At 72.9% G+C, this 57,671-nt stretch carries 52 protein-coding genes (2 of these 52 cut by a window edge); 37 read left to right on the top strand and 15 right to left on the bottom strand.

The features are described from left to right. The 6 genes from lysA to OG617_RS08350 all read left to right on the top strand — a co-directional run. A protein-coding gene (lysA, locus tag OG617_RS08375) for a diaminopimelate decarboxylase (protein ID WP_405100179.1) crosses the window boundary here: on the top strand, positions 1–154 show its final stretch. 1,232 nt of this gene lie to the left of the window's left edge; 154 of the gene's 1,386 nt are visible here — the last part of the coding sequence; the start codon falls outside the window, past its left edge; its stop codon occupies positions 152–154. Then, on the top strand, positions 151–1,476 hold the full coding sequence (locus OG617_RS08370; protein ID WP_405100177.1) for a homoserine dehydrogenase: 1,326 nt from the start codon (positions 151–153) through the stop codon (positions 1,474–1,476). The genes lysA and OG617_RS08370 overlap by 4 nt, the downstream gene beginning before the upstream one ends. A 126-nt stretch (positions 1,477–1,602) precedes the next feature. Then, the gene (gene thrC, locus OG617_RS08365; RefSeq protein WP_396684156.1) at positions 1,603–2,652 is read left to right on the top strand and encodes a threonine synthase; all 1,050 of its coding nucleotides are present in this window, start codon (positions 1,603–1,605) and stop codon (positions 2,650–2,652) included. Positions 2,653–2,787: 135 nt separating this feature from the next. Then, a complete protein-coding gene (locus tag OG617_RS08360; protein ID WP_405100174.1) occupies positions 2,788–6,069 on the top strand; it encodes an efflux RND transporter permease subunit in 3,282 nt (1,093 codons plus the stop codon). Between the two features lie 170 nt (positions 6,070–6,239). Continuing rightward, the gene (locus tag OG617_RS08355) at positions 6,240–7,061 is read left to right on the top strand and encodes a polysaccharide deacetylase family protein (protein WP_405100172.1); all 822 of its coding nucleotides are present in this window, start codon (positions 6,240–6,242) and stop codon (positions 7,059–7,061) included. A gap of 11 nt (positions 7,062–7,072) precedes the next feature. Next, positions 7,073–8,311 carry an MFS transporter gene (locus OG617_RS08350; RefSeq protein ID WP_405100170.1) on the top strand — a complete coding sequence of 413 codons (1,239 nt, stop codon included), beginning with the start codon at positions 7,073–7,075 and terminating at the stop codon, positions 8,309–8,311. A 19-nt stretch (positions 8,312–8,330) separates the two neighbouring features. Here OG617_RS08350 and OG617_RS08345 read toward each other — a convergent pair whose 3' ends face one another. Continuing rightward, complete coding sequence (locus tag OG617_RS08345) at positions 8,331–8,681, bottom strand: hypothetical protein (RefSeq protein WP_405100168.1); 351 nt, start codon at positions 8,679–8,681, stop codon at positions 8,331–8,333. 106 nt (positions 8,682–8,787) lie between these two features. Between OG617_RS08345 and thrB the strand changes: the two genes are divergently transcribed. The 3 genes from thrB (at position 8,788) to OG617_RS08330 (ending at position 15,921) form a co-directional block, all read left to right on the top strand. Then, on the top strand, positions 8,788–9,732 hold the full coding sequence (gene thrB / locus OG617_RS08340; protein ID WP_405100166.1) for a homoserine kinase: 945 nt from the start codon (positions 8,788–8,790) through the stop codon (positions 9,730–9,732). A 296-nt stretch (positions 9,733–10,028) separates the two neighbouring features. After that, on the top strand, positions 10,029–12,266 hold the full coding sequence (gene rho / locus OG617_RS08335) for a transcription termination factor Rho (protein WP_405100164.1): 2,238 nt from the start codon (positions 10,029–10,031) through the stop codon (positions 12,264–12,266). Between the two features lie 151 nt (positions 12,267–12,417). Further along, positions 12,418–15,921 carry a phosphodiester glycosidase family protein gene (locus OG617_RS08330; protein ID WP_405100162.1) on the top strand — a complete coding sequence of 1,168 codons (3,504 nt, stop codon included), beginning with the start codon at positions 12,418–12,420 and terminating at the stop codon, positions 15,919–15,921. Between the two features lie 82 nt (positions 15,922–16,003). Here the strand turns inward: OG617_RS08330 and OG617_RS08325 are convergent, their stop codons facing one another. Beyond that, positions 16,004–16,939 (bottom strand): AAA family ATPase, encoded by a 936-nt coding sequence (locus OG617_RS08325; protein ID WP_405100160.1) that lies wholly within the window; start codon positions 16,937–16,939, stop codon positions 16,004–16,006. Between the two features lie 304 nt (positions 16,940–17,243). Between OG617_RS08325 and rpmE the strand changes: the two genes are divergently transcribed. Then, entirely contained in the window at positions 17,244–17,468 is a 225-nt protein-coding gene (rpmE, locus tag OG617_RS08320; RefSeq protein WP_396684173.1) for a 50S ribosomal protein L31, read from the top strand. A gap of 115 nt (positions 17,469–17,583) precedes the next feature. Continuing rightward, the gene (gene prfA, locus OG617_RS08315; RefSeq protein ID WP_396684175.1) at positions 17,584–18,672 is read left to right on the top strand and encodes a peptide chain release factor 1; all 1,089 of its coding nucleotides are present in this window, start codon (positions 17,584–17,586) and stop codon (positions 18,670–18,672) included. A 17-nt stretch (positions 18,673–18,689) separates the two neighbouring features. Here prfA and OG617_RS08310 read toward each other — a convergent pair whose 3' ends face one another. Beyond that, a complete protein-coding gene (locus OG617_RS08310) occupies positions 18,690–20,240 on the bottom strand; it encodes a GGDEF domain-containing protein (RefSeq protein ID WP_405100157.1) in 1,551 nt (516 codons plus the stop codon). Positions 20,241–20,313: 73 nt separating this feature from the next. Between OG617_RS08310 and prmC the strand changes: the two genes are divergently transcribed. The 17 genes from prmC (at position 20,314) to OG617_RS08225 (ending at position 34,933) form a co-directional block, all read left to right on the top strand. Then, positions 20,314–21,366: a peptide chain release factor N(5)-glutamine methyltransferase gene (gene prmC, locus OG617_RS08305; RefSeq protein ID WP_405100155.1), complete on the top strand. Its 1,053-nt coding sequence runs from the start codon at positions 20,314–20,316 to the stop codon at positions 21,364–21,366. Further along, entirely contained in the window at positions 21,345–22,010 is a 666-nt protein-coding gene (locus OG617_RS08300; protein ID WP_396684181.1) for an L-threonylcarbamoyladenylate synthase, read from the top strand. Before prmC ends, OG617_RS08300 begins: the two co-directional genes overlap by 22 nt. Further along, entirely contained in the window at positions 22,011–22,622 is a 612-nt protein-coding gene (locus OG617_RS08295; protein WP_405100153.1) for a phosphotyrosine protein phosphatase, read from the top strand. Positions 22,623–22,844: 222 nt separating this feature from the next. Continuing rightward, positions 22,845–24,962, top strand: a complete 2,118-nt coding sequence (locus OG617_RS08290) for a transglycosylase domain-containing protein (RefSeq protein WP_405100151.1) — start codon at positions 22,845–22,847, stop codon at positions 24,960–24,962. A gap of 145 nt (positions 24,963–25,107) precedes the next feature. Next, entirely contained in the window at positions 25,108–25,230 is a 123-nt protein-coding gene (locus tag OG617_RS08285; protein ID WP_405100148.1) for a hypothetical protein, read from the top strand. Continuing rightward, a complete protein-coding gene (locus OG617_RS08280) occupies positions 25,223–25,654 on the top strand; it encodes a hypothetical protein (protein WP_405100146.1) in 432 nt (143 codons plus the stop codon). Before OG617_RS08285 ends, OG617_RS08280 begins: the two co-directional genes overlap by 8 nt. Positions 25,655–25,836: 182 nt before the next feature. Beyond that, positions 25,837–26,073 carry an AtpZ/AtpI family protein gene (locus OG617_RS08275; protein WP_161685176.1) on the top strand — a complete coding sequence of 79 codons (237 nt, stop codon included), beginning with the start codon at positions 25,837–25,839 and terminating at the stop codon, positions 26,071–26,073. 11 nt (positions 26,074–26,084) lie between these two features. Further along, positions 26,085–26,882, top strand: a complete 798-nt coding sequence (atpB, locus tag OG617_RS08270; RefSeq protein WP_405100144.1) for a F0F1 ATP synthase subunit A — start codon at positions 26,085–26,087, stop codon at positions 26,880–26,882. A gap of 68 nt (positions 26,883–26,950) precedes the next feature. Next, entirely contained in the window at positions 26,951–27,187 is a 237-nt protein-coding gene (locus OG617_RS08265; RefSeq protein ID WP_405100142.1) for a F0F1 ATP synthase subunit C, read from the top strand. Positions 27,188–27,217: 30 nt separating this feature from the next. After that, on the top strand, positions 27,218–27,754 hold the full coding sequence (locus OG617_RS08260; protein WP_387015724.1) for a F0F1 ATP synthase subunit B: 537 nt from the start codon (positions 27,218–27,220) through the stop codon (positions 27,752–27,754). Continuing rightward, on the top strand, positions 27,754–28,575 hold the full coding sequence (locus OG617_RS08255) for a F0F1 ATP synthase subunit delta (protein ID WP_387015727.1): 822 nt from the start codon (positions 27,754–27,756) through the stop codon (positions 28,573–28,575). The genes OG617_RS08260 and OG617_RS08255 overlap by 1 nt, the downstream gene beginning before the upstream one ends. 104 nt (positions 28,576–28,679) lie before the next feature. Continuing rightward, on the top strand, positions 28,680–30,320 hold the full coding sequence (gene atpA, locus OG617_RS08250) for a F0F1 ATP synthase subunit alpha (RefSeq protein ID WP_396684197.1): 1,641 nt from the start codon (positions 28,680–28,682) through the stop codon (positions 30,318–30,320). 9 nt (positions 30,321–30,329) lie between these two features. Continuing rightward, positions 30,330–31,259 carry a F0F1 ATP synthase subunit gamma gene (locus OG617_RS08245; protein ID WP_396684199.1) on the top strand — a complete coding sequence of 310 codons (930 nt, stop codon included), beginning with the start codon at positions 30,330–30,332 and terminating at the stop codon, positions 31,257–31,259. Beyond that, positions 31,259–32,710, top strand: coding sequence for a F0F1 ATP synthase subunit beta (gene atpD / locus OG617_RS08240; protein ID WP_396684200.1), 1,452 nt, complete (start codon positions 31,259–31,261; stop codon positions 32,708–32,710). Before OG617_RS08245 ends, atpD begins: the two co-directional genes overlap by 1 nt. 216 nt (positions 32,711–32,926) lie before the next feature. Then, positions 32,927–34,066 carry an LCP family protein gene (locus OG617_RS08235; RefSeq protein WP_405100138.1) on the top strand — a complete coding sequence of 380 codons (1,140 nt, stop codon included), beginning with the start codon at positions 32,927–32,929 and terminating at the stop codon, positions 34,064–34,066. Positions 34,067–34,180: 114 nt separating this feature from the next. Beyond that, positions 34,181–34,465 carry a F0F1 ATP synthase subunit epsilon gene (locus OG617_RS08230; protein WP_161685160.1) on the top strand — a complete coding sequence of 95 codons (285 nt, stop codon included), beginning with the start codon at positions 34,181–34,183 and terminating at the stop codon, positions 34,463–34,465. Between the two features lie 12 nt (positions 34,466–34,477). Next, a complete protein-coding gene (locus OG617_RS08225) occupies positions 34,478–34,933 on the top strand; it encodes a DUF2550 domain-containing protein (RefSeq protein ID WP_405100136.1) in 456 nt (151 codons plus the stop codon). A 114-nt stretch (positions 34,934–35,047) separates the two neighbouring features. Here the strand turns inward: OG617_RS08225 and OG617_RS08220 are convergent, their stop codons facing one another. Next, positions 35,048–35,467, bottom strand: a complete 420-nt coding sequence (locus tag OG617_RS08220) for a VOC family protein (protein ID WP_405103555.1) — start codon at positions 35,465–35,467, stop codon at positions 35,048–35,050. Continuing rightward, positions 35,464–36,036: a cob(I)yrinic acid a,c-diamide adenosyltransferase gene (locus OG617_RS08215; protein WP_405100134.1), complete on the bottom strand. Its 573-nt coding sequence runs from the start codon at positions 36,034–36,036 to the stop codon at positions 35,464–35,466. The genes OG617_RS08220 and OG617_RS08215 overlap by 4 nt, the downstream gene beginning before the upstream one ends. Here OG617_RS08215 and murA point away from each other — a divergent pair. Together murA and OG617_RS08205 are read left to right on the top strand one after the other, a co-directional pair. Beyond that, on the top strand, positions 36,035–37,471 hold the full coding sequence (gene murA, locus OG617_RS08210; protein ID WP_405100132.1) for a UDP-N-acetylglucosamine 1-carboxyvinyltransferase: 1,437 nt from the start codon (positions 36,035–36,037) through the stop codon (positions 37,469–37,471). The genes OG617_RS08215 and murA overlap by 2 nt on opposite strands. A gap of 152 nt (positions 37,472–37,623) precedes the next feature. Beyond that, entirely contained in the window at positions 37,624–38,472 is an 849-nt protein-coding gene (locus OG617_RS08205) for a 3-hydroxyacyl-CoA dehydrogenase family protein (protein WP_405100130.1), read from the top strand. A 40-nt stretch (positions 38,473–38,512) separates the two neighbouring features. Here OG617_RS08205 and OG617_RS08200 read toward each other — a convergent pair whose 3' ends face one another. From OG617_RS08200 to OG617_RS08190, 3 genes are all read right to left on the bottom strand, one after another. Further along, a complete protein-coding gene (locus OG617_RS08200; RefSeq protein WP_405100128.1) occupies positions 38,513–39,319 on the bottom strand; it encodes an alpha/beta hydrolase in 807 nt (268 codons plus the stop codon). 318 nt (positions 39,320–39,637) lie between these two features. Further along, the gene (locus OG617_RS08195) at positions 39,638–40,486 is read right to left on the bottom strand and encodes an ABC transporter permease (protein ID WP_387015756.1); all 849 of its coding nucleotides are present in this window, start codon (positions 40,484–40,486) and stop codon (positions 39,638–39,640) included. Continuing rightward, positions 40,486–41,331, bottom strand: a complete 846-nt coding sequence (locus tag OG617_RS08190) for an ABC transporter ATP-binding protein (RefSeq protein ID WP_405100126.1) — start codon at positions 41,329–41,331, stop codon at positions 40,486–40,488. The genes OG617_RS08195 and OG617_RS08190 overlap by 1 nt, the downstream gene beginning before the upstream one ends. Positions 41,332–41,494: 163 nt before the next feature. Here OG617_RS08190 and OG617_RS08185 point away from each other — a divergent pair, with 163 nt between their 5' ends. Continuing rightward, positions 41,495–43,501 (top strand): protein meaA, encoded by a 2,007-nt coding sequence (locus OG617_RS08185; RefSeq protein WP_405100124.1) that lies wholly within the window; start codon positions 41,495–41,497, stop codon positions 43,499–43,501. Between the two features lie 20 nt (positions 43,502–43,521). On the opposite strand, the gene OG617_RS08180 is transcribed toward OG617_RS08185, so the two are convergent. Together OG617_RS08180 and OG617_RS08175 are read right to left on the bottom strand one after the other, a co-directional pair. Further along, positions 43,522–43,818, bottom strand: a complete 297-nt coding sequence (locus tag OG617_RS08180; RefSeq protein WP_405100122.1) for a DUF1540 domain-containing protein — start codon at positions 43,816–43,818, stop codon at positions 43,522–43,524. Positions 43,819–43,923: 105 nt separating this feature from the next. Next, on the bottom strand, positions 43,924–44,916 hold the full coding sequence (locus tag OG617_RS08175; RefSeq protein ID WP_405100120.1) for a polysaccharide deacetylase family protein: 993 nt from the start codon (positions 44,914–44,916) through the stop codon (positions 43,924–43,926). A 656-nt stretch (positions 44,917–45,572) separates the two neighbouring features. On the opposite strand from OG617_RS08175, the gene OG617_RS08170 reads away from it, so the two are divergent. Next, the gene (locus OG617_RS08170) at positions 45,573–46,166 is read left to right on the top strand and encodes a hypothetical protein (RefSeq protein ID WP_405100118.1); all 594 of its coding nucleotides are present in this window, start codon (positions 45,573–45,575) and stop codon (positions 46,164–46,166) included. 107 nt (positions 46,167–46,273) lie between these two features. On the opposite strand, the gene OG617_RS08165 is transcribed toward OG617_RS08170, so the two are convergent. Continuing rightward, the gene (locus tag OG617_RS08165; RefSeq protein ID WP_396683243.1) at positions 46,274–46,891 is read right to left on the bottom strand and encodes a DUF4126 domain-containing protein; all 618 of its coding nucleotides are present in this window, start codon (positions 46,889–46,891) and stop codon (positions 46,274–46,276) included. A gap of 71 nt (positions 46,892–46,962) precedes the next feature. On the opposite strand from OG617_RS08165, the gene nucS reads away from it, so the two are divergent. Next, positions 46,963–47,622, top strand: a complete 660-nt coding sequence (gene nucS / locus OG617_RS08160) for an endonuclease NucS (protein ID WP_396683241.1) — start codon at positions 46,963–46,965, stop codon at positions 47,620–47,622. A gap of 109 nt (positions 47,623–47,731) precedes the next feature. Here nucS and OG617_RS08155 read toward each other — a convergent pair whose 3' ends face one another. Continuing rightward, complete coding sequence (locus OG617_RS08155) at positions 47,732–49,234, bottom strand: aldehyde dehydrogenase family protein (protein ID WP_405100115.1); 1,503 nt, start codon at positions 49,232–49,234, stop codon at positions 47,732–47,734. Positions 49,235–49,627: 393 nt separating this feature from the next. Here OG617_RS08155 and OG617_RS08150 point away from each other — a divergent pair, with 393 nt between their 5' ends. The 4 genes from OG617_RS08150 (at position 49,628) to OG617_RS08135 (ending at position 53,364) form a co-directional block, all read left to right on the top strand. Next, positions 49,628–50,050, top strand: a complete 423-nt coding sequence (locus OG617_RS08150) for an FHA domain-containing protein (RefSeq protein ID WP_405100113.1) — start codon at positions 49,628–49,630, stop codon at positions 50,048–50,050. A 212-nt stretch (positions 50,051–50,262) separates the two neighbouring features. Next, positions 50,263–52,053 (top strand): 3-hydroxyacyl-CoA dehydrogenase family protein, encoded by a 1,791-nt coding sequence (locus OG617_RS08145; protein ID WP_396683235.1) that lies wholly within the window; start codon positions 50,263–50,265, stop codon positions 52,051–52,053. A gap of 162 nt (positions 52,054–52,215) precedes the next feature. Then, complete coding sequence (locus tag OG617_RS08140) at positions 52,216–52,497, top strand: hypothetical protein (protein ID WP_405103553.1); 282 nt, start codon at positions 52,216–52,218, stop codon at positions 52,495–52,497. Between the two features lie 66 nt (positions 52,498–52,563). Next, complete coding sequence (locus OG617_RS08135; protein WP_405100111.1) at positions 52,564–53,364, top strand: alpha/beta hydrolase; 801 nt, start codon at positions 52,564–52,566, stop codon at positions 53,362–53,364. Between the two features lie 60 nt (positions 53,365–53,424). Here the strand turns inward: OG617_RS08135 and OG617_RS08130 are convergent, their stop codons facing one another. The 3 genes from OG617_RS08130 to OG617_RS08120 form a co-directional block, all read right to left on the bottom strand. Next, a complete protein-coding gene (locus tag OG617_RS08130) occupies positions 53,425–54,444 on the bottom strand; it encodes an AI-2E family transporter (protein ID WP_405103551.1) in 1,020 nt (339 codons plus the stop codon). A 537-nt stretch (positions 54,445–54,981) separates the two neighbouring features. Then, positions 54,982–57,069 (bottom strand): hypothetical protein, encoded by a 2,088-nt coding sequence (locus OG617_RS08125; RefSeq protein ID WP_405100109.1) that lies wholly within the window; start codon positions 57,067–57,069, stop codon positions 54,982–54,984. A gap of 176 nt (positions 57,070–57,245) precedes the next feature. Beyond that, positions 57,246–57,671 carry the final stretch of a cell division protein DivIVA gene (locus OG617_RS08120; RefSeq protein WP_405100107.1) on the bottom strand. Its footprint extends 834 nt past the window's final position, so only the last 426 of its 1,260 coding nucleotides appear in the window; its start codon lies off the right edge, out of view; the stop codon is at positions 57,246–57,248.

The raw sequence follows: 57,671 nt of genomic DNA, 5'->3' as shown, positions 1-57,671 counted from the left end.
TGCGGTGCCCGGCACCGGCGCCTACTGCCGGAGCATGGCCAGCAACTACAACCACGTGCCCCGCCCGCCGGTGGTCGCGGTGCGCGACGGCCGGGCCCGGCTGATCGTCCGGCGGGAGACGGAAGAAGACCTGCTCGCATTGGATGTCGGATGACCTCACCTGTTCGCTTGGCGCTGCTCGGCTGTGGAACGGTCGGCAGCGAGGTGGTACGGCTGCTGCACGAGCAGTCGACCGACCTCGCCGCCCGGATCGGTGCGCCCCTGGAGATCGTCGGGATCGCCGTCCGCCGGCTCGGCCGGGACCGCGGCGCCCTGCCGGTCGACGAGGCGCTGTTCACCACCGACGCGCTCGGCCTGATCAAGCGCGACGACGTCGACGTGGTGATCGAGGTGGTCGGCGGGATCGAGCCGGCCCGGGGCTGGCTGGTCGAGGCGCTGCGGGCCGGCAAGAGCGTGGTCACCGCCAACAAGGCGCTGCTCGCCGAGGACGGCGCGGCGCTGCACGACGCGGCGGCCGAGGGCAGGGCGGACCTCTACTACGAGGCGTCGGTGGCCGGGGCGATCCCGCTGCTGCGCCCGCTGCGGGACTCGCTGCACGGCGACCGGGTCAACCGGGTCACCGGCATCGTCAACGGCACCACCAACTTCATCCTCTCCGCGATGGACGCCACCGGGGCCGGCTTCGCCGAGGCGCTGGAGGAGGCCACCGAGCTGGGCTACGCGGAGGCCGACCCGACGGCCGACGTGGAGGGCTTCGACGCGGCGGCCAAGGCGGCCATCCTCGCCTCGCTGGCGTTCCACACCCGGATCACGGCCGCGGACGTGCACCGCGAGGGGATCACCGAGGTCACCGCCGCCGACGTGGCCAGCGCCAAGGCGATGGGCTGCACGATCAAGCTGCTGTGCATCGCCGCCCGGGGCCGGGACGCCGCCGGGTCCGAGACGGTCAGCGTCCGGGTGCACCCCGCGATGATCCCGCTGACCCACCCGCTGGCGAGCGTCGGCGACGCGTTCAACGCCGTCTTCGTCGAGGCCGAGGCGGCCGGGCAGCTGATGTTCTACGGCCGGGGCGCGGGCGGCGCGCCGACGGCCAGCGCCGTGCTCGGCGACGTGGTGGCGGTGGCCCGCAACCGGCTGGCCGGGGTGCGCGCGGCCAGCGAGTCCGCGTACGCCGACCTGGCGGTGCGGCCGATGGGGGAGGCGCTGACCCGCTACCACGTCAGCCTCGACGTGGCCGATCGTCCCGGCGTGCTGGCGTCGGTGGCCGGGGTGTTCGCCCGGCACGACGTGTCCATCGCCACCGTCCGGCAGGGCTCGGCGGGCGGGGGCCGTCCCGGCTCCGGCGACGACGCCGAGCTGGTCATCGTCACCCACGTGGCGCCGGACGCCGCGCTCGCCGCCACGGTGGGGGAGCTGCACGGGCTGGACATCGTCCGGTCGGTGACGAGCGTGCTGCGGGTCGAGGGCGAGGCCTGAGGAGTCCGGGCAGCGTTCGCGTCTCGCCTGGTGGTTATGCGTGGGTGCGGCAGGCGCGGGTCGGGGAAGCTGAGCCACGCTGGAGGGCGCCCCCGGCGGGGCGGGAGCAGAGGCGAGGAGAGCGACATGTGGCGGGGTCTGATCGAGACGTACCGGGACCGGCTGCCGGTCACCGACGCCACTCCCGTCGTCACCCTGCACGAGGGGAACACCCCGCTGCTGCCCGCGCCGGTGCTCTCCGCCCGGCTCGGCTGTGACGTCCACCTCAAGGTCGAGGGGGCCAACCCGACCGGCTCGTTCAAGGACCGCGGCATGACCCTCGCGGTCTCCAAGGCCGTCGAGCACGGCGACAAGGCGATCATCTGCGCCTCGACCGGCAACACCAGCGCCTCCGCCGCCGCGTACGCGGCCCGTGCCGGGATCACCTGCGCGGTGCTGGTGCCGCAGGGCAAGATCGCCCTCGGCAAGCTGGCCCAGGCGCTGGTGCACGGCGCGAAGCTGCTCCAGGTCCACGGCAACTTCGACGACTGCCTCGCGCTGGCCGCCAAGCTCGCCCAGGACTACCCGGTCGCGCTGGTCAACTCGGTCAACCCGGACCGGCTGCACGGGCAGAAGACCGCCGCGTTCGAGATCGTCGAGGCGCTCGGCGACGCGCCCGACATCCACTGCCTGCCGGTCGGCAACGCCGGCAACATCTCCGCGTACTGGATGGGGTACTCGGAGGACCTGCGCGACGGCAACTCCACGAAGGCCCCGAAGATGTACGGCTTCCAGGCCGCCGGGGCGGCGCCGATCGTCACCGGCCAGGTGGTGCGCGAGCCGTCCACCATCGCCACCGCCATCCGGATCGGCAACCCGGCGAGCTGGACCAAGGCCATCGACGCCCGGGACGCCTCCGGGGGGCTGATCGCCGCCGTCTCCGACCGGGAGATCCTGGCCGCGTACCGGCTGCTCGCCCGCGAGGTCGGGGTCTTCGTCGAGCTGGGCAGCGCGGCCAGCGTCGCCGGGCTGCTCCAGCAGGCCGCCGCCGGCAAGGTCCCGGCCGGTGCCACGGTCGTCTGCACGGTCACCGGCCACGGCCTCAAGGACCCGGAGTGGGCGATTTCCACCGCTCCCGCCCCGATCACCATCGCCAACGACCCGCTCGCCGCCGCCCGGTCCCTCGACCTGGCCTGAGGGCCCGCCGACGCTCCCCAGGTCACCCTGGGCCGGGCTCGCCGGGCGCGCCCCCGCGCCGGAGAAGAGATCCGGTGCGGCAGACTCTCCCTCACCGAGCTGTTCCACCTTCTTCTTCAGGAGTGAGCCTCGCCGATGTCGCTGCTTGCCAGATTCAGCCTCGCCAACCGGGGGCTGGTCGCCCTCATCGCGGTGGTCACGACGATGTTCGGCCTGTTCGCCGTGCCGTCGTTGAAGCAGCAACTCCTGCCGTCGCTGGAGTTCCCCGGGGCCTTCGTCGTGGCGGTCTACCCCGGCGCCGCGCCCGAGATCGTCGAGTCCCAGGTCACCGAGCCGATCGAGAACAGCCTCCAGGGCATCCCCGGGCTGGAGAAGGTCACCTCGACCTCCCGCGAGGGCTCCACCACCGTCCAGGTGCAGTTCGCGTTCGGCACCGACCTGGACGGCGTGGTCAACAAGATGCAGACCGCGCTGAGCCGGATCGACGCCCAGCTCCCCGAGGGCGTCGATCCGCAGGTCCTCACGGGCAGCACCGACGACCTCCCGGTCGTGATGATCGCCGCGGCCGGCGGCGGCGACGAGCGGGCGCTGGCCGACAAGCTGCGCGGCGCCGTCGTGCCGGAGCTGGAGTCGATCGAGGGGGTCCGCACGGTCACCGTGACCGGCACCCGCGACCAGGTCGTCACGGTCACCCCGAACCCGGCCAAGCTGGCCGCCGCGAAGCTCGCGCCGACCGCGATCGGAACGGCCCTGAAGACCAACGGCGTCGCCGTGCCGGCCGGCGCGGTCTCCGACGGCTCGCGGTCGCTCACCGTTCAGGTGGGTACGCCGATCCGCACCGTCGACGACCTCAAGGGCATCGTGCTGGCCCCGACCGCGCCGAAGGCGGCCCCGGTCCGGCTCGGCGACGTGGCGGCCGTGGAGCAGCAGCTCGCACCGGCCACCTCGCTCACCCGCACCAACGGCCGGGACAGCCTCGGCATCGCGGTCACCGCCGCCCCGGACGGCAACGCCGTCGAGATCTCCCACGAGATCCGGGACCGGCTCGCCGACCTGCGTTCGGCCTCCGGCACGGACCTGACCGTCATGTTCGACCAGGCGCCGTTCGTGGAGAAGTCCATCGAGAGCCTCACCATCGAGGGCCTGCTCGGCCTGGTCATGGCGATCGTGGTCATCCTGGTCTTCCTGCTGTCGGTGCGCTCCACCGTCGTCACGGCGGTCTCCATCCCGCTGTCGGTGCTGGTGGCGCTCATCGCGCTCTGGATCGGTGACTACTCGCTCAACCTGCTCACCCTCGGCGCGTTGACCATCGCCGTCGGCCGGGTGGTGGACGACTCGATCGTGGTGTTGGAGAACATCAAACGACATCTGGAGTACGGCGAGCCGAAGCGGGAGGCGATCCTCACGGCGGTCCGCGAGGTGTCCGGCGCGGTTACCGCGTCGACGCTGACCACGGTGGCCGTCTTCGCCCCGATCGCGCTGGTCGGCGGCTTCGTGGGGCAGCTCTTCGCGCCGTTCGCGATCACCGTGACGGTGGCCCTGCTCGCCTCGCTGCTGGTCTCGCTGACGGTGATCCCGGTGCTGGCGTACTGGTTCCTGAAGCCGAAGCGGGGCGGGGCGGACGACGCCGCCGCGCGCCGAGCCGCCGAGGAGAAGGAGCTGCGCAGCCCGTTGCAGCGGGCGTACCTGCCCGTGATCGGGTTCGCCACCCGGGGCCGGGGCACCCGCTGGATCACCCTGGGCCTGGGCCTGCTGGTGCTGCTCGGCACCTTCGGCCTGTCCAGCGCGCTCAAGACCAACTTCCTGGACGACTCGGGCCAGGACACCCTGACCGTCAGCCAGCAGTTGCCGGCCGGCAGCGGCCTGGCGGCCACCGACGAGGCGGCCCGCCGGGTCGAGGCGGTGCTGGAGCGCACGGACGGCGTCGAGACGTACCAGGTCAGCGCAGGCGGCAGCGACCAGCCCTGGGCGGGCGGCGGCGGCAACAACGCCGCCACCTTCTCGGTGGCGCTGGACGGCGACACCGACGTGGCCGAGGTGAAGCGGACGCTGCGTCGGGAGTTCGACGCCCTCGGCGCCGAGGTGGGCGAGCTGAGCTTCGGCGGGGCACAGGGCGCGACCAACCAGCTGGCGGTCGTCGTCCAGGCGGCCGACCCGGAGGTGCTGGCCCGCGCGGCCGAGCAGGCGCGGGCGGCGATGGCCGGCACGGCCGACGTCGAGGACGTCTCGACCACTTTGGCCGAGCGGGTGCCGCGGGTGGACGTGACCGTCGACCGGCTGGCCGCGGCCCGGGTCGGGCTCAGCGAGGCGGCCGTCGGGCAGCTCGTGGCCCAGGTGTACCGGGGCGTCCCGCTGGGACAGGTGACCCTCGACGGCGGGCAGCAGGACGTGGTGCTGCGCGGCGGCGGGAAGCCGCCGACGACCGTGGAGGAGCTGCGCGCCCTCCCCGTCGGTCCGGTGAAGCTGGACGACATCGCCGACATCACCCAGGCCGAGGGCCCGCAGCAGGTGACCCGGATCGACGGCGAGCGCAGCATCACGGTCACCGGCACGGCGACCGGCGCGAACCTCGGCGCGACCAGCCAGGAGTTGCAGAAGAAGCTGGACGCGATCGACGTGCCCGGGGCGAACATCAGCATCGGCGGCGTCAGCGCCGACCAGGAGGAGGCGTTCGCCGACCTGTTGCTGGCCGTGCTGGCCGCCATCGCGATCGTCTTCCTGATCATGGTGGCGACGTTCCGCAGCCTCACCCAGGCGCTGATCCTGCTGATCTCGATCCCGTTCGCGGCGACCGGGGCGATCGGCCTGCTGCTGGTCACCGGCACCCCGCTGGGCGTGCCGGCGCTGATCGGCGTGCTGATGCTCGTCGGCATCGTGGTGACGAACGCGATCGTGCTGCTGGACCTGATCAACCAGTACCGGTCGCAGGGCATGGGCGTCAGGGAGGCGGTGGTCGAGGGCGGCCGGCGCCGGCTGCGCCCGATCCTGATGACCGCGGTCGCGACGATCTTCGCCCTGCTGCCGATGGCGTTCGGGCTGACCGGGGAGGGCGGCTTCATCTCCAAGCCGCTGGCGGTCGTGGTGATCGGCGGGCTGCTCAGCTCCACCCTGCTCACCCTGATCCTGGTCCCGACCCTGTACACGATGGTGGAGCACACCAAGGAGTCGCTGCGGGCCCGCCGTGGGCGGCGTACCGGTGGGTCGGCGCCGGAGTCCGGTGCGCCGGGCGCGGGCGACGCCCCGGTGACCGGCCCAGGCGAGCCGGTGCCGGTGGGTGCGCCGTCCGGTGCGTCCGCGGCCCCGCCCGCGGGTCCGGCCCGGCCAGCGCCGTCGGCGGCCCTGGTGGACGGCACCGACCAGTTCGAGGTGCTGCGGCTGCCGAAGAGCCGGCAGTCGCCGCTGCCGCCGGCCGAGTAACCGGGCACGACGACGACACGCCCCCGCCGGGTCCGCCCGGCGGGGGCGTGTCGCGTACGGCCGCCGCGGGGTGCGTCGTGCATCCGACCGGATGCGGTGGGCCATTTGTCGCATACTGTCGGGGTCGAGGCCGCCCCCGGGTGGGCGGCCGCTGGCGAGCGGAGCGGTCCATGGCGGACGGCGGTGGCCGGTGGGAGCGGCGGACCGTGCTGCGCCGGGCCGGGCTGCTCGCCGGCGGCGCGGTGCTGGGCGCCGGGGCCACGGCCCAGAGCGCCTGGATCGCCGACCGGCGCCTGCCGCTGGCCGGTGGCCCGGCCAGCGCCACTCTCGGCAGCGACCGCCAGCAGGTCGGCGACGGCGGGGTGTCGGTCGTCTGGGCGGCCCGGACCGAGCAGTCGCTGGTGGCGCTCACCTTCGACGACGGCCCCCGGCCGCACTGGACGCCGATGGTGCTGGACACCCTCGACCGGTACGCCGTGCCGGCCACGTTCTTCCTGGTGGGGCAGTGGGCCTGGCGACACGCCGATATCGTGCGCGGTCGGCTCGGCCGGCACGAGGTGGGCAACCACAGCTGGGCGCACCACGACCTGGCCCGGCACGACGCCGCCGAGGTCCACGACGACCTGCGCCGGTCGCACGACGCGATCACCGAGGCCGCCGGGGTCGCCCCCCGGCTGCTCCGCCCGCCGTACGGGCACCTCGGCGGCGCGGTGCTGCACGCCGCCGCCCGGCTGGACTACCGGCTCGTGCTGTGGTCGTTGCAGATGGTCGAGAGGCAGTACCCGGACGATCCGGCCGGCCACGCCCGGCGGATCGTGGCGGGGGTGCAGCCCGGCACCATCCTGCTCGCCCACGACGTCGGGGACGACCGCAGGCTGGTCGCGTTGCGCGGCCTCCCCGACCTGATCACCGGCCTGCGGGACCGCGGCTTCACCTTCGTCACCGTCTCCGAGCTGTTGCGTCGGGCGAGCCTGTCGCGTGCCGACGGGTAGGGTCCCGGTACGTGTCGCCCACCGCCTCGGTCCTGGTCCGTAACCGGAACTTCCGCAACCTCTTTCTGGCCGAGCTGGTCGTCTTCGGCGCCGACTGGTTCGTCATGGTGCCGCTGCTCGTGCTGCTGCCGACGCTGACCGGCAGCGGTGTCTGGGGCGCGCTCGTGCTGGCCGTGGACACCGGCGTGGTGGCGCTGCTGCTGCCGTACACCGGGACGATCGCCGACCGGTTCGACCGCAAGAAGATCATGATGGCGGCCAATGTGGCGTCGCTGCTCGGCGTGCTGCTGCTGCTCGGCGTCCGCAGCGCGGACACGGCGTGGCTGGCGATGGCGGGGATCGCCGTGGTGGCGGTGGCGAAGGCGTTCTACTCCCCGGCCGCCCAGGCCGCCCTGCCCAACGTCCTCGATCCGGAGGAACTGGCCGCCGGCAACGCGGTCGCCGGCTCCGCCTGGGGCACGATGACCGTCGTCGGCGCCTCGCTGGGCGGCGTGCTCAGCGCCGCCGCCGGCCCGTACGTCTGCTTCTGGGTGGCCGCGGTCGGCCTGACGCTGGCGGCGGGGCTGGCGGCGCTGATCCGCCGTCCGTTGCAGGCCCCCCGGGACGCCGCCGTGCCCGCCCAGCGCACCTGGGCGGCGATCCGGGAGGCGCTGGGCTACATCGGTCACCGCCCCCGGGTCCTCGGGCTGGTCACCGTGAAGTCCGCAGTGGGCCTGGGCAACGGTGTGCTCACCGTCTTCCCGCTGCTCGCCGGCGTGTACGGGGTGGGCGCGATCGGCACCGGCCTGCTCTTCGCGGTGCGCGGCGCCGGCGCACTGGTCGGTCCGATCCTGATGCGCCGGGTGCTGACCAACCGGGCCTGGCTGCTGCCCGGCCTGGCCCTGTCGATGTCCCTTTACGGCCTGGCCTATGTGGGCACCTCGGTTGTCGACTGGTTCCCGCTGGTGCTGGCGCTGGTCTTCGTGGCGCACTTCGCCGGGGGGAGCAACTGGGTGATGTCGAACTTCGCCCTTCAGGGCGAGGTGCCGGACCGGCTGCGCGGCCGGGTCTTCGCCACCGACATGATGCTGGCGACGCTCGCCGTCTCGATCAGCCAGCTCGTGGTGGCCGGGATGATCGACATCGTGGACGAGCGGGTGGTGCTGGCCGGCTGTGGCCTGGTCACGCTGGTCTACGCGGTCGGCTGGCGGATCGCCACCCGGCGGCTGTCGCTGACCGACCCGGTCGCCGAACCCGCGCCGGCCCGCTGACCGCCGGACGGGAGCGGGGTCACGCGCCGCCGGTCGGCCGCCGGCCGGTCAGCGTTGCGGCGATCACCAGGCCCAGCCCGGCGGGGTGGAGCAGGGCGAGCACCAGGCCGACGCCGGTGCTGAGCCGGGCCACCGTGACGCCGGACATCGAGGCACCCCCGGACGCGTAGAGCCGGGGCAGGACGAGCAGCCAGGCGAGGCTGACCAGCGCGCCGAACAGCAGCACCACCACGCCCGACACCAGCAGCAGCCGGGAGAGCCGGCCGAGCCGGTCGCGGGAGACCATCGCCAGCGTCAGGCCCGCCACCAGCACCAGCAGGGTCGGCAGCTGCGTGGCCACCTGGGCGGCCGAGTAGGTCAGGAACTCCATGCCGACCCCCGCCTCGTGAACGTTCCGGCCAGGCTAGCGGAGACTGGCGAATCCCACGGGCCGGGCGGACCGCCGCCGGACCGCCCCGGCGGCCTAGCATGAGCGCGTGCCGACGACATTCGTGTCCGGGCCGGTCAAGGTCCGGGTCCCCGCCACCAGCGCCAATCTCGGCCCGGGGTTCGACGCGTTGGGGCTGGCGCTCGGCCTGCACGACGACGTGGCCGCCGAGGTGGTGCCCGATGGCATCCGGGTGACGGTGACCGGGGAGGGCGCGGGTGAGCTGCCCGACGACGACGCGCACCTCGTCGCCCGGGCGATGCGGGCCACCTTCGACGCGCTGGGCGGCCAGCCGCCGGGCTTCGCCGTGGAATGTGTCAACCGGATCCCGCAGGCCCGCGGCCTGGGCTCCTCGTCGGCCGCCATCGTGGCCGGCGTGCAGCTCGCCCGGGCGCTGGTCGTCGACGGCGACACCCGGCTGGACGACGCGGGCGCGCTGCGGCTGGCGGCGGAGATCGAGGGACACCCGGACAATGTCGCCCCCTGCCTGCTCGGCGGCTTCACGATCGCCTGGACGGAGCCGTCCGGCGCCCGCGCGGTCTCGCTGGCCGTCGACGACCGGGTGCGGCCGATGGTCTTCGTGCCCGAGGAGCGCGGCCTGACCGCCGTGGCCCGGGCCGCGCTGCCCGGCACCGTCCCGCATGCCGACGCCGCGCTCACCGCCGGCCGGGCCGCGCTGCTGGTGCACGCCCTGACCGCCGAGCCGGCCCTGCTGCTGCCCGCCACGGTCGACCGGCTGCACCAGGACTACCGCGCCGAGGGGATGCCCGGCACGTCTGCCCTGGTCGGAGCGCTGCGTGCGGCCGGTGTGGCTGCCGTGGTCAGTGGGGCGGGGCCGACGGTGCTGGCGCTGAGCGAGCCTGGCCCGGACTTCTCGGTGGGAACAGGTTGGCGGATTCTGCGGTTGGCCATAGACGTGCACGGAGCACGGGTCGCACGGGGTAGACTTGGACACGCCGAGCGGGACCCTGTTGCCGCAGGTCGGAAGAGTTGATTACGCTCTAGACTTAGCACAGCCGCGAAGCATGCGATCTTCCTGCGGGTCGGCGCACCCCCGAAGCTCTCGGCGGTCAGCCCGTCACCTCTGCTTAAGGCCCACGCCGCACCGCAGTTTCCGCAGGTCGCCCGCAGACGGCGAGACCTGCTCACCGATGTTGGTGAGTCGGGAAACCCGACCGGCTGCTGTTTACAGTCTCCCGCGACGCGTCATGCGAGGCGGGTGCACCGAGGCCGCCCGGCCACCTGCTTGTCGACTCCGGGCAGTCCCGGCCTATCGAGGGAAGGAATCCATTGAGCGACACCACCGACGTGACGTCGGATGTTTCCAACGTCGCTGGCGACGCCACCGCCGCCGCCCCCGTTCGCCGTCGGCGCAGCGGCACCGGCCTGTCGGCGATGCTGCTGCCGGAGCTGCAGAGCCTGGCCGCGTCGCTCGGCATCTCTGGCACGGCTCGCATGCGCAAGGGCGAGCTGATCAGCGCGATCACCGAACGTCAGGGCGGTGCCGCCACCGGGACCCCTCGACCGCGGGCCGAGGTCGCGGCTGCTGCCCCCGCCCGTGAGGAGGTGCATGTGGAGGTCTCCCAGACCCCGTCCGGCGCCGACCAGAAGCGGGCCCAGGCCGAGCCGGCCGTTGCCGCGCCGACCGAGGGCCGGACCAGGGCCCGGCGTAGCCGGGCCGCCGCCGCCACTGTCGAGTCCCGGGCCACCGAGGCCGAGACCCGGCCGGCCGAGCCTCGTGCCGAGGAGGCGCCGGCCGCGGCCGTCACCGAATCCGCCGAGCGCGGCGAGGGCCGCCGGGAGCGCGGCGAGGGCCGGGGCGGCCGGGACCAGGCCGAGCGGACTGAGCGGCCCGAGCGGGCCGAGCGTGCCGACCGGGCTGAGCGTCCCGAGCGGGCTGAGCGGGCTGAGCGGCCCGAGCGGCCCGAGCGGCCCGAGCGTCCCGAGCGTGCCGAGCGTCCCGAGCGTGCCGAGCGTCCCGAGCGTGCCGACCGGACCGAGCGTGCCGACCGGACCGAGCGTGCCGAGCGTGCCGACCGGACCGACCGGACCGACCGGACCGAGCGGACCGACCGGACCGAGCGGACCGACCGGACCGAGCGTGGCGAGCGGACCGAGCGGACCGAGCGGACCGAGCGTGGCGAGCGTGGCGAGCGGACCGATCGCGGTGAGCGCAACGACCGTAACGACCGGGGCGACCGTAACGACCGGGGCCCGCGCGCAGATCGTGACAACAACGCCAACGACGACGACGACGAGAACGGCGGCCGGCGGGGCCGGCGCAGTCGCTTCCGGGACCGTCGTCGGGGCCGTGGCGAGCGCGGCGAGGACGGCGTCGGTGCCGGCGTCGGCGGTGGCGGTGGCGGCGGAGGCCGCGAGCCGCAGGTGGGCGAGGACGACGTCCTCGTCCCGGTCGCCGGCATCATCGACGTGCTCGACAACTACGCCTTCGTCCGGACCACCGGCTACCTGGCCGGCCCGAACGACGTGTACGTCTCGATGTCCCAGATCAAGAAGTACGGCCTGCGACGCGGTGACGCGATCACCGGTGCGGTGCGTTCGGCTCGGGACGGCGAGCAGCGGCGGGACAAGTACAACCCGCTGATGCGGCTGGACACCATCAACGGGATGGAGCCGGACGAGGCGAAGCGTCGGCCGGAGTTCTACAAGCTCACCCCGCTCTACCCGCAGGAGCGCCTGCGGTTGGAGACCGAGCCGCACATCCTGACGACCCGGGTCATCGACCTGGTCATGCCGATCGGCAAGGGCCAGCGGGCACTCATCCAGTCGCCGCCCAAGGCGGGTAAGACGATGGTGCTCCAGGCGATCGCGAACGCGATCACGCACAACAACCCGGAGTGCCACCTGATGGTGGTGCTGGTTGACGAGCGGCCCGAAGAGGTCACCGACATGCAGCGGTCGATCAAGGGCGAGGTCATCGCGGCCACGTTCGACCGTCCGCCGCAGGACCACACCACGGTGGCGGAGCTGGCGATCGAGCGGGCGAAGCGCCTGGTCGAGCTGGGGCACGACGTCGTCGTGCTGCTCGACTCCGTGACCCGGCTCGGTCGGTCGTACAACCTGGCGGCACCGGCCTCGGGCCGGATCATGTCGGGCGGTATCGACTCCACGGCGCTCTACCCGCCGAAGCGCTTCCTCGGTGCGGCCCGCAACATCGAGAACGGCGGGTCGTTGACCATCATCGCCACGGCGCTGGTGGAGACCGGGTCCATGGCGGACACGGTCATCTTCGAGGAGTTCAAGGGCACCGGCAACGCGGAGCTGAAGCTGGACCGGAGGATCGCCGACAAGCGGACCTTCCCGGCCATCGACATCAACCCGTCCGGTACGCGTAAGGAGGAGGTCCTGCTCGCGCCGGAGGAGTTGGCCATCCTTCACAAGCTCCGGAAGGTGCTGCACTCGCTGGACTCGCAGGCGGCGATGGAACTGCTGCTCGACAAGCTCAAGCAGAGCCGCACCAACATCGAGTTCCTGATGCAGATCGCGAAGTCCACGCCGGGGGATTGACCCGGAGGGACTGACGGAAGGGCACGGCCGCTCGCGGCCGTGCCCTTCCGCGTCGTCGGGCAGGCCGGCATGGTCGGCCGACGTGAAGTTTTCCTTCGGTTAAGCCGCTAGGTATTGAAACTTCTGTTCACCGTCGGGTTGACTGGCGTCCATGCGCACCCGCAGTCGATCCGCTCACCTCGCCGGCGTCCTGCTGCTGACGCCGCTACTCACCCTGACCGGCCCCGCGCCGGCCACGGCCGGCCCACCCCCGGCCCTGGCCGGCGGGACCGCCGCCGAGGACGCCCCCCGTGCCTCGTCCGCCCCCGCCGACGCGGTCGCCCTCGCCGGTGACCCGGCCGCGGCCAGCGCCGCCACCCGCGCCGCCTCCGGCGTCGAGCCGGCCGGTGGCCTGGAAACCGCGAAGACCGTTCGGCCGGTCGCCCCCGGCCTCGACCTGACCTCCTTCGACCGCTACGACGCCGACGGCTGGCTACGCGCCGACGCGCTGACCGCCGACCTCACCGGCGGGGTCACCGTGGACTACGTCAACTCCGGCGAGGTGTCGAAGGCCGAGCCGCTGCGCGGCGCGGTGGACCGGTCCCGGGCCGTCGCCGCCGTCAACGGCGACTTCTTCGACATCAACAACTCGGGGGCGGCCCAGGGAATCGGGGTACGCGCCGGGGAACTGGTCCAGTCGCCCGTCGCCGGGCACAACAACGCCGTCGCGATCAGCGCCGACGGTCTCGGCCGGGTGATCCAGGTGAACTTCGACGGCACCGCCACCCTGCCCGCCGGCCCGGTGCCGCTGACCCAGTTCAACAACATGGTGCAGGCGAACGGGATCGGCCTGTTCACCCCGCTCTGGGGCGCGTACCCCCGGGAACGGGCGGTGGAGGGGGCGCAGCGCGTCGCCGAGGTGACCGTGGTCGGCGGCCGCGTCGCGACGGTGACCACGGCGGCCGGAACCGGCCCGATCCCCGCCGGCACCACCGTGCTGCTCGGCCGGGACGCCGGCGCGGACGCCCTCGCCGGCCTGCGGCCCGGCGACGCGGTGAGCGTGGCGTACCAGCCGAAGCCATCCGACGGCGGCACCCTGCGCGCGGCGGTCGGCGGCAGCAACGTGCTGGTCCGCGACGGGGCGGTGCAGAGCATCGCCGACGCCTCCCTGGCGCCGCGCACCGCGGTCGGCTTCACCGCCGACGGCAAGCGCATGATCATGCTCACCGTGGACGGCCGGCAGGTGGACAGCCGGGGCGTCAGCCAGACCGAGATGGGCCGGATGATGGCCGAGCTGGGCGCGTGGACCGCGCTCAACCTCGACGGCGGCGGCTCCTCGACCCTGCTGGCCCGCCGCCCCGGCGAGGCGACCGTCGAGGTGGCGAACAGCCCGTCCGACGGCTCCGAGCGCGCCGTGCCAAACGGCCTGGCCATCTTCGCGCCGAAGGGCAGCGGCCGGCTCACCGGCTACTGGCTGCGCACCACCAGCGACCCCACCGCCGCGCCGGGCGTCGCCCCGGTCCGGGGCGGCCGGCCCGACCGGGTCTTCCCCGGCCTGACCCGCCGGCTCGCCGCCGCCGGCCACGACGAGACGTACGGCCCGGCGGCCGGCGCCCCGGCGTGGCGGGCGAACCCGGCCGTGCACGGGAAGGTGACCGGCGACGGGGTCTTCCGGGCCGGGGCGCCCGGCCGCAGCACCGTCACCGCCTGGCGGGGCGGGGCCAGCGGCCGGCTCGACCTCACCGTGCTCGGCCCGTTGGCCCGGATCGACGCCACGACCGACCGGGTCGGGCTGAACCGGTCCGGCGACGCCGCCCCGTTCGGCGTCGTCGGCTACGACGCCGAGGGCAACACCGCCCCGATCGAGCCCGCCGACCTGCGGCTCGACTACGACCGGAGCCTGCTCGACGTCACCCCCACCGAGGACGGCAACCTCTCGGTGAAGGCGCTCACCGACAGCGGCTCCGCCCTGGTCACCGTGCACGTCGGGGCCCGGACCACCGTGCTGCCGGTCACCGTCGGGCTCACCGACGTCCCGGTGGCCACCTTCGACGACGCGGCGTCCTGGAAGTTCAGCCAGGCCCGGGCCAGCGGCTCCGTCGCCCCGGCGCCGGGCCACACCGGCACCGGCCTCAAGATGTCGTACGACTTCAGCCAGTCCACCGGCACCCGCGCCGCGTACGCCGACCCGCCGGCCTGGATCGAGGTGCCCGGCCAGCCGCAGGCGTTCGGCATGTGGATCAACGGCAGCGGCAAGGGGGAGTGGCCCAGCCTGCACCTGCACGACGCCCAGGACACCCAGCACGTGCTGCGTGGCCCGCTGATCACCTGGACCGGCTGGCAGTACGTCGAGTTCGCCGTCCCGGCCGGGGTGCAGTACCCGGTGCGGGTGCGCCGGTTCTACGTCGCGGAGACCAACGCCGCCGCCCAGTACACCAGCGAGATCGTCGTCGACGACCTGGTGGCGAAGGTTCCCCCGACGGTCGACGTGCCGGCCGAGGAGCCGCGTACCGACCGGGTGGTGCTGCGCGACGGCACCGTCGACGGGGCGCCCTGGCGCTTCGCGGTCATGTCCGACGCCCAGTTCGTCGCCGCCGCCCCGGACAGCGACCTGGTCGCCCAGGCCCGCCGTACGCTGCGCGAGATCCGGGCCGCCGAGCCGGACTTCCTGGTGATCAACGGGGACTTCGTGGACACCGCGTACCCGGCGGACTTCGCCCTGGCGAGGCGGATCCTCGACGAGGAACTGGGCGGCGAGCTGCCCTACTACTACGTCCCCGGCAACCACGAGATCATGGGTGCCCCGATCGGCAACTTCACCGCCGCGTTCGGGGCCACCTCACGGGTCTTCGACCACGCGGGCACCCGGTTCGTCACGCTGAACACGTCCGCCGGGTCGCTGCGTGGCAGCGGCTTCGACCAGGTCGAGCTGCTGCGCGACACCCTCGACCGGGCCGCCTCCGACCGGAGCGTCGGCTCGGTGGCCGTGCTGTTCCACCACCCGCCGCGAGACCCGAGCCCGGCCAAGGCCAGCCAGCTCGGCGACCGCAAGGAGGCGGCGCTGGTCGAGCAGTGGCTCGCCGACTTCCAGCACCGCACCGGCAAGGGCGCGCTCGTCGTCAACGGCCACGTCGGCACGTTCCACGCCGACCGGGTCGACGGGGTGCCGTACGTGATCAACGGCAACTCGGGCAAGAATCCGTCCACCCCGGCGCAGCTCGGCGGCTTCACCGGCTGGACGGAGTTCGGCGTCGACCCGGTCACCCCGGCCGAGGCCGAGCGGGCCCGCCGCGACCCGCTCGCCGAGGGCCCCCGCTGGGTGGCCGCCGAGTTCCACGCCCACGTCGACCAGCTCGCGCTGACCGCGCCGGAGACGGTGGCGGTCGGCGCTCCGGCCCGGGTCACCGCGACGCTGACCCAGCCGGGCGGGCGAGTCGTGCCGGTGGCCGCCCCGGTCAGCGCGGACTGGTCCGCCTCGCCGAGCGTCCTCGTCGGACCGGCCGGCGGGCTGAGGCCCTGGCACGTGGCCCGGTTCGACCCGGCCACCGGCGAGCTGACGGCGCTGCGTCCGGGCGCGACGGTCCGGCTCGCGGTGACGGTCAACGGCGTCCGCGCCGAGGCCACCGTCACCCTCACCCGGGCGGCAGCCGCAGCCGCTAGGACCCCGGCAGCCTGACACGTGAGGGAGGGCCCCGGTCGCCGCGTTCTCCGCGACGGCAGGGGCCCTCCCCGTGTCGCACGGCTCCCCGCGAGACGGTTCAGAAGTCGCCCTCGGCGACCTGGAAGACGGTGAGGCCGAGGGAACGCCACATCCGGACCACCTGCATCCGGTCGTCGAACACGCCGACCACCCGGTAGCGGCCCTCGACCTCGCGTTCGTAGATCTCCCGCTTGACCACGGAGTCCTGGCGGGTGTCGCCGACGGCCCGCAGGTGCAGGGCCAGGTACGGCACCCGTACGTGGCGGGCCAGCCAGGCGACCGTGTCGGCCCGGGCGCCGGCGTCCCGGCCGGAGCAGAACACCACCCCGTACCCGGCGGCGTGCATCGCCCGGACCGCCGCGATCACCGCCTCGTTCGGCACGTCCTCGGCCACCCGGGTCATGTCGTACGGGCTGCGGGAGACGTGCAGCGCCACCGTCCCGTCGATGTCGACCAGGACGATCTCCGGGGGCTCGGCCCTCGCGCCGCCCCGGTGTGCCGGGGCGCCGGGGGCGACCTCGGGGACCGGCAGCGGCAGGGGGCGGTTCGCCAGGAAGCGGTCGTGCAGCCGGCGGATCGCCGCCTCGCCCACCCGGTCGTCCGCCGGCCGCGCGGCGTCCCGGCGCAGGCACTCGTCGAGGGGTACGTCGGTGAAGTCGTGCACCTCGAAGCCGGCCCCGCAGTCGGCGGCCAGCCGGGCCCAGTCCCGCAGCGTCCGGGCCCGCAGGTTGGTGTCGTCCACGCACACGTTCACCCGGCCCCGCAGCAGCGCCTCCACCTGCGCCCGCTGGGCCCGGGTGACCTGGGCCTCCGCCCACTGGGTGAAGAGCCGCTCGCCGTGCAGCATCCGGCGCAGGTCGTCCCGGTTCACCCGGACCACCGACGGTTGCAGGGTACGGGCGAAGGTGGTCTTGCCCGAGGCGGGCAGCCCCCGGGTGGCGACCAGTCGGGGCGGTCTCCCCGTCCCGGGCTGTTCCTGGGGCGAACCGGACATCAGTCCACCGTACGCCCGCCGTCGCCGCCCGCTGCCCGCCCCTCGGCTGCCGCGCGAGGCGTTCCCCTCCATCGAGAGGGGCCGGCCCGCACCGGAATGCGGGGCGGCGGGGTGGGAATGCGGGAGGGGACCGGCACGTTGACGAAGCCGGACCTGCTGTGCGGCCCGCCTGACGGGTCGGCCCACGCCCATGGCACACTGGTCAATCGGCCACCGGTTCCGGTTCACGCCCGAGCCCGGCGCGCACCACGCGCCGGCGCCGCACGGGCGACCCGGCGACCACCCACGAAAGGACCGAGGCGACATGAAGTCCAACATCCACCCGGAGTACACGACCACCGAGGTCAGCTGCTCCTGCGGTAGCACCTTCACGACCCGCAGCACCGCCAAGGGCGGTTCCATCCACACCGAGACCTGCAGCGCCTGCCACCCGTTCTACACCGGTAAGCAGCGCGTTCTCGACACGGCTGGCCGGGTCGCCAAGTTCCAGCAGAAGTACGCCAAGGTTCAGGCCAAGAAGGCCAAGTAGCTCCACGTTCGGCGCCCGCGTCCGGCTTCCTGCCGGGCGCGGGCGCTGTCCGTATCTCCACCCGTCCGGGCCACCGTCTCCGGCCGGTCCTCGTCGTCGAAGGAGCACCCCGAGCATGAGCAGTGAGCGGCTGGCCGCCCTCCTCGACGAGTACGCCGAGCTGGAGAAGCGCCTTGCGGACCCGGCCATCCACGCCGACCAGGGCACTGCCCGCCGGGTCGGCCGCCGGTACGCCGAGTTGGTGCCGCTGAACAAGGCGGCCGGCGAACTGGAGCAGGCCCGCGCCGACCTGGTCGCGGCGAGGGAGCTGGCGGCCGAGGACCCGTCCTTCGCGGCCGAGGCGGAGTCCATCGCCGCCGGACTGCCGGCGCTGGAGGAACGCCTCGCCGAGCTGCTGATCCCGCGCGACCCGCACGACGCCAAGGACGTGATCGTCGAGATCAAGGCGGGCGAGGGCGGCGAGGAGTCGGCCCTGTTCGCCGGCGACCTGCTGCGGATGTACACCCGGTACGCCGAGCGGCACGGATGGCTCACCGAGGTGATCGACGCGCAGGACTCCGACCTGGGCGGGGTGAAGGACGTCTCGCTGGCGATCAAGACCAAGGGCGTCCCGGAGGGCGGCAACGGGGTCTGGTCCCGGCTCAAGTGGGAGGGCGGCGTGCACCGGGTGCAGCGCGTCCCGGTCACCGAGTCGCAGGGGCGGATCCACACCAGCGCCGCCGGGGTCCTCGTGCTGCCCGAGGCGGAGGACGTGGACGTCACCATCGACCCGAACGAACTGCGGATCGACGTGTTCCGCTCGTCCGGGCCCGGCGGGCAGTCGGTGAACACCACCGACTCGGCGGTGCGGATCACCCACGTGCCGACCGGGATCGTGGTCTCCTGCCAGAACGAGAAGTCCCAGCTCCAGAACCGGGAGCAGGCGATGCGCATCCTGCGGGCCCGGCTGCTGGCCGCCGCCCAGGAGCAGGCCAACGCCGCCGCCTCGGACGCCCGCAAGGCGCAGGTGCGCACGGTGGACCGCTCGGAGCGGATCCGCACGTACAACTACCCGCAGAACCGGATCACCGACCACCGGATCGGCTACACCGCGTACAACCTCGACCTGGCCCTCGCCGGTGAGCTGGACGGGGTGCTGGACGCCCTCGCCGAGGCCGACCGCGCCGCCCGGCTGGCCGGGGACACCGAGCTGACCCGCCGCTGACCGGCCCCTGAACCGGGTCAGGAGGCGCGGGGGCGGGTTTTGGCGGCGAGCATCTCCCGGTCGGCGGTCTCGAAGGCCGTGCCGAGCGCGTCGCGCAGGCCCGGGCCGGAGCCGCTCACCTCGGCGAAGCCGATGCTGACCCCGACCGGGGTGCCGGGCACCAGCGACTCCCAGTCCTCCGTGCGCACCGCCGCCTCGATCCGGCGGGCCACCTCGGCAGCCTCGGCCATGCCCGCGCCCGACAGCACCACCACGAACTCGTCGCCGCCGTAGCGGGCCACGAAGTCACCCCGGCGCATCACCCGGTTGATCACCCCGGCGACGCGCTGGAGGACCAGGTCGCCGGAGTGGTGGCCGTGCCGGGTGTTGACCGCCTTGAAGCCGTCCAGGTCGCAGACGCCGATCACCACCCGCTCGCCGCGGGCCACCACCGCCGCGATGTAGCGCTCCAGCCGGCGCCGGTTGGGCAGCCCGGTCAGCGGGTCGGTGAGCGCCTCGCCCTCGTACCGGGCCGCCTCGCGGCGCATCTCCTCGTGGTCGATCCGGGCGGCGATGCCGTCGATGTAGACGTCCCGCAGCCGGTCGTTGCGCTGCGCGGCGAGCCGGAACGCGTGCCGGTCGGCCCGGTGCGCCGCCGGGTGGTCGCCGGCCCGCCCGTACGCGATGCTGCGCAGCCGCGCCGCCTCGGCGGCGCCGAGGGTCTCGTGGGAGACCCGGGCGGTGTCCAGCCGGGTGACCGCCTCGATCGGGTTGCCGGCGGCGATGGCCAGGCACACCTGGCCGAACTGGCGCATGTCCCGGGCCCGCGCGCTGTCCCCGCCGTGCGCGAGCAGCCGGGACGGGTCAGCGTCGGTGCCGGTCTCCACCCGGTCGCCCAGGGCGGCCCGCCGAGCGGCGGCGTAGCCGTACGCGGCGAGGCTGCTCGGCCGCAGCTGGCCGGCCCGCTCGCCGCGCAGGAACCGGCCCAGGTCGGAGGCGACGTCCCGGAGCACCCGCAGGCAGCCGTCGCTGTCGCCGTTGTGGTCGAGGGCCACCGCGTTGCGCAGCCGGATCCCGGGGGCGGCGAAGGTCTCCTCGGGGATGCCGGCGGCGACCCCGAGCTGGCGGGCCCGTTCGATGGCGCCGAGGGCGTAGCCGTGGAAGCTCAGGTATGAGTAGGCCATCGCCAGGTCGTGCCAGCCCCACGCGGTGTCCCGGTCCGGGTCGTCCACCGCGCCGAGCGCCCGCGCCGCCTTGACCAGGTGGGTGACGCACCGGTCGAGCGCCCCCTGGTGGTGGGCGGCGAGCGCGGCCAGGGCGTTGACGTGCCCGTGCAGGTAGGGCTCGGGCAGGTCCCGGACGGCGGTGGACGCCTCCTCGATGGCCCGGGTGAACTCGGCGGTGCGACCGAGATTGATCAACGCGGAGAGGCGCTGCACCAGCGCGTCGGCCCGGGCGTGCGGGTCGGTGGTGCTGCGCACCACCCCGTCGAGGAGGGTGCACGCCTCGGCGGAGCGGCTCACCTCCTGCAGGGCGCGGGCCCGGGTGAGGGCGTCAACCTGGTCGTTGACCCGGTCGAGCCAGCCCACCCGCGACCTCCCTGTCGGTGTGCGCCGACGCACCAGCTCGTGGCGCGCTCCGGCGACGCTTCATGATTATGTCGTGACCTCCCTTCCGCAACACCCGTCCGAAGGGTCAGAACGGCCTCGGCCCTCGGTGGCGGTGGCCCGCGCCGCCCGGGTCCTCGCCGCGGCGGGCGTCGAGGCGTCCCGCGCCGAGGCCGAGCTGCTCGCCGCGCATGTGCTGGGCGTACCCCGGGGGCGGCTGGCGCTGGCCGACGGCCTCACCGCCGACCAGCTCGACCGGTACGACGCCCTGGTCGCCCGGCGGGCGACCAGGGAGCCGTTGCAGCACCTCACCGGCAGCGCCGGCTTCCGGCACCTGGAGCTGGCGGTCGGGCCGGGCGTCTTCGTGCCCCGGCCGGAGACGGAGCTGCTCGCCGGCTGGGGCGTCGACCAGGCCCGGCTGCGGCCCGGGAGTCCTCCGTCGACCGCCGGGCCGGGGTACGCCGAGCCACCGGCGGCCGGCGCTGCCGAGGCTGCCGGGGTGGGGGACGGGCCGCTGGTGGTCGACCTGTGCAGCGGGTCGGGGGCGATCGCCCTGGCGGTGGCCCAGGAGGCGCCCGCCGCCCGGGTGGTGGCGGTGGAGCGGTCGCCGGCCGCGCTGGCCTGGCTGCGCCGCAACGCCGCCGACCGGGCCGCCGCCGGGGACCGGCCGATCGAGGTGGTGGCCGCCGACGTCACCGACCCGGAGCTGCTGGCCGGGCTGACCGGGCGGGTGGATGTGCTGCTGTGCAACCCGCCGTACGTGCCGCGCGCGGTGCTCGTCCCGCCCGAGGTGGCGGCGCACGACCCGGACGAGGCGGTCTTCGGCGGGGCGGACGGGCTGGACGTGATCCGGCCGGTGCTCGCCCGGGCCGCCGAGCTGCTGCGCCCCGGCGGGGTGCTCGGGGTCGAGCACGACGACACGCACGGCGCGGTGCTGCCGGCGCTGCTCGCCGCCGACGGCCGGTACGAGGCGGTCGAGGAGCACCGGGACCTGGCCGGCCGGCCCCGGTTCGCCACCGCCCGCCGCCGCCGGGAGCCCGTGCCCGGGGCACCTGGTCACGCCGAGGACACCGGCGGGGCCCGGGCGTGGCAGACTGGCTCCTCGTGATGCTCTACGACTGCCGGTCGCCTGCCGACCGGGACCGCGGCATCGCCGCTGCCATCGAGGCTGTCAAGAACGGCGAGCTGGTCGTCCTGCCGACGGACACGGTCTACGGGATCGGCGCCGACGCCTTCACGCCGTACGCCGTCAAGGCCCTCTCGGACGCCAAGGGCGGCACCCGGCAGGCGCCGCCGGTGCTGATCGGCTCCCGGCACACCCTCGACGGGCTGGTCTTCACGCTGCCCCAGGCGGCCCGCGATCTGGTCGAGGCGTTCTGGCCGGGCGCGCTGACCATCGTGGTGGAGCACTCGCCGAGCCTGTCGTGGGACCTGGGTGGCGACGGCGGCACGGTCGCCGTGCGGATGCCGCTGCACCCGGTGGCCCTGGAGGTGCTGCGGGAGACCGGCCCGATGGCGGTGGCGTCGGCCAACAAGCTCGGCCAGCCGGCGACGGTCACCGCCGATGCGGCCCGGGAGCAGCTCGGCTACTCCGTCCGGGCGTACCTGGAGGCCGGGCCCTGCCCGGACCCGGTGCCGAGCACCATCGTCGACCTCACGGGCGAGGTGCCCCGGGTGCTGCGCGCCGGGGCGATCCCGTTCGAGAAGCTGCGGGACGTCGTGCCCGATATCGTCGAGAGCCGGGTGGGCTGAGTGCCGCCGTTCACCGTCCTGCATGTCTGCATGGGCAACATCTGCCGCTCGCCGATGGCGGAGCGGCTGCTGGCGCTGGCCGTCCGCGAGCGGCTGACCCGGCGTGGTGTCGACCTGGCCGGCGCGGACGGGCTGCTGCACAGCCACAGCGCCGGCACCGGCGGCTGGCACGCGGGGGAGGAGATGAACCCGCCGGCCGCCCGGCAGGTGCTCTCCCGGGGCGGCGACGTGGACGGCTTCGCCGCCCGCAAGCTGCGCTCCGACCAGATCGACGCCGCCGACCTGGTCCTCACCGCCACCGCCGACCAGCAGGAGTACGTGGCGGCACTGCGCCCCGACGCCGCCGCCCGCACCTTCGTGCTCGGCGAGTTCGGCCGGCTGCTGGCGGCGGTGGACGCCGCCGCGCTGCCGGCCGCCGAGGCCAGCCCCGACGCGGTGTACGCGCGCGGGGTGGCCCTGGTCGCCGCCGCGCACGCCGCCCGGCAGGGCGCGTCCTCGCTGCGCACCGACGACCTCGACGACCCGTGGGGGCGGGGCGACCAGTGCTTCAGCCGGGTGGCCGACGAGATCGAGGAGACCGTCCACCCGTTGGCCGCCGCCCTGCTGCCCTGACGCCCGCCCACCGGCCTACCACCCCCGCCCACCCGCCGCCCGCCCTCGCCCGACCTCAGCCGGGTCGGTCGTCCCGCGTCGGGTCGGTCGTCCCGCGCGTCCTGCGGCGCGTCGCGTGCTTTTCTCGCGAAACTCGTCCCCCTTTGGGGAAAACCGGGGGCGCTTGGTGGCTTCCGGGTCATTCTGGACGGGTTCGTACGCTGGCTCCTGCGGGGAGAGCTGATGATCCGGGTCCGCCGTCTCGACAAGCTGATGACCATCGTGATCGCCGGGGTGCTCGCCGGGCTGGCGCTGGCCGTGGCGGCCCTGCCGGCCGCCCTGGTCCTCGGGATCGGCGTGCGAGGGCTCACCGAGCCCTGGTCCGAGCTGCCCGCGTCGCTGCGCACGCCGCCCACGGCCCAGCGCTCCACCCTCTACGCCAACGACGGCACCACCCTGATCACCTCGTTCTACACCGAGGACCGGGTGGACGTGCCGCTGAGCGAGGTGGCGGCGGTGATGGGCCAGGCCATCGTCGCCGCCGAGGACGTCCGCTTCTACCAGCACCGGGGGGTCGACGCGCGCGGCGTGGTCCGGGCGTTCACCGCCAACCAGCGCGACGGCACCCGGCAGGGCGCGTCGACGCTGACCATGCAGTACGTCCGCAACGTACTGGCCAGCGACCCGGCCCTCACCGAGGAGGAGCGGGCCAGGGCCACCGAGATCACCGTCGCCCGCAAGCTCAAGGAGATGCGGTACGCCCTGGCGCTGGAGCAGAAGCTGAGCAAGGAGCAGATCCTCGCCGGCTACCTGAACATCGCCTACTTCGGCGCCGGGGCGTACGGGGTGGGCGCCGCCAGCAAGCGGTACTTCTCGAAGCCGCCGGCGAAGCTCACCCTGGCCGAGGCCGCCCTGCTCGCCGGGCTGGTCCGTTCGCCGAACACCGACGACCCGATCAACGGCGACGCCGACGCGGCGCTTGTGCGCCGGGCGTACGTGCTGGACCGGCTGGTCGAGACCGGCCAGGTAGCGCCCGACGTGGCCATGGCGGCGCAGGCCGAGCCGTTGACGCTGAAGCCCAGCACGACGCCGAACGACTGCGCGGCCGTTCCGAAGGGGCACGAGGACTGGGGCTTCTTCTGCGACTGGTTCACCCGCTGGTGGAACGAGCAGCCGGCCTTCGGCGCCACAGTCGACGAGCGGCAGCGCACCCTGCGCCGGGGCGGCTTCCGGATCGTCTCCTCGCTCGACCCGGCCGTGCAGCGGACCGCCACCGAGGAGGTGCGGAAGGTGTACGAGGTCAACGACCGCCGCGCCGCGCCGACGGCGGTGGTGCAGCCGGGCACCGGCCGGGTGCTCGCCATGACGGTGAACCGGAACTACGGCGTGGCCGAGAACCCAACGGGCTGGAAGAACCGCCCGAACACGGTCAACCAGCTCGTCGCCGGGGGCGGGGCCATCACCGGCTACCAGGCCGGCTCCACGTTCAAGCTCTTCACCCTGCTCGCCGCGCTGGAGGCCGGCCTGCCGCTGGACACCGGGTTCGACTCCCCGTCCCGCATCGTCACCCGCTTCCAGACCGCCGGTGACTCGGCCAACTGCGACGGCCGGTGGTGCCCGGTCAACGCCGACCCGCTCGGGATGGACGGCCACCGGACCATGTGGGACGCCTTCGGCCTGTCGGTCAACACCTACTTCGCCTGGTTGACCGAACGGGTGGGCGCGGACCGGGTGGTGGAGATGGCCGAGCGGCTCGGCATCCGGTTCCGCGCCGAGTCCGACGCCCAGATGGCCCGGTACGGCGCGCGGGAGTGGGGGCCGTTCACCCTTGGGGTCACCGCCACCACCCCGCTCGACCTGGCCGGTGCGTACGCCGCGGTGGCCGCGGAGGGCAGGTGGTGCGCCCCCATGCCGGTGTTGTCGATCACCGACGGCGGTGGCCGGGCGGCTGCGGCCGGTCGCCCGGACTGCCGGCAGGTGCTCGACGTCGACGTGGCCCGGGGCGCGGCGGACGCCGCCCGCTGTCCGGTCGGCGACCAGTCGATGTACCGCCGCTGCTCCGGCGGCACCGCCGCCGACCTGCGCTCCCGGCTCGGCCGGCCGGTGGCCGGCAAGACCGGCAGCTCGGACGGCAACGGGACCGAGACCGTCGTGGCCTTCACCCCGCAGCTCGCCGTCGCCTCGATCGCGGCGAACCCCGACGACCCGCGAGACGCGGTCGGCAAGGCGGTCCAGGCCCGCCTGGTCGACGTCGTCGGCAGGGTCCTGTACGACACCCTCCGGGACGAGCCGGTCCGCGACTTCGTCCCGCCCGGCGAGTCGGTCGCCTTCCGCGTCACGGGCGCCCGTACCGGCAACTGACCCCGTGATCAGCGTGCGTGGTGCCCCACGTGAGCCGTACGCCCGCGCCGCGGGCCTCGGCGGGCGAGGTCGGCCGTACCCGCGTGGCCCCCCGTGACGAGGCATCTCGCGGCCTCCGGTGGGCGGACCCATAGACTCCTGCGTTGTGGAGAACGCGACGCGCACCTTCTGGGGGCCGGACTTCGAGCAGCTCAGCGCCACCGACCCGGAGATCATCGGCGAGGTCGCCGAGCTGGCCGCCGCCTTCCCGGCGTACCACCGTGGCTGAGCGCGGGGTGGACGCGGCGCACGCGGCCGACGACCGTGGCTGGCGGCTGCGCCACCTTCCGGTGCTGCTGGTCGCCTCCGCCGTGGTGGCGGCCCTCGGCGCGGTGGCCGGCGGCGTCCTCGGCGGCGCCGACGCGGCGCTCGGCGTGGCCGCCGGAGTGGCCGTCACGGTGGTCAGCTACACCGTCACCACAGTGGTGCTGGCCTGGGCGGACGCGCGGAACCCGCAGCTCGTGCTGCCGTTCGGGCTCGGCCTCTACGCCGCCAAGTTCACCCTCCTGGGTGGCGTGATGGTGGCGGTCGCGTCGACCGGGTGGGCCGGGCTGCTTCCGCTCTGCCTCGGCATCGCCGTCGGCGTGGCGGTCTGGACCGGCGCGCACATCTGGTGGATCAGCACGGTCCACAAGCGCCGGACCAGGGCCTGACGCCGTCGGCGTGCCACTCATCGGTACGACGCGCGAATATGTCCGATGCCGGTCATTCTCTGGGTGGCGGAAGGGGAGTAGCGTGCCCACAGACGAACTGCCCGCCCGACACCCACACAACGCCGGTTGTGCGGGGGGTGAGGCACAGCCTCGTTTTCCCGACTGATATCGTTCGCCCCGTCATGGCTGGTGACCAAACCCCCCAACCCACCGGCGGCCCGGACGACATTCCGACCGGCGCCGGCCAGGGTTGGACCGCGCTCTCGTACCTCATCGGGGGCATGCTCGTCTGGGGCTTCATCGGCTGGCTGGTCGACCAGTGGCTCGACACCGGCGGCATCGCCACCGGGATCGGCGTCGTGCTCGGCATGGCCGGGGGGATCATCCTGGTCATCCGCCGGCTCGGCACGCCTACTTAGGAAGGGACGCGGTGTTCGGACAGGCGAACGTCCTGGCACAGGGCGAGGCAGCATTCCCACCCAGCGTGGACGACTTCTACCTGCCCAGCATCCTCCCCTGGGGTGCGCACGACTCGTACTGGTTCACCAAGATCACGGCCATGGTCTGGATCGCCGTCGGCATCCTGATCATCTTCTTCCTGGTCACGTACCGGAAGCCGCAGCTCGTGCCGACGAAGAAGCAGTGGCTCGCCGAGTCGATCTACGGCTTCGTGCGGAACAACATCGCGGTCGACATGATCGGGCACGCGGGGGTGCGGTTCGCGCCGTACTTCACCACGCTCTTCTGCTTCGTCCTGCTGACGAACTTCTTCGCGATCCTGCCGTTCTTCCAGATCTCGCCGAACTCGCACATCGCGTTCCCGGCCTTCCTGGCGTTGATCAGCTACGGGCTGTTCAACTACATCGGCATCCGCAAGCACGGCTTCGTGAAGTACTTCAAGAACTCCCTGATCCCGCCGGCGCCCTGGTACATCCTGCCGCTGCTGATCCCGATCGAGCTCTTCTCGACCTTCCTCGTCCGGCCGTTCTCGCTGGCCGTCCGTCTCTTCGCGAACATGTTCGCCGGCCACATGCTCCTGCTGGTCTTCACGCTCGGCGGCTTCGCGATGCTGAGCGCCAACGCCTGGCTGGCCCCGGTCTCGGTGCTGTCCTGGGTGATGACCATCGCGCTCACCTTCCTCGAGTTCCTGGTGATCTGCCTCCAGGCCTACGTCTTCACGGTGCTCAGCGCCAGCTACGTACAGGGCGCGCTCGCCGACGAGCACTGATCCACCTCGCACCAACCAGTTGTCGTCCCGCGTGACCGTCACGCGTGATAACCAGGAGGAACCCACTAATGGACATCTACGCCGCGGTAGAGGGCAGCACCGCCGCCATCGGCTACGGTCTCGCGGCCATCGGCCCGGGTATCGGTGTCGGCCTGGTCTTCGCCGCCTACATCCAGTCGACGGCCCGCCAGCCGGAGTCGTCCAAGATGACCCTGCCGTACGTCTGGATCGGCTTCGCCGTCATCGAGGCGCTCGCGCTGCTGGGCATCGCGTTCGGCTTCATCTGGCAGGGCCAGCTCTCCTAATCCCGCCCCCCTTCGACCGGGAGGTCTTCCATGTTCTTCCTCGCTGCTGAGGGTGGTGAGGCGCACAACCCGATCATCCCGATCTGGCAGGAGATCGTGGTTGGGTCCGTCGCCTTCGCCGTGCTCTGCTTCGTGCTGATGAAGTTCGTCTTCCCCCGCATGGAGCAGACGTTCCAGGCCCGGGTGGACGCGATCGAGGGCGGCATCAAGCGCGCTGAGGCCGCCCAGGCCGAGGCCAACCAGCTCCTTGAGCAGTACCGCGCGCAGCTCGCCGAGGCGCGCAACGACGCCGCCCGGATCCGGGACGACGCCCGGGCCGACGCCGAGGGCATCCGTCAGGACGTCCTCGCCAAGGCGCGGGAGGAGTCCGACCGGATCATCGCGGCCGGCAAGGAACAACTCGCCGCCGAGCGGGCCACCATCGTGCGCGAGCTGCGCACGGAGGTCGGCACGATCGCGGTCGACCTGGCCAGCAAGATCGTCGGCGAGTCACTGGCCGACGAGGCCCGGCGCAAGGGCACCGTCGACCGGTTCCTCAGCGGCCTCGAGAGCACGGGGGCCCGCTGATGCAGGCCGCCAGCCGGGAGTCGTACCGGGCCGCGACCGAGCGCCTGGCGGCGTACGCGCGGGGTGCGGAGCCGTCGGCAGTGGCCGCCACCGCCGACGACCTGCTCTCCGTCGCCGGCCTGCTGCGGCGCGAGCCGCGGCTGCGCCGGGCGCTGTCCGACCCGGCCCGGCCGGGCGCGGACCGCGCCGGGCTGCTCGGCGACATGCTCCGGGGGAAGGTCGGCGCGGGCGCGCTCGACCTGCTCACCGGGCTGGCGTCCGGCCGGTGGTCGGCGCCGTCGGAACTGCTCGACGGCACCGAGCGACTGGGTGTGGAGGCGCTGCTGGCCAGCGCCGACGCGTCCGGCGAGCTGGGCGAGGTCGAGGACGAGCTGTTCCGCTTCGGTCAGGTGGTCGCCGGCCAGCCCGCGCTCTCCGGCGCGCTGTCCGACCCGGTCGCCCCGGTCGAGCGGCGGGCCGCGCTGGCCCGCGAGCTGCTGGCCGGCAAGGCCAGCCCGATCACCGTCCGCCTCGTCGAGGTGGCGCTGGGCGGGTTCGGGGGGCGGTCCTTCACCGGTTCGGTCACCCGGCTGGTCGAGCTCACCGCCGACCGGCGGGACCGGCAGGTCGCGTACGTGACCGTGGCGGCCCCGTTGAGTGAAGAGGACGAGCGCCGGCTCGGTGCCCGCCTCGCCGCGATGTACGGTCGAGAGGTTTCCGTCAAGCAGACGGTGGACCCCGCGATCCTCGGTGGCGTCAGCGTCCGGGTCGGCTCCGACCTGTACGACGGCACCGTCCTGCGCCGCCTCAACGAGACCCGCAACGCGCTCGCGAAGCGCTGACCGGCGCCCGCTGGCACACCCCGCGAAGCGCCCGGATTGACAGACGCCATTCGGACCGGTCGGTACTAGGTATCCCGGGCCCCTGAAACTTAAGGAAGCAGAGGATGGCCGAGCTGACCATCTCGACGGAGGAGATCCGCGGCGCCCTGGAGCGCTACGTCTCCTCCTATTCGCCCGACGTCTCCCGCGAGGAGGTCGGCACCGTCGCCGACACCGGCGACGGCATCGCCCACGTCGAGGGCCTGCCCTCGACCATGACCAACGAGCTCCTGGAGTTCGAGGACGGCACGCTCGGCGTGGCCCTGAACCTCGACGTCCGGGAGATCGGCGTCGTCGTTCTCGGTGACTCCGCGAAGCTCGAAGAGGGCCAGCGCGTCAAGCGCACCGGCCGGGTGCTCTCCGTGCCGGTCGGCGACGCCTTCCTCGGCCGCGTGGTCAACGCGCTCGCCCAGCCGATCGACGGCCTCGGCGACATCGCCAACGAGGGCTTCCGCGAGCTGGAACTCCAGGCCCCGAACGTGATGGCCCGGCAGTCCGTGGACGAGCCGATGCAGACCGGTATCAAGGCGATCGACGCCATGACCCCGATCGGCCGGGGCCAGCGGCAGCTGATCATCGGTGACCGGAAGACCGGCAAGACCACGGTCGCGCTGGACACCATCCTCAACCAGCGGGACAACTGGCGCTCCGGCGACCCGAAGAAGCAGGTCCGCTGCATCTACGTCGCCATCGGCCAGAAGGCCTCCACGATCGCCTCGATCAAGGGCATCCTGGAGGAGGCGGGCGCGCTGGAGTACACCACCATCGTCGCCTCCCCGGCGTCCGACCCGGCCGGCTTCAAGTACCTGGCCCCGTACACCGGCTCGTCCATCGGGCAGCACTGGATGTACGGCGGCAAGCACGTCCTGATCGTCTTCGACGACCTGAGCAAGCAGGCCGAGGCGTACCGGGCCGTGTCGCTGCTGCTGCGCCGCCCGCCGGGCCGCGAGGCGTACCCGGGTGACGTCTTCTACCTGCACTCCCGGCTGCTGGAGCGCTGCGCGAAGCTCTCCGACGCGCTGGGCGGCGGCTCGATGACCGGCCTGCCGATCATCGAGACCAAGGCCAACGACATCTCGGCCTTCATCCCGACCAACGTCATCTCCATCACCGACGGCCAGATCTTCCTGGAGACGGACCTGTTCAACCAGGGCGTCCGGCCGGCCATCAACGTCGGCACCTCGGTCTCCCGGGTCGGCGGCGCCGCCCAGGTGAAGCCGATGAAGAAGGTCTCCGGCTCGCTCCGGCTCAACCTGGCCCAGTACCGCGAGCTGGAGGCGTTCGCCGCCTTCGCCTCCGACCTGGACAAGACCTCCCGGGCCCAGCTGGACCGCGGTTCCCGCCTGGTCGAGCTGCTCAAGCAGCCGAACTACTCGCCGTACCCGGTGCAGGAGCAGGTCGTCACCGTCTGGTCCGGCGTCGAGGGCAAGCTCGACGACATCCCGGTCGGCGAGGTCCGCCGCTTCGAGTCGGAGTTCCTCCAGTACCTGCGGCACAAGCACGAGGGCACCCTCGCGGCGATCGCCGACCACAAGTGGGACGACGAGGTGATCTCCACCCTCGACCAGGCCATCGCGAGCTTCAAGCAGATGTTCCTGGGCAAGGAGGACGAGCCCCGGATCAACGAGGCCCCGGCCGCCCCGCTGGAGGGCGAGCAGAGCCGCGAGACGGTGACCCGCTACCACGGCAACGCCGAGAAGCAGTAGGGCTGACTCATGGCGGCCCAGGTACGCGTTCTTCGTCAACGGATTCGCTCGGCGAAGGGGATGAAGAAGATCACCAAGGCGATGGAGCTCGTGGCGACGAGCCGGATCGCCAAGGCCCAGGCCCGGGTGCAGGCGTCCCTGCCGTACGCCCAGGCCATCACCGGCGTGCTCACCGCGCTGGCGTCCAACGCCCGGATCGACCACCCGCTGCTCACCCCGCGCGAGCGGGTGCGGCGGGCGGGCGTCCTGCTGGTAACCAGCGACCGGGGCCTGGCCGGCGGTTACAGCTCCAGCGCGATCAAGACGGCACAGTCGCTGATCGCCCGCCTGCGCGCCGAGGGCAAGGAGCCCGTGCTCTACGTCATCGGCCGCAAGGGCGTCGCGTTCTACCGGTTCCGGGACTGGCCGATCGCGGCGAACTGGACGGGCTTCTCGGAGCAGCCGACGTTCGCCGACGCCCGCGAGGTGGGTGACACGCTGATCAAGGCGTTCACCGCCGGCGCGGACGACGTGGACGGCGACGCCGGGGCTGACGGGGTGCTGGGGGTCGACGAGCTGCACATCGTCTACACCGAGTTCCACTCCCTGATGACCCAGACGCCGGTGGCGAAGATCATCGGCCCGATGCAGGTCGAGGACCGGCCACGGTCGGAGGGCCTGCTCCCGGCGTACGAGTTCGAGCCGGAGGCGGAGTCGCTGCTCGACGCGCTGCTGCCGAAGTACATCAACACGCGGATCTACGCGGCGTTGCTGGAGTCGGCGGCGAGCGAGTCGGCGGCCCGGCGGCGGGCGATGAAGAGCGCCACCGACAACGCCGAAGACATGATCGAGAAGTACACGCGTGAGATGAACTCGGCCCGCCAGGCCGGGATCACCCAGGAGATCAGCGAGATCGTCGGCGGCGCGAACGCGCTCGCCGCGTCGGGAAGTGAAGTGTGATGACTGTATCCGCAGTTGCTGGTGGACCAGCTGAGACCAAGACGGCCACGGGTCGCGTGGTCCGGGTCATCGGCCCGGTCGTCGACGCCGAGTTCCCGCGCGACGGCATGCCGGCCCTGTTCAACGCCCTGCACGTCAACGTGACGCTGTCCGGCGGCGAGAAGACGCTGACCCTGGAGGTCGCCCAGCACCTGGGTGACAACCTGATCCGCGCGATCTCGATGCAGCCGACCGACGGCCTGGTCCGCGGCACCGAGGTGCGCGACAGCGGCTCGCCGATCACCGTTCCGGTGGGCGACGCGGTCAAGGGCCACGTGTTCAACGCGATCGGCGAGTGCCTCAACCTCACCGAGGGCGAGACGCTGAACCCCGACGACCACTGGGGTATCCACCGCAAGGCCCCGGCCTTCGCGGACCTGGAGCCGAAGACCGAGATGCTGGAGACCGGCATCAAGGTCATCGACCTGCTCGCCCCGTACGTCAAGGGCGGCAAGATCGGCCTGTTCGGCGGCGCGGGCGTGGGCAAGACGGTGCTCATCCAGGAGATGATCACCCGGGTGGCCCGGAACTTCGGTGGCACGTCGGTGTTCGCCGGCGTGGGTGAGCGCACCCGTGAGGGCAACGACCTCATCGCCGAGATGACCGAGTCCGGCGTCATCGACAAGACCGCCCTGGTCTACGGCCAGATGGACGAGCCGCCGGGCACCCGGCTTCGGGTCGCCCTCTCCGCGCTGACCATGGCGGAGTACTTCCGCGACGTGAAGAAGCAGGAGGTGCTGCTCTTCATCGACAACATCTTCCGCTTCACCCAGGCCGGTTCCGAGGTGTCCACCCTGCTCGGCCGCATGCCGAGCGCCGTGGGTTACCAGCCGACCCTGGCCGACGAGATGGGCGAGCTCCAGGAGCGGATCACCTCCGTCCGGGGCCAGGCCATCACCTCGTTGCAGGCGATCTACGTGCCGGCGGACGACTACACCGACCCCGCTCCGGCCACCACGTTCGCCCACCTCGACGCGACCACCAACCTGGAGCGGTCGATCTCCGACAAGGGCATCTACCCGGCCGTGGACCCGCTGGCGTCCTCGTCCCGGATCCTCGCCCCGGAGTTCGTCGGCGCCGAGCACTTCGCGGTGGCCACCGAGGTGAAGCGGATCCTGCAGAAGTACAAGGACCTGCAGGACATCATCGCCATCCTCGGCATCGAGGAGCTCTCCGAGGAAGACAAGATCACCGTGCAGCGCGCCCGGCGGATCGAGCGCTTCCTGTCGCAGAACACCTACGCCGCCGAGCAGTTCACCGGCGTCGCGGGCTCGACGGTTCCGATCGCCGAGACCATCGAGGCGTTCAAGAAGATCAGCGAGGGCGCGTACGACCACTTCCCCGAGCAGGCCTTCTTCATGTGCGGCGGGCTTGAGGACCTGGAGCGCAAGGCCGCGGAGCTGATGAAGTAGACGATCGTCACACCATCGAGGACCGCCCCGGTAGCCAACGGGGCGGTCCTCGCTCATCTACAGGCCCTATGATCTCCGCTGTCCGGTTGCCGAGCCGGTGGTCGCGTGGGCGGGGTACCGTCGATCCGCGCCGTCCCCCGGCGAGTGACAAATACTGCAACCTTTCGGCTGCGTGCGCCCGTCTCCTCTTCGTGGGCGTGACGAACGGAGAATCTTGTGGGTAAGGCCGGCAAGAGCGGCGGGAAGAAGCCGTCGGTGTGGTCGGGCGTGCCGAGGTGGGCGCGGGTGTGCACGGTGTTCGGCGCCGTGCTCATGTTGCTCAGCGGTGCCGTGCTGGTGGGCTACGAGGCACTGTTGTCCCGGTACGAGGGCGCGGTCGGCAAGGGCGACCTGTTCGGCGATCAGGCCGCGGGCGCCCAGGAGCGCAAGAGCAACATCAAGGGCCCGCTCAACATCCTGCTGGTGGGCATCGACCCGCGCGATCCGGAGACCCCGCCGCTGGCGGACTCGGTCATGGTGCTGCACGTGCCGGCCGAGCTGGACCGGGCGTACCTCTTCTCGCTGCCCCGCGACCTGCGGGTCGAGATCCCGAAGTTCAGCAAGGCGGAGTTCCACGGCGGCACCGACAAGCTCAACGCCGCGATGTCGTACGGCAGCCGGGTGCCGGGGCAGAACCCCGACGCCGCCCGGGGCTTCGAGCTGCTGGCCAAGACCGTGCAGCAGGTGACCGGGATCGAGCGCTTCGACGCCGGCGCGATCATCAACTTCACCGGCTTCCAGAAGATCGTCGACGCGATGGGCGGCGTCGACATGTACATCGAGCGCGAGGTGCGCTCCGAGCACCGCGAGCCGAGCGGGGTGCACCGCAAGGGCAACCCCTACGGCGATGGCTACATCGGCCCCCAGGCGGTCTACAAGAAGGGCAACCAGCACCTCAGCGGCTGGCAGGCGCTGGACTACGTCCGGCAGCGGTACCCGAAGAACGGCGTCCCGGACGCCGACTACGGCCGGCAGCGGCACCAGCAGCAGTTCATCAAGGCGATGGTCAGCCAGGCGTTCAGCGCCGACGTGGTGACCAACCCGATCAAGCTGGACAAGGTGATCCGGGCCGCCGGGCAGTCGCTGATCTTCAACGGCCGGGGCAGCGGTGTGGTCGACTTCGCGATCGCCCTCAAGTCCATGCGCGCCGACAGCGTCGAGCTGATCAAGCTGCCGGGGGAGAACATCGGCACCGGGTCGGCGTACCGGGGGGAACGGCTGCTGCCCGAGGCCGAGGACTTCTTCACCGCCTTGGAGAAGGAGCAACTGGACGCGTTCCTGCTGGAGCATCCGGACTTCCGCAACAAGACGAAGTAGCGCTCCGGCGGCGCGGTCCGGGCGCGGGTGGCGCAGCTTACGCCACCCGCGTTCGGCGTCTGCGGGGGGCGCGACTAGACTTTCGACAATCCGCCGCCGCAGCAAGGAGACAGCGTGGCAAAGCAGCTTCACGTCGAGCTCGTAGCCGTCGAGGAGAAGGTCTGGTCCGGTGAGGCCGAGATGGTCGTCGCGCGGACGACCGAGGGTGAGCTGGGTGTGCTGCCGGGGCACGCGCCCCTGCTGGGCCAGCTCGCCGAGCCCGGCCAGGTCCGGATCAAGCTGGCCAGCGGCGAGCAGGTCTCGTACGAGGTGGCCGGCGGCTTCCTCTCCGTGAGCAGCGAGGGCGTCACCGTGCTCGCCGAGAGCGCCACCCCGGTCTCCGCCCCGCAGAGTCGCTGAGCCGACCCGTCGATGGAGATCGTGGAGGGGATCGGGATCGGCTTCGCCGCCGTGATCGCCGCTCTGCTGATCCTCTTCGCCCGCCGGGCGCTGGTCACCCGCACCGGCGGGATCATCCGGCTCAGCGTCCGGGTCTCCACGATGCTCGACGGCCGGGGCTGGTCGCCCGGGTTCGGCCGGTTCGCGGGCGATGAGCTCCGGTGGTACCGGATGTTCTCGTTCGCCCTGCGCCCCAAGCTGGCGCTGTCCCGCAAGACCCTGACGGTCGAGCGCCGGCGGCTGCCCGAGGGGCAGGAGCGCCTCTCCATGCCCGCCGACTGGGTGATCCTGCGGTGCACCAGTCAGCACGCCCCGGTGGAGATCGCCATGGCCCGTTCCACCGTCACCGGCTTCCTGTCCTGGCTCGAGGCCGCCGCACCCGGGGCGGCCTCGCCCCGTCTGGCATCCCAAGACTGGCCCGCCGCCTGACCCCACCCCCACCCCCGCGATCTTGTACTTAGGCCCCGGGCGTAACGGACAAAGGGCGCGCTACCGGGGCCGTTACTGCAAGATCGCCGGAGGCCCGAGGGGTGCCGTGCGGGGTCAGCCGGTGGAAGCGGTCAGTTCGACCTCGTACCCCTGGGTGTTCGTCAGGTAGGCCGCGTAGGTGTCCGGGCCCCCGGCGTGCGGGTGGCGGTCCGGGAAGAGCAGCGTCCAGCCGTGGGCCGGCGCGGCCGCGACCAGCCGGTCCACGGCGGCCGGCGGGCCGGCGTGGAAGGCCAGGTGGTTCAGGCCCGGGGCGAGCCGGTCGTGGTTTCGCCCGGACAACGCGGGGGACTCCTCCAGCACCAGGTACGTCGGGCCGAGCCGCCAGGACCGGCCTGCCGGCCACTCCTGGAACGGCGTCCAGCCCAGCTCGCCCAGCAGCCAGCCCCAGCCATGCACCGCGCCGGCCAGGTCGGGCACCCAGACCTCGACGTGGTGCAGGGCCCCGACCGGGTCGCGGGCGGCGTCGACGCTCAGCGCTTACCGCCTGGCACCCACAGCACGTCTCCTGCCGGATTTGCCGCTCTTGACAGGATAAAGAGCAGATCGGAGAGCCGGTTGAGATACTTTGCCGGGAGGATGCTGGTCCGGTCGGGGTCCTGCGCGACCAGCGCCCATGCCGCACGCTCGGCCCGCCGGGAGATCGTCCGTGCCACGTGCAGGAGCGCCGCTCCTGCGGTGCCGCCGGGGAGGATGAAGGAGTCGAGCTTGCTCAGGCGTGCGTTGTACTCGTCGCACCATCCTTCGAGGCGGTCGACGTACTCCTCGGTGACCCGCAGCGGCGGGTACTCCGGGTCCGGCTCCACGGGGGTGGACAGGTCGGCTCCGACGTCGAACATGTCGTTCTGGATCGACTCCAGCACCGCCCGCAGCTCGTCGTCGAGCTGCCCCAGCGCGATCGCGACGCCGATCGCGGCGTTGCACTCGTCGACGTCCGCGTACGCGGCGATCCGCGGATCGGTCTTCGGCACCTGCTCGTTGTTGCTCAGCCTGGTCATGCCGGCGTCGCCGGCCCTGGTGTAGATGCGCGTGAGGTGGACGGCCATGACGCACAGCCTACGGATACCCGACCTGACCATCCCCGCTCGGCCGACTCCGACCCGGCCGGCCGGGGTCGGCCCCGGCGACGCCGGAGACCCGGCGGTCAACGACGTCGACGTCATCCGGGTCTCCGGGAACGCCCGGCTCGCCGGGACGGTGCACGTGGTCGGGGCGAAGAACTCGGCCCTCAAGCTGATGGCCGCCGCGCTGCTGGCCCCCGGGCGCAGCGTCATCACGAACGTCCCCCGGATCACCGACATCGCCATCATGGGCGAGGTGCTGCGCCGGCTGGGGTGCGGCGTCCGGTTCGACGCGGACGAGCCCGTCGACCCGATGGTGGCCCGGGGCGGGGTCGCCCGGTCCCGGTCGGTCACCGTCGACGTGCCGGACCGGCCCGGCGCGGAGGCCGACTACGACCTGGTCCGCCGGCTGCGCGCGTCGATCTGCGTGCTGGGCCCGCTGCTGGCCCGCCGGGGGTACGTCCGGGTGGCCCACCCCGGTGGGGACGCCATCGGCTCCCGGGGGCTGGACATGCACATCGCCGGGCTGACCCGGATGGGCGCGGACATCTCCGGCGAGCACGGCTTCGTCATCGCCGCCGCCCCGGACGGCCTGCACGGCGCGGAGATCGTGCTCGACTTCCCCAGCGTCGGGGCCACCGAGAACCTGGTGATGGCCGCCGTGCTGGCCCAGGGCACGACGGTGATCGACAACGCGGCCCGGGAGCCGGAGATCGTGGACATCTGCTCGATGCTGATCCGGATGGGTGCCCGGATCGAGGGGGAGGGCACCTCCACCCTGCACATCGATGGGGTGCCGGAGCTGCGGCCGGTGCGGCACGCCACCGTCGGCGACCGTATCGTCGCCGGGACCTGGGCGTTCGCCGCCGCGATGACCCGGGGGGACGTCACAGTGACGGGGATCGACCCGGGGTTCCTGGAGGTCGCGCTGGACAAGCTGATCTGCGCCGGCGGCCTGGTGGAGACCCGCGGCGAGGCCTTCCGGGTACGGGTCGACGAGCGCCCCCGGGCGGTGGACGTGGTCACCCTGCCCTACCCGGGCTTCGCCACCGACCTGCTGCCGATGGCGATCGGGCTCGCCGCGGTCAGCGACGGCGCGTCCCTGATCACCGAGAACATCTTCGACGGCCGGTTCATGTTCGCCAACGAGATGATGCGGCTCGGCGCGGACATCAAGACCGACGGCCACCACGCCGTGGTCCGCGGCCGGGACCGGCTCTCCGGGGCGCCCGTCCGGGCCACCGACATCCGGGCCGGCGCCGGTCTGATCATCGCCGGGCTCTGCGCCGACGGGGTCACCGAGGTCTCCCACGTGCACCACGTCGACCGCGGCTACCCGGATTTCGTCGCCGACCTGCGGGCGCTGGGCGTGGAGGTCGAGCGCGGCAGCGTGCCGGAGGAGCCGGCGCTGGAGATCTGACCGCGGCAGCTCCGACCGCGACGCGGGGGGTCCCGGCCGCCCCGCCGCCGCTGGTTCCCCTTGCCAGCGGTCGGGTGCCGGCTGGCTTAGCCATCGTTCAGGGTCGCCGACTAGGGTGCAGGCAGACACTCAATCAGGCGAGGGAGAAGCAGATGGCGGGTCGACTCGCGGTCGTCGGGGCCGGGCTGATGGGCTCGGGTATCGCCCAGGTGGCGGCGCAGGCGGGCTGGCAGGTGACGCTGCGGGACCTGGACGACGCGGCCACCGGGCGCGGACTGGCCGGCATCCGGAAGTCGCTGGACAAGTTCGCCGAGAAGGGCAAGATCGAGGCCTCCGAGGTCGAGGCGACGCTGGGCCGGATCACCCCGACCACCGACCTGGAGGCGGCCGCCGACGCGGACATCGTCGTCGAGGCGGTGTTCGAGCGGCTGGAGATCAAGCACGAGGTCTTCCGGGCGCTCGACAAGATCTGCAAGGCCGACGCGGTGCTCGCCACCAACACCTCGGCCATCCCGGTCACCCAGATCGCCGCAGTGACCGAGCGCCCGGAGGCGGTCGTCGGCACCCACTTCTTCTCCCCGGTGCCGATGATGAAGCTCTGCGAGCTGGTGCGCGGGTACAAGACCAGCGACGAGACCCTGGCCACCGTGAAGGCGTTCGCCGAGGAGATCGGCAAGACCGTCGTCGTGGTGAACCGGGACATCGCCGGGTTCGTCACCACCCGGCTGATCGCCGCACTGGTCGTCGAGGCGGTCAAGCTGGTCGAGTCCGGCGTGGTGTCGGCCGAGGACCTGGACACGGCCTGCAAGCTCGGCTTCGGCCACGCGATGGGCCCGCTGGCCACCACCGACCTGACCGGCGTGGACGTGCTGCTGCACGCCTCGAAGAACATCTACACCGACACCGCCGACGAGAAGTTCTTCCCGCCGGAGCTGCTCCAGCGCATGGTCACCGCCGGCGACCTGGGCCGCAAGACCGGCAAGGGCTTCTACACGTACTGACGCCGCGCTGACCCCTGATCCGTTCCCGCCCGGGGCCGGGTCAGGGGCGCGGCGGTGTGAGGGCCGCGCCCAGCAGGGCGAAGGCGTCCGGGACGACCGTGCCCCAGTAGCCGAAGTTGTGCCGGCCGTCGGCGTACTCGGCGCGGACCGGGGGTTCGGGCAGGGCGCGGGCCAGCGCCCGCACGTCGCGCAGCAGGCCGTCCTGCCGGCCGCACCAGAGCCCGATCGGCGTGCCGCGCAGCCGCTCCACGTCGGTGAAGACCGCGTCCCCGGGGCGTACGGCGGGGGAGAACGCGGCCACCGCGCGCAGCCAGCCGGGGAAGGTCTCGGCGAGCAGCAGCGATCCGAAGCCGCCCATCGACCAGCCCCAGGCGGCGACGCGGCTGGTGTCGAAGCCGCGCTCGGCGCACCAGGCCGGCAACTCCTCGCGCACCATCCGCTGCGGGTCGTCCGCCCCGGAGCGCCGCCAGGAGAGCCGGCCGCCGGTCGCCCCGGCGAGCACGAACGGCGGAGCGCCCCGGCGCACCGCGTCGGTGAGGAACCGGGCGAGCCCGAAGCGCGCGTAGTCGCGCGGGGTGGAAGACGCGCCGTGCAGCACCAGGCAGACCGGCAGCCCTCGCCCGTCGCCGTGCCCGGCCGGCACGGCCGTCCAGAAGTCGACGGTACGGCCCCGGGCCGCCGACTGCCGCCGGAGCAGCCGTTCGTCGCCGGCCGGAGCGTCGGGCAGCGCCGGTGTCGGCCCCGGGCGTGGACGGGTCAGCTCCCGCGCCGTCGCGCCGCCGGCCACGGCCAGCGCCGCTGTGGCGGCCCCGGCCAGGAGCAGCCGTCGCCGCGTCGGTCCCGCCACCACCGGCACAGTCTGTCAGCCCCGGCCTCAGCCCGCCGCCCCGCCGGACGCGAGATCACCCCCGCGTGCGTGGGGAGCAGGAGCACCCGGGGCTGTCGACACCCGGCTGACCGGATCGAGTGCAGAGGCAGCCCGAAGGGAGCCACTGCGTGACCACCGCGACCTCCACCTCGCGCCGTGGCTCATCAAGACGTCACTGGGTTCCGCGACCGGATCATGCCCGGCGGCCGGCGGTGCAGGCTCCGGCCCGACCACGGCGGCGAGTGCTCCCGGCGGCCGAGGACGCGGTGAGGGGCGGGCCGGTGGGGCGGGGAGCCCTCAGCCGTCGCGCTTGGTGGTCCAGCGGAAGGTGGTGAGGCAGAGCACCAGGCCGATCACGCACCACAGGGCGAGGACGATGGCGACCCGGCCCAGCTCGAAGGAGCCGCTCGGCTCCTGGACGCCGAAGCTCTCCGGCAGGAAGACCGACCGCAGCCCCTGGCACATCCACTTCAGCGGGAAGAGGGCCGCCACCTGCTGCATCCAGCTCGGCAGGTTGGTGAAGACGAAGAAGACCCCGGAGGTGAACTGGAGCACCAGGGCGATGGGGGTGACCACGGCGGAGCCGCTGCGCGCCGTGCGGGCCAGCGAGGAGATCGCGATGCCGCACAGGGTGCACGCGGTGACCCCGAGGAGGGAGACCCAGCCGAAGGTGAACCACTTGCCGGCCGTGGCGGGCAGCTTCAGGTCGAACATGGCGACCGAGACGGCGAGCAGCAGGGCGGTCTCGGCGACGCTGATCGCCACCACCATGAGCACCTTGCCGGCGAACCACACCCACTTCGGCATCGGGGTGCCCCGGTAGCGCTTGAGCACCCCCCGGTCCCGCTCGATCGGGATCCAGATGCCGAGGTTCTGGAAGCTCCCCGTCATCAGGCCGGTGGCGATCATGCCGGTGATGAAGTACTGCGTGTAGCTGACGCCCGGGGCGATCTCGTCGTTGAAGATGGCCGCGAAGATCAGGATCATGATGATCGGGAAGCCCATCGTGAACACGACGGACTCCCGGCTGCGCATGAACTGGGTGATCTCCAGCCGGCCCTGGCGCAGGGCGAGCGCGCCCGCCCCGAGCCGGCGGGCCGGTGCGGCGGGGTCGACCGGGGCCGCCGGCCTGGTGGTGGTGGTCATCAGTGTCCGATCATCCTCAGGTAGACGTCTTCCAGGGTCGGCCGGGTCACCGTGAGCCCGGGGACCTCGCCGCCGAAGCGCGCGGCCAACTCCGCCACCAGGGCCGTCGGCGTCGCGCTCTCCGCGGTCTCCACGACCCCCTCGGGGGTACGCCAGGAGACCGTCGTCAGGGCCTCCTGCCGGTTGCCGAGCCGGTTCGGCGGGGCCACCTCGACCAGCCGTCCGGCGGCGATCACCCCGACCCGGTCGGCCAGCGCCTCGGCCTCGTCCAGATAGTGGGTGGTGAGCACGATGGTGGTGCCGGCGGCGGCCAGGTCCCGGATCAGCTCCCAGAACTCGCGCCGGGCCTCCGGATCGAAGCCGGTGGTCGGCTCGTCCAGGAACAGCAGCTCGGGGCGGCCGATGATGCCGAGCGCCACGTCGAGGCGGCGCTTCTGCCCGCCGGAGAGGGTGTGCGTGCGGGCCTTCGCCTTGGCCCCCAGGCCGACCCGCTCGACGACCTTCGCCGGGTCGTCGGCGCCGGGGTAGAAGCCGGAGAAGTGCGAGACCACCTCGGTGACGGTCAGCTCGTCGAACTCGCCGGTGCCCTGGAGCACGATGCCGACCCGGGACCGCCAGTGCGGCCCGGGGTGGGCGGGGTCGCTGCCCAACACGGAGACCTCTCCGGCGTCGCGCTGCCGGTAGCCCTCCAGGATCTCCACCGTGGTGGTCTTGCCCGCGCCGTTCGGCCCGAGCAGGGCGAACACCTCGCCGCAGTGGACCGCGAGATCCACGCCCGCCACCGCGACGTTGTCGCCGTACGCCTTGCGCAGCCCCCGGACGGAGATTGCGAGCTCGTCATCCATGACGTCAAGTGTGCGTCGTGCGGGACGATCCGTGGTGCCCGGGGTGCCGGCCGTCCCCGCGCGCTCCGGCGCTGTTCAGGCTGCCGCGGCCGGCCTGGCGTCCCATGGACCTGTGCGGTTTTTCACCACCCCAAGTGACTTAACGGTAACTTAGACTCCCGTCATGGACGAGAAGGCTCCCCCCGGCCGGCTTTCCGAGCGCGAGCGTCCGTGGGTGATGCGCACCTACGCCGGGCACTCCTCGGCCACCGCGAGCAACGCGCTCTTCCGCCGCAACTTGGCGAAGGGGCAGACCGGCCTGTCGGTTGCCTTCGACCTGCCCACCCAGACCGGGTACGACCCGGACCACGAGCTGGCCGCCGGCGAGGTCGGCCGGGTCGGCGTGCCGGTGGCCCACCTCGGCGACATGCGGGCCCTCTTCGACGGCATCCCGCTCGCCGAGATGAACACGTCCATGACCATCAACGCGCCGGCGATGTGGCTGCTCGCCCTCTACGGCGCCGTCGGCGCGGAGCAGGGCGCCGAGCTGGCCCGCTGCGCCGGGACCACGCAGAACGACATCATCAAGGAGTACCTGTCCCGGGGGACGTACATCTTCCCGCCGGCCGCGTCGCTGCGGCTGACCGCCGACGTCATCGCGTACACGCTGCGGGAGATGCCCCGGTGGAACCCGGTGAACATCTGCTCGTACCACCTCCAGGAGGCCGGCGCGACGCCGGTGCAGGAGGTCGGCTTCGCCCTGGCCACCGCCGTCGCCGTGCTCGACGCGGTGCGCGACGCCGGCCAGGTGCCAACCGAGCGGATGGGCGACGTGGTCGCCCGGATCTCGTTCTTCGTCAACTCCGGGGTGCGCTTCGTCGAGGAGATCGCCAAGATGCGCGCGTTCGGCGCGCTCTGGGACGAGATCACCCGTGAGCGGTACGGCGTCACCGACCCGAAGCAGCGCCGGTTCCGGTACGGCGTGCAGGTCAACTCGCTCGGCCTGACCGAGGCCCAGCCGGAGAACAACATCCAGCGGATCGTGCTGGAGATGCTCGGCGTCACCCTGTCCCGGGACTCCCGCGCCCGCGCGGTGCAGCTCCCGGCCTGGAACGAGGCGCTCGGCCTGCCCCGGCCGTGGGACCAGCAGTGGTCGCTGCGCATGCAGCAGGTCCTCGCGTACGAGTCGGACCTGCTCGACTACCCGGACCTGTTCGCCGGCTCGCACGTGATGACCGCGCTGGTCGACGGGATCGTCACCGGCGCCCGGGCCGAGCTGGACAAGGTGCTGGAGATGGGCGGCGTGGTGGCGGCCGTCGAGACCGGGTACCTCAAGAGCGCGCTGGTCGGCTCGCTGGCCGAACGCCGCCGCCGGCTGGAGGTCGGCACCGACGTGGTGGTCGGCGTCAACCGGTTCACCGAGACCGAGCCGTCGCCGTTGACTGCGGCCGGCGCCGAGGCGATCGAGCAGGTCGACCCGGCGGTCGAGGCGGCGGCCGTGGCCTCCGTACGCGAGTGGCGGTCCGGCCGGGACGACGCGGCGGTCGACGCGGCGCTCGACCGGCTGCGCGCGGACGCCGCGACCACCGCGAACCTGATGCCGGCGACCCTGGCTTGCGTGCGGGCCGCAGTGACCACCGGCGAGTGGGCCGGCGCGCTGCGTCAGGTCTTCGGCGAGTACCGGGCACCGACCGGGCTGGCCGGCGCGACGACCGGGGTGAACGGCGGCAGCGGCCTGGCCGCCGTCCGGGAGCGGGTCGCCACCACCGCCCGCGAGCTGGGCAGTGGCCGGCTGCGGCTGCTGGTCGGCAAGCCCGGCCTGGACGGGCACTCCAACGGGGCCGAGCAGATCGCGGTACGCGCCCGCGACGCCGGCTTCGAGGTGGTCTACCAGGGCATCCGGCTGACCGCCGGGCAGATCGTCGCCGCCGCCGTGGAGGAGGACGTCGACCTGGTCGGCCTGTCCGTGCTCTCCGGATCGCACCTGGACGCCGTGCCGGCGGTGCTGGACGGCCTGCGCGCCGCCGGCCGGGGCGACCTGCCGGTCGTGGTCGGCGGCATCATCCCGCCCGGCGACGCCGAGACGCTCCGCGCCGCCGGGGTGGCCCGGGTGTTCACACCGAAGGACTTCACGCTCACCGACATCATCGACGACCTCGTCACGGTCGTCCGCTCAGCCAACGGCCTGTGAGCAGTCCCGCGGTACGTGTGTCAGCGGCCGTCGTACGTCATGCAGTCGGCCATGTCGTTGTCGGGGCCGACCCGGATCGCCGGAGCGTGGCACTCCAACTGGGAGTTGTGCCGGCAGTCCGACCGCTGACACGCGCCCACCTGGGCGATCAGCGTCTCGATGCCACCGCGGACCGGCATCTCGACGAAGGTGTGGCAGTGGGCGTGGTCCGCGCTGCCGATCGTGATGGCGAACGCGTGGCAGTCGCCGGTGCTGTTGTAGGCGCAGGCCGCGACCACGCATTCCTCGACGCGGGGCATTTCCATCGCCGTAGTCATGACGACCTCCTCCGGGTTCTCCTCGGCTCCTCCCCGATACTAGGCTTTTGTCACATTTGATACTGGTGATCGGCCAGCCCGGCCACCCGCTCGCGGTGGCCGTGGTCAACCGGCGGGGCCGGGCGGCGTCGCCGCCAGCACCTCGGAGAGCGGAGCCGGGGTGAGACCCTGGTCGGCCAGCCCGGCCAGGATGTGCGGCAGCGCCTCGTCCGTCATCGGGGCGTTCGCCTCGGTGACGTGCAGGACGACGACGGAGCCGGGGCGCACCCGGGACAGCACCGCGTCGACGATCGGCCGCCAGGACCGCGCGAACGGGTCGCCGCTGACGACGTCACCGTCCACCACCGTGACGCCCAACGGCGCCAGCTCGGTCAGGGCCGCGCGATCGTGGCAGAGCCCGGGAAAGCGGAAGTACCGGGTCTGCCGCCCGCCGTACGGGGCGATCACGTCGAAGGTCCGGGCCACGTCGGCCGTCATCCGCTGCCGGGGGATCGTCGGCAGGTGGTAGCAGTCCGCCGTGAAGGCGAGATGGCCGTACGTGTGGTTGGCCAGCTCGAAGCGCGGGTTGGCGGCCAGCCGACGGGTGACGTCGGGGTACTCCTCGACCCACTTGCCGGTGAGGAAGAAGGTGGCCGGCACCCCTTCCCGCTCCAACAGGTCGACGATCGCCAGGTTCGCGTACGACCGGACCGCGCCGCTGCGCAGTTGGTACCGCATCGAGTCGGTCATGTCCGCGTCGAAGGTGAGCGCCACCTTGTCGCCGGTACGCGGCCCGTGGTCCACCACCGGCGGCAGTCGCCCCGCCCGGCTCGCACCCGGCACCGTCCCCGTCCCTGTCCCCGACCCTGGGTCGGGCCGGCCGGTCGGGACGGGTGACGGTGCCGACGGTGCCGGCTGTCCGGTCGGCTCCGCCGAGCCCCCGGCCGGGGCGGTACGCGGGCTCCCGGAGGCGATTGCGGCCCCCGAGGCTTCCGGCGCCCGGACGATGGCGGTGTGACCGGTTTCGCGTACGAGGGTCGGCGCGGCCAGCAGCGCGGCGACGCCGGTCAGGGCGGCGAGCGTCGCCACCAGTGGGACGCGGGAGTTTTTCACGTGCACCGGCAGATGATCTCAACGAACCACCCCCACCCGCTGACCCACCCACCCCACGCCCATTCCACGCCCCACCCGCCTTCGGTTCCACCCCGCCTTCGGTTCCACCCCGCCGTCGGTTCCACCCCGCCGTCGGTTCCACCCCGCCCCGCCCCACGCCACCACCCACCCACTCACCTAGCCCTTGCTCCTTTCGCCCCCTCCGCCCCATCCGCGACCTACCGACCGATTCCGCCAGGCACCCAGCGGCGGTGATCAAGAGGTTTACGTCAGGTTTGCGCCCCGAACCCGACGCAAACTTCTTGATCACCGGGCAAAGGGCGGGGCGGGGGTGGGTGGGGTTGGGGGTTTTGGGGGGTTTTGGGGTGTGGCCGGGGGCATCCGGTCGGCGGAACATCGGGCGGGGCGGGGTCGTTACACATGGCAGACGATCGAGTAGCGCACGCCGCTGCTGAGCTGCCCGGACCCCGGTGACCCCCGCCGGGGAATGAGGGTCGGCCGCCGGTCGTTACACCTGGACCCGCCACCACCAGCACCCCCCGATGCGGTGAGCTGTCGGATGGCTTTCCCCCTGAATCTTTTGGGCGCCTCGACGTGGTGCTCACACCCCTGTCCCTCCCCCGGGACGGTGATGTGTCGACCCCCGATTGGAGTCACCCCCCATGAACACGATCACGCGTAAGAGCGTTCTCGGAATCGCCGGTCTCGCCTTCGCCGGTGGCATCTTCGCCGGCCCGGCCACGGCCCACGCCACCCCCACCACCGAGTCGACCCCGACCGCCGTCGCCGTGCAGGCCGACAAGCCCGGCGTCGACAAGGCCACACTCATCCCCCACGGTGTGCAGGGCAAGCAGTCCCGCATCGACCTCGGCGACGAGCAGACCGCCAACGTCAAGGCCATCATCGCCGCCACGAAGAAGGCCGGCCTCAACGAACGCGCCGCCGTCATCTCCATCGGCACGTCCCTGCAGGAGTCGAAGTTGGAGAACCTGGGTCACCTGGGCGACCGCAACGACCACGACTCGCAGGGTCTGTTCCAGCAGCGTCCGACCTCCGGGTGGGGTACGCCGGAGCAGATCACCGACCCGGAGTACTCGACCCTGGCGTTCCTGAAGGGGTTGAAGCAGGTTGACGGGTGGCAGGACATGCCGCTGACCGAGGCCGCGCAGACCGTCCAGGTGTCCGCCTACCCCGACGCGTACGCGCAGTGGGAACAGCAGGCCGCCGACCTCGTCACCCAGCACTGGAACAGCTGACACCCAGCACCACCGCACCACCGCACGGCCAACTGGCCGGGTCCCCGAGAACGGGGGCCCGGCCAGCGGCGTCTGCGGGAACAGGGTCCAGGGAGGGTGGTGGGTAGTCAGACGCGGAAGCCGGCGGCGCGGGCGGCCTGGCGTTCGCGGCGGCGGTCCTTGCGGCGGCGAAGGAACCAGAAGAGGAAGAGGACGAAGCCGACCAGGAAGGCCAGCACCAGCACCGGCAGGATGATCGCGACCAGGGACATCACGACGCTGGTGGCGTCCTCGGCGGTGCTCGCGACCGGGGCGCCGACACCGGCGGTGGTCGCGTTGATCACCGGGCGGGCGGCGGACTTGAGCAGGTGTACGCCGAAGGCGATGAGCACGCCGGTCACCACCGGCACCCATTGGTTGGACGAGAAGAAATGGCCGGGGTCGCTGACCGTGACCGTCTCGGAGCTGGAGCCGGCACCGAAGGCCAGCCCTCCGGCGGTCGGCCGCACCACCGTCTGGACGACGTCGTTGACGTGGTCGACGATCGGCACCTTGTCGGCGACGACCTCGACGGTGAGCAACACCGCGAGGATCACCATGACCCAGCCGTTGCCGAGCCACTGCCAGCCGCTGGGAAGGTCGATCAGGTCGGTGTAGCGGGCCAGCAATCCCATGGTGAGCAGGGGTATGTAGGCGTTCAGGCCCGCCGATGCGGCGAGCCCGGTACCCGTGAGCACTTCGAACACCGTCTCAGCATGGCACCGCCACGCCAGTGCCGCTCGACGGCGGAGGTCGGGGTCTCCGCTACCCTCGTCGGGTGCGGCTGGTAATTGCGAAGTGCTCGGTGGACTACGTCGGACGGCTCTCGGCTCACCTGCCGCTGGCCACTCGCTTGTTGATGGTGAAGGCGGACGGTTCGGTGTCGATCCACGCCGACGACCGTGCGTACAAACCGTTGAACTGGATGAGCCCGCCCTGTCGGCTGGAGGAGGCCCCCGGTGTGTGGCGGGTGGTGAACAAGGCCGGCGAGGAGTTGCGGATCACCCTGGAGGAGATCTTCCAGGACACCTCGTACGAGTTGGGCGTCGACCCGGGCCTACGCAAGGACGGCGTCGAGGCGCACCTGCAGGAGCTGCTCGCGGCCAATCCGACCGCCTTGGGCGAGGGGTTCACCCTGGTCCGTCGGGAGTACATGACGGCGATCGGGCCGGTGGACCTGCTCTGCCGGGACGGCTCGCAGGGCGCGGTCGCCGTCGAGGTGAAGCGGCGCGGCGAGATCGACGGGGTGGAGCAGCTCACCCGCTATCTCGAACTGATGAACCGCGATCCGCTGCTCGCCCCGGTCAGCGGCGTCTTCGTCGCCCAGGAGATCAAGCCGCAGGCCCGGGTGCTGGCGACGGACCGGGGTATCCGATGCGTGGTGGTCAACTACGACAAGCTGCGCGGCATCGAGCGCGACGAGCTGACCCTGTTCTGACCGGCCCGCCCCGCCGGCCCGCCGAGCGCGCGGCTGGCGCGGCTCGGTCAACGGTGCGGCGGGTCAGGACGCGGTTGGTAGCGGTGCGGCGGGTCAACGGTGCGGCTGGTCAGCGGCGGCGGCCGTACACCAGTTTGGTGACCTTGATCAGGCGGGCGACGTCGGCCGGGGTGCGTTCGAAGGTCATCGCCGGCAGCAGCGACCGGGCCCGGCGGCGGGTGACCGCCTTGGCCCGGCCGAACTCGCGCAGCCCGTCCTCGCCGTGGATCCGGCCGAAGCCGGAGTCGCCGACCCCGCCGAACGGCAGGGTGGACATCCCGGCGAAGGTCAGGGTGGAGTTCACCGCGGCCATCCCGGAGCGCAGCCGCCGCGCGATGGCGACCGCCCGCCGCCGACCGAAGACCGAACCACCCAGGCCGTACGGGAGGGCGTTGGCGCGGGTGAGCGCCTCTTCAGCGTCGCGGACCCGGTTGATGGTCAGCGTCGGGCCGAAGGTCTCCTCGCGGACGGCGACGGAGTCCTCCGGCACCTGTACCAGCACGGTCGGGTGCACGTACGGCGGCCGCACCGCGTCCGCGCCGCCGAGCACGGCCTGACCGCCCCGGGCCAGCGCGTCGTCGATGTGCCGGCGGATCACGTCGAGCTGGGCGGGCATGGTGATCGGGCCGATGTCAGCCCCCTCGGCGCCGACGGTCAGCCGTCCGGCCCGCTCCACCACCTTGCCGACGAAGGCGTCGAAGACGGGCTCCACCGCGTACACCCGCTCGATGCCGATGCAGGTCTGGCCGGCGTTGGTGAGCGCGCCCCAGACGCACGCCTCGGCGGCGGCGTCCAGGTCGGCGTCGCTGTCGACGATCATGGCGTCCTTGCCGCCGGCCTCCAGCAGCACCGGGGTCAGCGACTCGGCGCAGGCCGCCATCACCTTCTTGGCGGTGGCCGTCGAGCCGGTGAAGGCCAGCTTGTCGACCCCGGAGCGGCACAGCGCCGCCCCGACGTCGCCGAGGCCGTGCACCACGGTGAACACCGGGTGCTCCGGCACCACCTCGGCGAAGGCGTCGGCCAGCCACTGCCCGACGGCCGGGGTGTACTCGCTGGGCTTGAGGACGACGGCGTTTCCGGCGGCGAGCGCGTACGCCGTGGATCCGATCGGCGTGAAGACCGGGTAGTTCCACGGGCCGATCACCCCGACCACCCCGTACGGCACGTATTCCAGGTGGGCGGAGAACTCGGCGAGGATGAGCCGGGAGCGCTTCCGGCGCGGCCCGAGCACCCGGCCGGCGTTGCGGGCGGCCCAGTCGATGTGCTCGATCGCGGTGAGCACCTCGACGATGGCGTCGGGGACGGGCTTGCCGCCCTCGGCGTGCACCAGCTCGGCCAGCTCCTCGATCCGCCGGGCCAGCATGCCGCGCCAGCGCAGCAGCCGCTCCCGGCGGCCGGTGAAGCCGAGCCCGGCCCACCAGGCCGCCGCCTCCCGGGCCCGGTCCACCGCCGCCGCGACGTCGGCCGCTGCCGCGACCGGCAGCCGTCCCACCTCCGCGCCGGTGGCGGGGCTGGTCGACACCAGCCGACCATCCTCGATGACCGGGGTACCCGGGACACGCACAGCCGTCATGGCGGAAGTCTAGACCCGGAAGCTACCCGCTGGTAGGTCTCGGTGGCCTGGAGAGCCGGATGCCCGAGAGCCATGTGCGGAGCGCCGGGTGCCGGGGAGGCGGGTGCCTGGTGGGCCGGGCGCGGAGAGCCATGTGCGGAGCGGCGGGTGCCGGTGGCCCGCGAGGCCGGCGTCGCGCCGCCCGGAAGCCACTCCCGGACGGTCCCGGGGCCGGTGGCGTCGGCGGTGCGGAAACCCGACTGAAGGGACGGGCCGGACGGCTCTGGCGGGAGCCGAACCGGCTAACCGGAGATAACCGGGCGGGGTCGCGGAGGTGACCGGCCGGTGGTGGGGACGGCTACGGCGTGATGGCACGCTGACGCCGGGACACCGGGAGCTGGAGGCTGACCGTCCATGGAGGATCTTCCGGAACTGATGCCGCTGCTGACCGTGGCGGGCGGACCGATGCGTGGGGCGAGCTTCCGGCTCCGCTCGGAGCCGCAGGTGATCGGCCGCGCGTCGACGGCGAACATCGCCGTCGACGACCCGCACCTGAGCCGTCAGCACGCCAGTGTGCGGTTGACCGTCGGCGGGGTGACGCTGGTGGACCTGGGCTCCACCAACGGCACCTGGCTCAACGACCGGCGGATCGACGGGCCGGAGCAGCTCTCCGACGGGGACGTGATCCGGCTGGGCCGCACCGAGCTGCGCTTCTTCGACCCGGGTCTGGCCCGGACCGACCCCGTTGGGCTGCGGCTGAGCCCTGCTCTGCGGAGCCGTGACCGCCGCCCCACCCTCCCGCTGCCGCTCGCCGTCCCGCCCTCCGCCCGCACCTGAGGCCGCCCAGACCGCCGGCCGCGCCGCCCGCCGAGCCGGCCGCCAGCTCACATCCGTGACCGCCGGCCGCGCCGCTCCCGTCCTAGGCGCAGACGGTGTCCACGCTCGTGAAATACCCCACCGTGACTCGACAACCGAACGTCACGTGGCAGACTCGCGCGCATAACCCTAGTGACCGTTCAGCGGTCGCGTGGAGCATTGGGAGGCGGGTCGTGGCGCGCGAGTTCACCAGCGTGGGTGTCGTGGGGCTGGGCACCATGGGCGCGGGGATCGTCGAGGTCTTCGCGCGCAACGGCATCGACGTGGTCGCGGTCGAGATCTCCGACGGGGCCCTGGAACGCGGCCGGGCCAACCTCACCGGATCGACCGACCGGGCGGTCGCCCGGGGCAAGCTCGCCGAGGCAGATCGGGACGCCCTGCTCTCCCGGGTGGACTTCCAGGTCGGCCTGGACGCGCTGCACTCGGTGGACCTGGTGATCGAGGCGGTCCCCGAGCACCTCGACCTGAAGCAGCGGCTCTTCGCCGAGCTGGACCGGATCTGCCGGCCCGAGACGATCCTGGCGACCAACACCTCCTCGCTGTCGGTCACCGAGATCTCGGTCGCCACCGGGCGGCCGAACCAGGTCATCGGCATCCACTTCTTCAACCCTGCCCCGGTCATGAAGCTGGTCGAGGTGGTCCGCACGGTGGTCACCTCCGCCGAGGTGGTCGCCGACGTGGAGGCCCTCTGCGCCCGGCTCGGCAAGGTCGACGTCACCATCAACGACCGGGCCGGCTTCATCGCCAACGCGCTGCTGTTCGGCTACCTCAACCACGCCGTGGCGATGTACGAGTCGCACTACGCCACCCGCGAGGACATCGACGCCGCCATGAAGCTCGGCTGCGGCCTGCCGATGGGCCCCCTCGCTCTGATGGACCTGATCGGCCTCGACACCGCGTACGAGATCCTGGACACCATGTACCGGCGGGGCGGGCGGGACCGCCGGCACGCGCCGGTGCCGCTGCTCAAGCAGATGGTCACCGCGGGGCTGCTCGGCCGCAAGTCCGGCCGGGGCTTCTACACCTACGAGCGGCCGGGCTCCCCGAAGGTCGTACCGGACGAGCGGACCCCGGCGGCGACGGGGCCGGCGCTGGCCGACGGCGCGCGGGCCATCGCGAAGGTCGGGGTGGTCGGTTCCGGGACGATGGCCACCGGGATCATCGAGGTCTTCGCGAAGGCCGGCTACGAGGTCGTCTCGGTGACCCGGGGCGCGGAGAAGTCCGCGAAGGTCTGCGAGGCGGTCAAGACCTCGCTGAACAAGGGCGTGGTGCGGGGCAAGCTCAGCGAACACGACCGGGACGCCGCCCTCGGCCGGGTCGCCTGGTCGGCGACCCTGGACCACCTCGCCGACGTCGACCTCGTCGTCGAGGCCGTGGTCGAGGAGTTGAGCGTCAAGAAGGCCCTGTTCGCCAGCCTCGACGAGATCTGCAAGCCGGGCGTCGTGCTCGCCACGACCACCTCCTCGCTGCCGGTGATCGACGTCGCGATGGCCACCCACCGGCCGGCCGACGTGGTGGGGCTGCACTTCTTCAACCCGGCGCCGGTCATGCCGCTGGTGGAGATCGTGCGGACCATCCGCACCTCCGAGGAGACCACCGTCACGGCCCGCGCGGTCTGCGCGGCGCTGGGCAAGACCGGCGTGGTCTGCGCCGACCGGTCCGGCTTCGTCGTCAACGCGCTGCTCTTCCCGTACCTGAACGACGCGGTGCGGATGCTGGAGGCCAGCTACTCCAGTGCCGACGACATCGACCACGCGATGAAGCTCGGCTGCGGCTACCCGATGGGCCCGTTCGAGCTGCTCGACGTTGTCGGCCTCGACGTCTCGCTGGCCATCCAGCGCGAGCTGTACCTGGAACTGCGCGAGCCCGGCTTCGCCCCGGCCCCGCTGCTGGAGCACCTGGTCACCGCCGGCTACCTGGGCCGCAAGACCGGGCGCGGGTTCCGCGACCACACCCGCCGCTGAGCGGGTGAACGCCGGGCGGGCGTCACCCCGGCGTACGCCGAGGGGCCTCGCCGGGGCCCGGCTCGCCGACGACCTCACCAGGCCCGAGGCCTGGAACTGACCGTACGCTTGGTGACTGTGAGCCCCCGTCGCAACCGCCCCCGCCGGGACGAGCACGTCCAACTGAACGCCGACCAGGCCCGACACGGCGTGCCCACCGTGCAGCAGTGGCGCGACGGCGACTGGCAGGTGCGCGGAATCAGCGGCGGGGCGTCCGCCAAGACGTACCGCTGTCCGGGCTGCGACCAGGAGATCCGCCCGGGGGTGGCGCACCTGGTGGCCTGGCCGGCGGACGACCGGGGCGACCTGACCGACCGCCGGCACTGGCACAGCGGCTGCTGGCGGGCGCGGGACCGGCGCGGCCCGGGAATCCAGCGCGGCCGGGGCGCCCCCCGGTACGGCTGAGCGATCTGGATCACTCCGTTTCCGCCCCGCCGGGCGTCGACGGCGGCGGCGCGGGAGACTGGGACGGTGAGCACACCGATCCGCGCGTCGTCGATCCTGCCCGGGCACCGCGAGGACATCGAGCTGCACACCGCGGACGGTCTGCGGCTCGTCGGCGAGCTGGCCCGGCCGGTGGACCGGGAGCCGGTCGGCACGCTGGTCTGCCTGCACCCGCTGCCCACCCACGGCGGGATGATGGACAGCCACGTGTTCCGCAAGGCGGCTTGGCGGCTGCCGGCGCTGGCCGACCTGGCCGTGCTCCGGTTCAACACCCGGGGGACCAGCAGCCTGCGCGGCACCAGCGAGGGCGCGTTCGACAACGCGGTCGGCGAGCGCTTCGACGTGGCCGCCGCCATCGAGTACGCCGAGTTCGCCGAGCTGCCGAACATCTGGCTGGTCGGCTGGTCGTTCGGCACCGACCTGGCGCTGAAGTACGGCTGCGACCCGGCGGTGGCCGGGGCGATCCTGCTCTCCCCGCCGCTGCGCTTCTCCGCGCCCGGCGACCTCACCCACTGGGCAGAGAGCGGCAAGCCGCTGACCGCCCTGGTGCCCGAGTTCGACGACTACCTGCGCCCCGACGAGGCCCGCGAGCGCTTCGCGGCGGTGCCGCAGGCCGAGCTGGTCGGGGTGCCCGGCGCGAAGCACCTGTGGGTCGGCGACGCCGAGACCGTGCTCGACGAGGTCGTCCGCCGGGTCAACCCGGCCGCCCCGCTGCCCCTGCCGCGCACCTGGGACGGCCCGATGGAGACCGGCGACGTCAGCGCGTACGCCGATCGGACGGTCGCGTCCTTCGCCGACACCCCGGTCCCCGGCCCGCGCGCGGACTGACCCCGCCGCCCCCGAGCCGGGCGGCCCGTCGGCTCGGGGCGCCGGTGTTCGGGGCGTCCGTCAGCGAGCGTCCTGGCGGGGGAGGACCACCTCGCGCAGGATCAACTGGAGGGCGGCCACCACCGGGATCGCGACCAGCGCGCCGACCACGCCCAGCAGGGACACCCCGAGCAGCGCACCGAGCAGGGCGCCGACCTCGTTGACCTCCACCGATCGGCGCATGATCTTCGGGTAGATCAGGTAGTTCTCCACCTGCTGGTACACCACGAAGAACACGACGCAGGCGATCCCGACCGGCAGGCTGGTGGCGAAGCCGACCAGGCTCACCACCACCGCACCCAGCGTCGCGCCGATCTGCGGGATCAGGTCGGTCACCGCGATCACCACCGCCAGCGCGAACGGGTACGCCAGCCCGACGATCAGCGCGAACACGAAGGTGGTCACGCCGGCCAGCACGGCGATGCTCAGCGCGCCGACCATGTACGCGCCCACCTTGGCGAGGATCTCGTCGCCGATCAGCTGCACCCGACGGCGACGCGAGCGGGGCACCAACGAGTACCCGAGGTCGCGCAGCCGGTCGAACCAGGCGAGGAAGTAGATCGTCAGCACCAGCACGGTGAGCGCCCGGAAGAGGGTGCCGAAGATCAGCTGTGCGCCGCCGAGCACCCCGCCCAGCGCCCGGCCGATGGTGTTCGCGTTCGCCGCCGCCTGGACCTTCTCCATCACGTCGAACCGCACGACGAAGTCGTTCACGGCCTCGTTGCGGCGCAGCTCCTCCACGTAGCTGGGGAGCTGCTCGACGAACTGACCGGACTGGGTGACCACGGGCGGCACCAGCGCCACCAGGCCGCCGACGATCAGCAGCAGCACGGTCAGCGCCACCGTCGCCACCGCCACGCCGTTCGGCAGGCCCCACGAGCGCAGCCGGACCACCGCCGGGTTGAGCCCCACGGCCAGGAACAGCGCGATGACCACCAGCACGAGGATGCCGGCCGAGTTGCGCACACCGAGGAAGACGGCGTACGCCAGCAGCACGCCGAGCGCAGCGGTGAAGCCGAACAGGAAGCTGTTGCGGCGCAACGGCCGTCCCGGCGGCCCGAACCGGCCGGAGCCGGTGGCGACCTCGCCGGGCGCCTCGAAGTCGCTCGCGTCGACGCCGTCGGTGAGGGTGCCGCCCGCCTTCTGCCGGCCGGGTCCTCCGGTGGTCGGGGTGTCGCCCGCCGTCTCCCGGCCGCCCCGACCGTCGGCCGGGGGGTTGCGTGGCGGGCCGCCGTCGGCCGGGGCCGCTGCGGTCGTCTCGTCGTCCGGTGGGTTACCGCCTATCGGCGCGTCCTGCGTCACCGGGCCTCCTCCGCGCGCTCCGGTGCCCCGACCGGAGACCCTCTCCCGGGCCCGCGGGCGTCGCCGGGGGCGCGGGCTCCTGCCCGGGAGGGTAGTGCCCGACGATCCCCGGGGCCACCCCGGTCACCCGGCCTTGCGACCCTGGTCACCCAGGCCGGGCACCCCGGTCACCCAGCTAGGTCATCCGGCCTCGCGACCCCGGTTGCCCGGCTCGGTCACCCGGTCCGGTCGCCAGGGGCCAGCCGGTGGGCCCGCTCAGCCGGCCCCGCCGGCGACTCACTCGGCCTCGACGGTCACCTTGCTCGGCTTGGCGCTGCGTTCGTCGGTGGTCGGCTTGGTCGGCCGCTTGCCGTTCTCGCCGGTGCTGGTGATCTTCGTGGGGGTGGGCTTCCGGCCGCCCTCGCCGGGCACCGCAGCCACCGTCGGCTCGCCGTCGACCCCCGCGCTGGCCGCCCCGCCGTCCACGGTGGTGACCGGCTCGGCCACCGGCCGGGCCTTGGTCGGCCCGGCGCCGTCGGCCGGTGCGGCCTTCGCCGCCCCCGCATCGGCGGTCGCCTTGACGGCCCCACCGTCGGCGGGGACGGGGCCGGGCGTGGCCTGGGCGACCGGAGCTGGGCCGTCGGCAGCCATCGCCGGGGCGGTGCCGTTGTGGGCCGCCGCCGGCACTTTGCCGTCGCCGGTCCTGACCGGTCCCGCGCCGTCCAGGCTCGGCGTGACCAGGACCGGGCCGGTGCCGTCGCCCGACAGCCGCGCGTCGGCCAACTGGTGGCGCAGGTCGAGCATCTGTCGCTGGAGCTCGTCGGATTCCTGCCGGGACTGCCAGGTCTCCTGCCGCAGGTCGGCGAGCTGCTGCTGGGCCTGGGCGATCTCCAGCATCACCTGGGCCAGCTGCTGGCGGCCCGAGGCCACCTCCTGCTGGGTGGCCGCGAGGTGCTGCTGGGTGGTGGCCAGGTGCTGCTGGGTGGTGGCCGCGTACTCCTCGAACTGGCGGCGGGAGGCGGCCACGTGCTCGTCGGCCTTGCGGCGCTTGTCGGTCGAGTCGGCCTCGGCCCGGCCCAGCAGGGCGGCGGCCTCCTCCTCGGCCTGCTGGCGCATCGTCAGGGCGTCCTGCTCGGCGGCACGCCGGATCTCGGCGGCGCCGCCCTCGATCTCCGCGCGCTGGGCGGAGTACTGCTGTTCCAGCTCGGTCTGCCGGGTGGTGTGCTGCTCGTCCAGCTCGCCCTGCCGGGTGGCGTGCTGCTTGTCCATCTCGTCACGGCGCTTGGCGTACTCCCGCTCGACGCTCGCCTTGCGCCCGGCCAACTCGCGGTCAGCGACCTCCCGCCGGTCGTTGACCTCCTTCTCCACCCCGGCCCGCCAGGCGCCCAGCTCCTGCTGGGTCTGGGCGCGCGACTGCTGCACGTACGCCTCGGTCTCCGTGCGCATCCGCTGCACGTACGCCTCGGTCTCCGCGCGCTGGCGCCGGGTGGCCTCGGTGGCCTGTGCGGTGAGCCGCTCGGCCTCCTGCCGGGCCCGGTCGCGGTTGCCCTTCGCCGCCGCTTCGGCGTCGTCGGTGATCCGCTTGGCCTCCTGCATCGCCTTCGCGTGGGTGGCCCGGCCGGCCTCGGTGGCGGAATCGGTGAGCCGCTTGGCCTCCTGCTGGGCCTTGGCGTGCACCTCCTTGGCGGCGTCCCTGAGCTGGGTGACCTCCTGCTGGGCCTTGGCCAGGGCCTCCTTGGCCGCCTCGCGGAGCTTGGTCGCCTCCTGCTGGGCCCGGGTGTGGATCTCCTTGGCGGCGTCGCGGAGCTGGGTGGCCTCCTGCTGGGCCTTCGCGAGGGCCTCCTGGGCGGCCCTGCCGAGCCGGGTGGACTCTTCCCTGGCGGCCCTGAGCGTGGCGTCGGCCTCGGCGCGGCGGCTGGCGCTGTGCCGCTCCTCCTCGGCCCGCCGGGCGGCGAGGGCGATCTCGAAGTCCTTGAGCGCCTGGGAGGCCTGCTCCTTGGCCTCGGAGACGATGTGTTCGGCGGCGGCCCGCCGGGCCTCGATCTCCTCGTTCGCGGCGACCAGGATGTCGTCGGCCTGTTCCTCGGCGAGGGTGAGGATCTGCTCGACCCGGGGGCCGAGATGCCGGAACGAGGCCCGGTCCACCACCCCCACCTGCTTACGGACCTGGGCGAGGTCGCGTTGCAGCACCTCGACCTGCCCGGCCAGCTTGTGGATCTGTGTGTACGCCTGTTCCCGCTCGGCCGCCAGGGTCGCGATCTCGTGCTCCGCACGAGCGACGTACCGGTCCACCTGTCGTTTTTCGTACCCCCGCAGGGCGGACTCGAAGCTGGGCTCCGTAGTCACATCCCCGCCGAGAGCAAACAGTTCCTCGCCGTGCGACATGCCCCCATCCTCACACGCATCAGGCTCGGCTGGGGCGATACGGGCGGCCCGGATGGGAGGTACTTCACTAACGCCACCGACAGCGGTGTCAAGGGTTGGGAAATGCATACGGCGCGGGGTTGAACCGGTTACCCGGTGTCACCCCGCGCCGTGTCATGCCCCGGCCGTACGGTGGGTCAGCCGGCGGGCTCCGCAGTCACCCGCTCGTCCTTGGTGTCCGCCTTGGCGGCCTCCGGCTTGGCCGGCGCCGACGCCGGCGGAATGCCCGGCACGATGCCGGCGAGGCCGGAGAGCATCTGCCCGAGCTGCGAGGTGACGGCGTCCTTCTGGCGGGTGAGGTCATCGACCTCGCGGCGGGCGGCCTGGGTGGTCAGGTCGGCCTCGGTGCGGGCCTCGGTGAGCAGCCGCTTCGCCTCGGACTTGGCCTCGTTGAGGGTCTTCTCCGAGAGCGACTTGGCCTTCTCGACCGTCTCGTTGGCGGTGCGCTCGGACTCGACCCGGCGGGCCTCGGCGCGCTGCTCGATCTCCTTGGCCCGCTCCTGGGCGGCCCGGGCCCGCTGCTCGGCCTCGCCGACCAGCTTCTGGGTCTGCGTGACCTGGGC

The organism is Micromonospora sp. NBC_01412, assembly GCF_045040215.1.
GTDB lineage: Bacteria > Actinomycetota > Actinomycetes > Mycobacteriales > Micromonosporaceae > Micromonospora > Micromonospora rubida.
This window is presented reverse-complemented; position numbering and strand designations above follow the sequence as displayed.

Bases quoted from the DNA above. Each gene is read 5' to 3' on its own strand.
- OG617_RS08185 (WP_405100124.1), top strand. From the start codon at position 41,495: ATGGACGAGAAGGCTCCCCCCGGCCGGCTTTCCGAGCGCGAGCGTCCG.
- OG617_RS08360 (WP_405100174.1), top strand. From the start codon at position 2,788: ATGTCGCTGCTTGCCAGATTCAGCCTCGCCAACCGGGGGCTGGTCGCC.
- OG617_RS08355 (WP_405100172.1), top strand. From the start codon at position 6,240: ATGGCGGACGGCGGTGGCCGGTGGGAGCGGCGGACCGTGCTGCGCCGG.
- OG617_RS08155 (WP_405100115.1), bottom strand. From the start codon at position 49,234: ATGACGGCTGTGCGTGTCCCGGGTACCCCGGTCATCGAGGATGGTCGG.
- atpA (WP_396684197.1), top strand. From the start codon at position 28,680: ATGGCCGAGCTGACCATCTCGACGGAGGAGATCCGCGGCGCCCTGGAG.
- OG617_RS08190 (WP_405100126.1), bottom strand. From the start codon at position 41,331: ATGGATGACGAGCTCGCAATCTCCGTCCGGGGGCTGCGCAAGGCGTAC.
- OG617_RS08370 (WP_405100177.1), top strand. From the start codon at position 151: ATGACCTCACCTGTTCGCTTGGCGCTGCTCGGCTGTGGAACGGTCGGC.
- OG617_RS08205 (WP_405100130.1), top strand. From the start codon at position 37,624: ATGGCGGGTCGACTCGCGGTCGTCGGGGCCGGGCTGATGGGCTCGGGT.
- OG617_RS08275 (WP_161685176.1), top strand. From the start codon at position 25,837: ATGGCTGGTGACCAAACCCCCCAACCCACCGGCGGCCCGGACGACATT.
- OG617_RS08325 (WP_405100160.1), bottom strand. From the start codon at position 16,939: ATGTCCGGTTCGCCCCAGGAACAGCCCGGGACGGGGAGACCGCCCCGA.
- OG617_RS08215 (WP_405100134.1), bottom strand. From the start codon at position 36,036: ATGGCCGTCCACCTCACGCGCATCTACACCAGGGCCGGCGACGCCGGC.
- OG617_RS08180 (WP_405100122.1), bottom strand. From the start codon at position 43,818: ATGACTACGGCGATGGAAATGCCCCGCGTCGAGGAATGCGTGGTCGCG.
- OG617_RS08150 (WP_405100113.1), top strand. From the start codon at position 49,628: ATGGAGGATCTTCCGGAACTGATGCCGCTGCTGACCGTGGCGGGCGGA.
- murA (WP_405100132.1), top strand. From the start codon at position 36,035: ATGACGCACAGCCTACGGATACCCGACCTGACCATCCCCGCTCGGCCG.
- rpmE (WP_396684173.1), top strand. From the start codon at position 17,244: ATGAAGTCCAACATCCACCCGGAGTACACGACCACCGAGGTCAGCTGC.
- OG617_RS08245 (WP_396684199.1), top strand. From the start codon at position 30,330: ATGGCGGCCCAGGTACGCGTTCTTCGTCAACGGATTCGCTCGGCGAAG.
- OG617_RS08170 (WP_405100118.1), top strand. From the start codon at position 45,573: ATGAACACGATCACGCGTAAGAGCGTTCTCGGAATCGCCGGTCTCGCC.
- OG617_RS08330 (WP_405100162.1), top strand. From the start codon at position 12,418: ATGCGCACCCGCAGTCGATCCGCTCACCTCGCCGGCGTCCTGCTGCTG.
- OG617_RS08225 (WP_405100136.1), top strand. From the start codon at position 34,478: ATGGAGATCGTGGAGGGGATCGGGATCGGCTTCGCCGCCGTGATCGCC.
- OG617_RS08290 (WP_405100151.1), top strand. From the start codon at position 22,845: ATGATCCGGGTCCGCCGTCTCGACAAGCTGATGACCATCGTGATCGCC.
- atpD (WP_396684200.1), top strand. From the start codon at position 31,259: ATGACTGTATCCGCAGTTGCTGGTGGACCAGCTGAGACCAAGACGGCC.
- OG617_RS08125 (WP_405100109.1), bottom strand. From the start codon at position 57,069: ATGTCGCACGGCGAGGAACTGTTTGCTCTCGGCGGGGATGTGACTACG.
- OG617_RS08265 (WP_405100142.1), top strand. From the start codon at position 26,951: ATGGACATCTACGCCGCGGTAGAGGGCAGCACCGCCGCCATCGGCTAC.
- thrC (WP_396684156.1), top strand. From the start codon at position 1,603: ATGTGGCGGGGTCTGATCGAGACGTACCGGGACCGGCTGCCGGTCACC.
- OG617_RS08255 (WP_387015727.1), top strand. From the start codon at position 27,754: ATGCAGGCCGCCAGCCGGGAGTCGTACCGGGCCGCGACCGAGCGCCTG.
- OG617_RS08345 (WP_405100168.1), bottom strand. From the start codon at position 8,681: ATGGAGTTCCTGACCTACTCGGCCGCCCAGGTGGCCACGCAGCTGCCG.
- prfA (WP_396684175.1), top strand. From the start codon at position 17,584: ATGAGCAGTGAGCGGCTGGCCGCCCTCCTCGACGAGTACGCCGAGCTG.
- OG617_RS08260 (WP_387015724.1), top strand. From the start codon at position 27,218: ATGTTCTTCCTCGCTGCTGAGGGTGGTGAGGCGCACAACCCGATCATC.
- OG617_RS08195 (WP_387015756.1), bottom strand. From the start codon at position 40,486: ATGACCACCACCACCAGGCCGGCGGCCCCGGTCGACCCCGCCGCACCG.